This window comes from Nonomuraea sp. NPDC050733 (assembly GCF_040654215.1).
Lineage (GTDB): Bacteria > Actinomycetota > Actinomycetes > Streptosporangiales > Streptosporangiaceae > Nonomuraea.
In genome coordinates this window covers 167,522-222,375 of record NZ_JBFAHO010000004.1, presented here as the reverse complement: position 1 = coordinate 222,375, position 54,854 = coordinate 167,522, and the positions used below count along the sequence as shown (strand labels likewise).

Sequence of the window (54,854 nt, the reverse complement as noted above, 5' to 3'; positions counted from 1 at the left end):
GCGAGTCCCTGGCCCGGCAGGTCGAGGACAACGGCGGGGTGTTCTTCGTGCCCGCCTTCTCCGGCCTGTTCGCCCCGTACTGGCGCTCCGACGCCCGCGGCGCGATCGTCGGTCTGTCGCGCTACAACAACAACGCGCACATCGCGCGGGCCACCCTGGAGGCCATCTGCTACCAGAGCCGGGACGTGGTCGAGGCGATGCGCCAGGACTCCGGCGTCACCCTCGACGTGCTGCGGGTGGACGGCGGCGTCACCGCCAACGACCTGTGCATGCAGATCCAGGCCGACGTCCTCGGCGTCCCCGTCTCCAAGCCCGTGGTGGCGGAGACGACCGCGCTGGGCGCCGCCTACGCCGCCGGGCTCGCCGTGGGCTTCTGGAAGTCCACCGACGAGCTCAAGCAGAACTGGCAGGAAGACCGCCGCTGGGAGCCCTCCTGGTCGCAGGAGCGGCGCGACGCGGGCTACGCCACCTGGAAGAAGGCCGTCACCCGCACCCTCGACTGGGTCGACGTCGGCTGAGCCGCACGACCGCCCGGACCGTGGTCCCGCACGCCCATGCGGGGCCGCGGCCCCGGGCACGCACGATTCTCTGAGATGAGGAGCCTTACTGTGACATCTGTACCGCTGGGACCGGCGTACCGCGCGGAGACGCTGCGACGGATGGGCGACGACGAGTTCGACGTCCTGGTCGTGGGCGGCGGCGTCGTGGGCGCCGGCGCGGCGCTCGACGCGGTGTCCCGTGGCCTGTCCGTCGCGCTCGTGGAGGCCCAGGACTGGGCGGCGGGCACATCGAGCCGGTCGAGCAAGCTCGTCCACGGCGGTCTGCGCTACCTGGAGCAGCTCGACTTCCGGCTGGTCAGGGAGGCCCTCAAGGAACGCGGTCTGTTGCTGACCAGGCTCGCGCCCCACCTGGTGCGCCCCGTGCCGTTCCTGTTCCCGCTGCGGCACCGGCTGTGGGAGCGGTTCTACGTCGGCGCGGGGATCGCCCTCTACGACATGCTCGACGGCAGGCGCGTCCTGCCCCGCCACCGCCACATGAGCCGGCGCCGCGCGCTGGCCGCCGCGCCCTCCCTGCACCCGGAGGCGCTCGTCGGAGCGGTCCAGTACCACGACGCGCAGGTCGACGACGCGCGGTTCGCGATGACGCTGGCACGCACCGCCGCCGTGTACGGGGCGGCCGTCTCGACCCGGACGCGCATGACGGCGCTGGAGCGCGACGGGGCACGGGTCACCGGCGCCCGGGTGCGCGACCTGGAGAGCGACCGCGAGATCGTCGTGCGCGCCCGCCAGGTGATCAACGCCACCGGCGTCTGGACCGACGAGACCGCCGAGATGGCGGGCAACGAGAACGGCCTGCGCGTGCGGGCGTCGAAGGGCGTCCACATCACCGTTCCGCGCGACCGGATCACCCTCCACACCGGCCTGATCCTCCGTACGGAGAAGAGCGTGCTGTTCACCATCCCGTGGGGACGGCACTGGATCATCGGCACCACCGACACCGACTGGAGCCTCGACAAGGGCCGTCCCGTGGCCAGCCGGGCCGACATCGACTACCTGCTCGACCACGTCAACCAGGTGCTGGGCACGCCGCTCACGCACGAGGACATCGACGGCGTGTACACGGGCCTGCGACCGCTGCTGGCCGGGGACGCCTCCGACACCGCCAAGCTGTCCAGGGAGCACACGGTCGCCCGGCCCGCGCCCGGCCTCGTCGTCATCGCCGGCGGGAAGTACACCACCTACCGGGTCATGGCCAAGGACGCCGTGGACGTGGCCGTACGGGAGCTGGACGCGGCCGTGCCGCCGTCGGTGACGGACCGGCTGCCGCTCCTGGGGGCGGAGGGGTACGAGGCGCTGCGCAACGGCCGCACCCGGCTGGCCGCGCGCGCCGGCATCGACGTCGCCCGCGTCGAGCACCTGCTCGGGCGCTACGGCTCGGCCGTCGAGGACCTCCTCCAGCTGATCGAGTCGGACGCCTCGCTCGGTGAGCCGCTGACCGGGGCGGCGGACTACCTCCGCGCCGAGGCGGTGTACGCGGTCACCCACGAGGGCGCGTTGCACCTGGAGGACGTGCTGGTGCGCCGTACCCGCATCTCCATCGAGGAGCGTGACCGGGGGCTCGCCGTCGCGTCCGAGGTGGCGGAGCTCATCGCGCCCGTGCTCGGCTGGGACGAGGAGGACGTACGGCGGGAGACGGACGGCTACCGGACGGCGGTGCACGCCGAGATGTCGGCGGAGCTGCAGCCCGACGACCTGTCCGCGGTCGCCGCCCGCGAGGAGATCTTCGACGGGGCCGGTCCGCTCGAACCCTCGGCGGGCCGGCTCTGATGACCCCCCGCGGGCCAGGCGCCGGCCGAGCCGCTGCATGGGCCGCAGCGCGTCCAGCCAGGCGAGCCTGCGGGTCACCGGCCGGATCGCCTCGGAGGGGGTGGTTGGGGCGAGCGATATATCGGCAAACGTACCGAAATGCGGGGGTTTCAGGGCGACGACCGTCTCAGTTACGCCAAGACGTGGAGCGCGGCGCGGGCGTGCGGATACGCTGGACAGCATCCCCGCTGGTGCCCGTCGCGGTGGCGACGGCACCGACGCAGCGACGGAGAGGCGGCGACATGACACGCCTTGTGATCGAGACGGAGCGGCACGGCGATGTCGCGGTGGTCCGCCTGACGGGCGAGCTCGACCTGAGCACCCAGCACCTGCTGGCCGATGCCCTCGCCGAGCCGCTGTCCGCCGAGCGGCCCAGGATCGTGGTGGACACGGCGAGGCTGAGCTTCTGCGACTCCAGTGGGCTCTGGCAGCTCATCAACTGCCAGCGCCAGGCCGAGGCCCGCGGCGGCGGGCTGCGCCTGATCGGCGTGCACGGCATCATGGCCCGTCTGCTGGTCATCACCCAGCTCGTCGACCAGTTCCCGCCCTACGGCACGCTCGAACGCGCCTGCCAGTGGTCCACGCTCCCCTGATCGCCCGCCTCCGCTGAGTCCCGGCGCTACGATGGCCGCCCGTGATCATCAAGGAGGGTGCCGTGGCGGGCTTCGGAGTGCTGTGCGTCCATGCCCATCCCGACGACGAGGCCATCTGGACCGGCGGCACGCTGGCCAGGTACGCCGACGAGGGCGCCAGGACGGCCGTCGTCACGTGCACCTGGGCCGGGGGGACTGTGCGGGCCGGCGAGCTGGAGCGCTCGCTCGGCATCCTCGGCGCGGGCGAGCCGCGGCTGCTGGGCTACGCCGACGCGAACAAGCCCGAGTCGGCGCCCGGCGCCCCGCGGTTCCTGGACGTGCCGTTCGACGAGGCGGTGGGCCGGGTGGTCGGGCACATCAGGCAGTTCAGGCCGGACGTGGTGCTCACCTACGACGCGTACGGCTCCTACGGGCATCCCGACCACGTCCACGCGCACCGGGTCACCATGGCCGCGGTGGAGGCGGCCGGGTACGACCAGCTCCACCCCGGCACGGGCGAACCGTGGCGGCCCCGGGCCCTCTATCTGTCGACCGTTCCGCGCTCCGTCGTGGTGTCGCACTGGCGGTCGGTGTTCGGGACGGACCCGGAGCCGGGCCAGACGCTGCCCGGTGTCCCGGACGACCAGGTCACCACGCGGCTCGACGTCGGGCGATGGGCCGAGCGCAAGTGGGAGGCCATGCACGCGCACGCTTCGGAGGTGGGACGCGGCGCGTCGATGACCCTGCTGACCGGCCTGCCCGAGCAGGCGCGCGCCCAGATGCTGGCCAACGAGTGGTACCGCCGCGTCGGCCACACGGGCCCGCCGGAGACCGCTCTCGGCGCGTAGCCGAGTCTCCGCGGGCCCGTTCGCGACAGCGGGGTCAGCCGGTCGGGAAGTTGTCCGGGGTGCGGATGCGGTCGCGCATGTACGTGCCCGACTGCGTCAGGACGGCCGTCCCCGCGTACGTGCTGCCGGAGCAGGTGCCCGGCTTGAAGGCGGCGCTGCTCTCGTCGGCGTCGGAGTACGTCCAGTTGGCGTAGCTGATCTTGTACTGGTCCAGCAGGTTCAGCCAGGTCGTGGTGCTGGCGAGGTCCACCGTGCCACCGCCGGTGTAGGTGACCGTGCCGAACTCCGTGACGAACAGCGGGATGCGGCCGGCCGCCCGGCTGACCGCCGCCCGGTAGTTGTCCCCGTGGGCGGCGGCGTAGAAGTGGAAGGTGTACATGACGTTGGCGGCGTTGACCGGGTTGTTGACGACCTCGCTCTCGTTGCCGCCCTCCGACACGCCCAGCGACGACCAGCCGCGGGTGCCGACCACGACGACGGCGTCCGGGTCGTTGGCGCGGATGACGGGGATGACCTGCTCGGCGTAGCTCTTGATGGTCGACCAACTCACGCCGTTGGGCTCGTTGGCGATCTCGTAGATGACGTTCTTCTTCGCGGCGTTGCGGGTGGAGACGGCGGCGAAGAACGTCTTGGCGCGGGCGAGGTTGTACATGGGGTCGCCGGGGGTCAGCGTGTGGAAGTCGATCAGGGCGTACATCCCGCGCGCCTCGGCCATGTCGACCAGGTTGTTGACCCGGGCGGTGAAGCCCGGCGGGTCTGTCTCGTAGCCGTCCTCCTGGACGTACATGGAGATCCGGAGCAGGTCGGCCTTCCAGTCGTCGGCGAGCGCGTCGAGGGAGGCGGTGTTGTAGCACTTGGCGAACCACTGCAGGCCGTGCGTGCTCATCCCGCGCAACTGGATGGGCTTGCCGTACTGGTTGCAGAGGTTGACGCCGCAGACGCGCAGTTGCCCGTTGACGCCGACGGGGGTGCCGTCGGAGGGGGTCGGGCCCGGGGTCGTGGAGCCGGTGCAGGTCACGCCGTTGAGCGTGAACGAGGTGGGCGCCGGGTTGGCGCCCGTCCAGCTCCCGTTGAAGCCGATGGTGGTCGAGGCGTCGGTGGCGAGCGAGCCGTTGTAGCTCAGGCTGCGCGCGGTGACGGCGGCGCCGCTCTGGCCGTACGTGGCCGACCAGCCCTGGACGACCTTCTGGCCGGAGTCCGGGAAGGTGAAGCCGAGCGTCCAGCCGTTGACGGGGTCGCCGAGGTTCTTGATGGAGATGTTGGCGCTGAAGCCGCCCTGCCAGGTGCTGGCCGTGTAGGTGACGGCGCAGCCGGTGGCGGCCGCGGCGGTGACGGCCGGGGTGACCGCCACTCCTCCGAGGGTGAGCGCGGCGACGGTGCCGATCGCGAGGGCGGCACGTCCGCGGAGCGGGCGCGGGAGCAACTTCACGGTGGTGGCCTTTCGGGTTCCGAATGAGCCGGTGGGGGATCGCGGGAGGCGTGCTGACGGGGGGCGCGCGATCCGGGGCAAAGTATCAACGTGGGTGCTCTGAGCTGTAGGAACGCGTCCGTTCCGGCCATGCGGTAGCCGGGGAGATCGCGGGTGTTTGTCCTGTTCGGCGGGGTCGGCGCGGGGTGCCCGGTGGTTGAAAGTTTCAGGTCGGCCGAAAATCTACGGGCGTTGAATTCTGGCGGGCGCCGTCCTAGCGTGAAGTCGTCACGTCGACGACCACGGTTAGGGAGAGGGACATGCTCGAAGTCATCGGCGCGGGTCTGCCGCGTACCGGGACGACGTCGATGAAGGCGGCGCTGGAGCGCCTCGGCTTCGGCCCGTGCTACCACATGTTCGAGGTCATGACCCATCCCGACCACGTGGACCGGTGGCTCTCGGTCACGGCCGGCGAGGTCCGCGACCGGGAAGGGTGGGACCGGGTGTTCGCGGGAGGCTATCGGTCGGCGCAGGACTGGCCGGCCAGCCACTACTGGCGCGAGCTGGCCGAGGTCTATCCCGACGCCAAGGTGGTGCTCACCGTCCGCGACCCGCGCTCCTGGTATCCGAGCATCAACATGCTCCTGTCCGGTCCCGGGTCCGCCGCGGCGACCATGGACGGCCGGCCGTTCGAGGAGCTGCCCGAGCCCGTGCGCGCGATGCTCACCGGCATGGGCCGGATGAGGCCGGTCCTGGAGGCCATCGGGCGGCCCTACTTCGGTCCCGACTGGAGCTTCGGGCACGGCATACCCGACGAGGAGCACGCCGTCGAGGCGTTCGAGCGGCACGTGGCCGCCGTCAGAGCGGGTGTGCCCGCGAAGCGCCTGCTCGTGTTCGACGTGCGCGAGGGGTGGGAGCCGCTGTGCGACTTCCTCGGCGTCGAGGCGCCCGCGGAGCCGTTCCCGCACCTCAACGACGCCGACTCGATGCGGCAGATGTTCGAGCGCATGATGAGCGGCGAGCCGCTCACCTTCCCGTCGCGCCGGCCCGGGGACTGACGGGACCCGCCTACGAACCGGCCGCGACGCGGCGCACGGCCGCCACGATGTCGATGTTGGGCAGGCCCTTGAGGAGGTACTCGGTGACGCCCGCCCGGCGCATCTCCTCGACGGCGCCGGAGTCGCCGTAGGTGGAGAACGCCATGACGCGCGTGCCCGGGCAGCGTTCGCGGATCACCCGGGCCGCGTGGGCGCCGCCGCCGGGCATCCGCACGTCGAGGATGGCGACGCGGGGCGTGTGGCGCTCGGCCAGGGCGATGGCCCCCTCGGCGTCCTGGGCGAGCGCGACGACGCTGAGGTCGGGCTCGGCCTGGAGCACCTCACGCAGCACATCACGGATCATGGGCTCGTCGTCGCCGATGAGCACGGTCAGCCGCGCGCCCGCCGGCGTACGAGCGGTCCGCCCGCTCATACGCGACCGTCCTCACCGCCCGAGGCCAGTGCGGGCACCCAGAACTCGACCGTCGTGCCGTCGTCCGGCCGGCCGCGGATGCTCCACCAGCCGCCCGCCATCTCGGCGCGCTCGCGCATCTCGATGAGGCCGAAGTGGTCGGGCACGGCGAGGAGACCGGCGGGGTCACTGACCCCGACGCCGTCGTCGGCCACACGCGTCAGCACGCCGTGGCCGCTGGAGGTCAGGGACACGGTCACCGCCTTCGCCTGTGCGTGCTTGCGGACATTAGTGAGCGCCTCCTGACATATCCGAAATATCGTGATCGCTGTCTCGGCGGGTGGCTCCCGGACGAGCTCGTGCCGCAACGTGTACGTCAGCCCCGCGCCGGTCACCACCTGGTCCAGGTACGAGGTCAGCCCTTCGACCAGCCCGTCCCGGTCGAGGCCGGGCGGCCGGAGGCGGAAGGTGAGGTCGCGCAGCCGGCGGATGGCCGCCGACACGGTCTCGTTGAGCCGCAGGGCCCCCACGGCGTGCTCGCCCTCCAACTGGTCGGCGAGCAGTTGCAGGCGCATCCCGACGGCCACCATCGACTGGATCGTGTCGTCGTGCACGTCCCAGGCGATGCGGCGCCGCTCCATCTCCTGCGCGTGGACGAGGTGGGTCAGCAGCCTGCTGCGCTCGTCCAGGGCCCGCTCGGCGGTGCGCCGCTCGGTCATGTCGCGGGTCACCTTGCCGAACCCGCGCAGCTCGCCGGTGTCGTCGTACAACGCCGTGATCACCACGTTCGCCCAGAACCGCGTGCCGTCGGCCCGCACCCGCCAGCCCTCGTCCTCCAGCCGCCCCTCCGCCGTGGCGATCTCCAGCTCACGGGCCGGCTTGCCCGCCGCCACGTCCTCAGGCGGATAGAACGCCGAGAAATGACGCCCGATGATCTCTTGCGCCCGGTATCCCTTGATCCGCTCCGCGCCCGCGTTCCAGCTCACGATCCGGCCCTGCGGGTCCAGCATGAAGATCGCGTAGTCGACGACGTTCTGCACCAGCAGCCGGTAGTCGGCCTGGGTGACCTCGGCGGGGCTTGACTCGGGCATAGTGCAGCTTCGCACGCCCAGATGTCAGTTGGCCCGGATGGGGGCGGGAACGGCGGCCAGCTCGCACCAGACGACCTTGCCGCTCCCCTGGGGAAAGGACCCCCAGCGGATGGACAGGCGCTCGATGACGTTGAGGCCCCAGCCACTCTTCGGCCCAGGCTCGCGCGGCTCGGGCGGCAGGGGGCTGGAGTCGCGGACCTCGATGCGCACCCGGGAGGGGCCGACGACCAGGTGGAGCGCCGGCGCGCCGGCGCCGTGCACCAGCGCGTTGGTCACCAGCTCGGAGACGACCAGGAGCGCGTCGTCGTGCAGGCCGGTGTATCCGCTCTCGGCCAGCGCCAGCCGGGTCAGGTCACGGGCCAGCGTGATGCTGTCGAGCTCCTCCGTCAGCTGGTGCTCAACCGCATACACCGAACCCTCAGTGCCCATCCTCTCAGTTTCTCCTGTGCACGCCGGTGCCACGAGAGTCACCGGCTCCATCTGGTCTGGTGCAGTCGCCGCGTCCGGAGTAGTGCATCTGCGTCAGTCGATGAGGCCCTCGCGGCGGGCGATCGCGACCGCCTCCAGCTTCGAGCCCGCGCCCAGCTTCTCCAGGACGCGCTGGATGTGGTTGCGGGCGGTGTTGTGCGCCACGCCGAGCCGCTCGCTGATCCGTACCGTGCTCGCCCCCTCGGCCAGCAGGAGCAGCGTCTCCCGCTCCCGCGCCGTCAACCCCGCCCCCGCGAGCCGGATCCTGCCGGTGAGCCTGTCGAGCACGCCGGCCAGCAACTCCGGCGCGAACGCCACCCCGCCCTCGGCCACCTGCCGCACCGCCGCCTCCAGCTCGTGCAGCGCCGACGACTTCAGCACCAGGCCCACCCCGCCGGCCTCGGCCACCCGGGTGGCGGCCGACGCGGACGCCTCGCCCGTCAGGATCAGCACCCGCGTCTCCGGGGCGGCGGCCATGAGCCGGCCGATCGCGGAGATCCCGTCACCGTCCGGCAGCCGCCGGTCCAGCAGCACCACGTCCGGCTTGAAGCGCGCCGTGTCGGCCACCGCCGCCGCGATCGACGCGGACCGCCCCACGACCTCCACACCGTCCGTCTGCCCCAGGGCCAGGCCGATCGCCTCGGCCACCATGTCGTGATCCTCGACCAGCAACAAGCGGATCGACGGGGACGCCGACCCTGCGGGGGGCGGAGACATCACGGGAATCCTCACGACGACGATGCGCGGCGCGGCCATGCCGGCACGACCATTGTCCCGCGTCCGAAGCCTTTCAATCTCGCCGGGTGCCACGACGGTGACATCCGGATGTGCCCGTTACGACATGCCCCCCGGTCAAGGTGTGACGGACCCACTCTGACGAGGACGAACATCATGACCCCGCCTTCGGCGGGTCCGGTCCCGTGGAGGCCGGCGCGGGGTGCGCCCACCGCTGGTGGGCCGGGTTCCTCGGCGGCTACTCCGCGTAGGGCTGGTCCGCCCCCTGGGCGCTGTAGCCCAGACTCCAGATGTAGCCGTCCGGGTCCGCGAAGGAGCCGCCGTACCCGCCCCACGGCAGGGCACCGGCCGGCTTGAGGATCGTCGCGCCGGCCTTCTCCGCCTCCGCGATGATCTCGTCCACCCGCGCCTCGCTCCGGACGACATAGGTCAGGACCAGCCCGCTGAAGCCACTCCCCTCCGGGCTCGTGCCCACCTGGCCGGCCAGGCCCTCACGGCCGTAGAAGCCGACGGGCGAGGCTCCGTCCGACTCGAAGAACACCGAGATGCCGTAGTCGTTCTTGATCTTCCAACCGAGCCCCTCCGTGTAGAACCGCTTGGCCCGGTCCATGTCACGGACGGCGAGCAGGATCGAGCTGACGTGCGCCTTCATGCCTTGTCTCCTTTGTGTTCCAGGGCTGCTGCCCATGGAGGCAACGCTACGGAGGGCTCCATGCCCGGCGCTTCTTCATTCCTGACCGGTTGGTCGCCGGTGTCCGCCGCTCAGGTGGCAGGCGCCGCTCCTGGGCCGAACAGCCGGCCGCCGCGTCCGGCCTTGATCGGTACCGGCAGGACGACTAGCCTGATCGCCGTGCTGCCGGAAGGCGGGCGAGGCGATCGCGTCACACGGGAAGAGCCCCGACCACGCCGCCATGGAGTTGGGGACCGACGACGATGAGCGCGGAAGAGGATTTCAAGCAGGTCGGCGACGAGCTGGCCGACCTGGGTGTACGGGTCTCCAGGATGATGGGGAGTCCCGCGCTCAAGGATCAGGCGGGGAAGGTGTTCGCGAGCCTGCAGCGCGACGGCGCGATGGTGTTCCGGCTGGTCAGGGACACCCCCGAACACACAGCCGCGCTCCAGCTGGCCGGGGCGTCCCTGTTCGACCCCTCGGGACGGGGCAGGGTGATGAAGGACTGGGTGGTCGTGCCCCACTCCTCGGCCGAGATATGGACGGATCTGGCCGAGGCGGCCCTCAGCCGCCCACGCTGATCAGCGGGCCACGCCGACGCCGCCGCACCCGCACCTCCCGGCCGTCGGGTCCCGGCCCGGTCAGGCGGCTGCCTCCACCCGGGTGAGGGAGCCGCTGATCGCCACCGGGTTCCTGATCAGGTTGAGGATCGGGCAGACCCGCTCCACCTCGGCGTGCAACCGCGCCAGCTCCTCGTCCGGCGCGGGCGAGGACAGGCGCACCTCGTACCGGAAGTCGTACGGGTGGACGGGGATGCCCGTGGCGTCCGGGGCCTGGGCGCGCGGGTCGTACTGGGCCTGGACGTCGGCTTCGAGCGAGTCGAGCGGGATCTCCAGCTCCGCCGCCTTCGACACTTCACATGTAAAATGAGTAGGAACAGTAGGGAATAGGCAGACGAACAGCCCTCGCAAAGGATGCGGTCAGTCGGGCGGGGCCAGGGCGGTGGCCGGCAGTGGGATGGCCGGGAACGGGTTGTCGGGCAGCAGGATCACGCGGCGTGCCCGGGCGGCCTGGCCCGCGGCGTCGAGGTGGAGCAGCGCGGCGCCGATGCCGGCCGCGCCGACCATGTAACCGGTGTCCGCGCTGACCTCCTCCGGCCGCAGCCGCCGGTACGCCTGGTACCACCGGTAGCCGTGGCCGTCGTGGTCGCTGGCCCGGCCGATGAGGTTGCCGGCCAGCGTGCGGGCGAAGTCCAGGTGGGCCACGCGCCCGGTCGCCGCCCACAGGCCGACGAACAGCTCGATCAGCCCGGCCGCGCCGCAGCACTGGCAGGCCACGTTCCAGTAGCCCTCGGTCTGCCGGTACGGCACGCCGCTGCTGGTGATGCCCCGCGCCAGGCGCTCCACCCAGTCGAGGTCGCCCGGGTCGCCGGCCACCTGGTGCAGCTCGTAGAACATCCGCGCCACCCCGGCCGAGCCGGAGCAGAAGCCCAGGTAGTGCAGCCCGCGGGCATGCGGCACGTGGTGAGGCACCACCGCGGAGTCGCCGCTCACGATGCTGACCTCGCGCACGAAGTCCGCCCCGCTGCGCGCCGCGCGCAGGAAGCGGTCGTCGCCGCTGACGCCGTACAGTCGGGCGAGCAGGAACGCCGTGCCGGCCGTACCGGCGAGGAAGCCCGGCGTCACCGCGTCCACCGGCAGGTCGGCGCAGTCGCCGAACAGGTGGCCCGGCACGGGCAGCCGGGCGATGCGCAGACCGGCCTCGACGGCGAACTCCTCGTAGGCCGGCACGCCCAGGTGGGCCCCTGCCCTCAGCAGGCCGAGCACGATGCCGCCGTCGCCGCGCTGCGCCGGGTCGGGCGACCAGCCGACCTCGCCGTCGGCCGTGCGTCCCCTGCTGACGATCAGGTCGGCGATGGCCCTGGCCTCGGACTCGAAACCGGCGTCGCCGAGAGCCCAACCGGCCTCCATGAGTGCGATCATGACGCCGGTCAGGCCATGGTAGAGAGAGAGGTCGCCCTGGTCACGCCAGGTGGCGGCGAGGCGGCGGGCCCCGGCTCGGGCGTCGTCGAGGTACGCCTCGTGACCGGTGGCGGCGGCCAGCTCCAGGAAGAACAGCACAATGCCCGCGCCGCCGGAGTACAACGACCAGGACTCCTCGGGGGTGGCCGCCGGCCGGCCGCGGGGGTCGGGGTTCGCCCGCCAGTGCCGGCCCTGCGCGTCGTCCACCGCCGCCGACCTGATCCACCGGCCGGCCAGGATCGCGGCGGTCAGGGGGGATTCCGCGCGGGCGCTCGGTGAGCGGGTCCTGTCCAGACTCATGACTAGATTATCCCACACATTTGGTAGGAAAATAAGGATTGAAGGAGCATGGAGAGAAGGAAGGACGAGGACGATGCCGCTGCCCCACTTCCTGGTGATCGGCGCCCCCAAGGCCGGCACCACGGCCCTGCACGCCGCGCTCCAGCAGCACCCAGGACTCCACCTGCCGCACGTCAAGGAGCCGAAGTTCTTCCTGACCGACGGACCGCCCCCCACCCGCGGCGGCCCCGGCGACGCGCCCACCTACCGGGAGCACGTCTGGCGCAGGGCCGACTACGAAGCTCTCTTCGCCGGCGCGCCGCCCGGCGCCCTGCTCGGGGAGGCCACCCCGTTCTACCTGTACGACCTGGACGCGCAGCGGCGCATCCATGCCCTCGTCCCCCACGCGAAGCTGATCGCCATCCTGCGCGACCCCGTCGAGCGGGCCCACTCCAACTGGACGCACCTGTGGTCGGCCGGGCTCGAACCCGTCGGCGACGTGGTGCGCGCCTGCGCCGACGAGCGCCGCCGGATCGCGGCCGGGTGGGCGCACTTCTGGCACTACGTCGGCCTCGGCCGGTACGGCGAGCAGCTCGCGCACCTCTACACCCTCTTCCCCCGCGACCAGGTCCTCGTCTTCCGTTACCGCGACCTCGTCGACCGGCCCGCCGAGACCCTCGACCGGATCTCCGGCTTCCTCGGGGTCGAGCAGGGCCTGGTCACCGAGGTGCCCCGCGAGAACGTCACGGCCCACCCCGAGCGGGACGGACGGCACCGCCTGCTGGCGGCGGCGGCCCGCACGGCGCGCTTCCTGCCGCACGGGCTGGAGCAGGCGCTGAACGGCCGCCTGGAGCACCTGATCCAGCGTCGCGGCAAACCGCGCCGGCCGCTCACCTGGGAGCAGCGGCGGGCGCTGATCCCGTACTTCGCCAAGGACGTCGAGCTGCTGCAACGGGTCACGGGCGCGGACTTCAGCGACTGGCTGCAGCCACGGGAGCGCTCCGGCGGCCTGGTGGGCGCCCGCCCGCCGGGCCAGCGCCAGGCTCGCAACGGCCGCCCGAAGCAGGGCTGACCCCACTCGTCGTCCCCGCCCACGCCTCGACGACGAGACGCGGGCGGGGCTCATGCCCGGCGCGAACGCGGTCGCGGCTCAGGCGGGGCGGAGCTCTGTGCGCAGCTCGTGGCTGCCGTCGGCGCAGGTGTACTCGTAGTACAGGCGCACCCCGCCCTCCGGCAGGTCCACCACGTCCAGGTAGCGCAGCCCGCCGCCCCCGTGCGGGGAGGAGGCGGCCGGGGCGTCGCCCAGGGGTGTCAGCGCCGCCGGGTCCGTCCCGGTCGCGATCCCGGTGCGCTCCTCGTAGTTCTCGGCGGCGCTCGCCCGGCCGTCGTAGAAGGCCAGCACGCCGGCCGGGGTGAAGCGGACGGCGCTCACGCGGGTGCCGCGCGAGTCCCAGCTGCCGGGGCGGCCGCTCAGGGCCGTGCCCTGCCACGTCCAGGACAGGCCGTCGTCGCTGGTCGCGTAGTCGGTGACCATCTGGTCGGCCTCGTCGGGGTCGGCCAGCGGGTGGGAGGAGGCCCACAGGTGCCAGGTGCCGTCCCGCCGTACGATGACCGGGTCCTTGACGCCCGTCTTGGGGTCGCCGGGCAGGACGGTGGCGCGCGTGGCCGGGTCGAAGGAGCCGGGGTCGTCCGCTTCGAGGACCTCGACACGCCAGTGCTTGGTCCCGTACGTGGCGCAGCTCAGGTAGAGGCGCCAGCGCCCGCCGGGCAGGCGGACGAGCGTGGGACGCTCCAGGGACTCGGCGTCCATCTCCTCACGCGTGATCGTCAGCATCGGCTCGAACCGCTCGCCGTCGGTGGAGCGGGCCACGACGACGGCGTGGCCGCGCCCTTCCCCGATGGGCCGGCGCAACCGGTACGCCAGGTGGATCGCTCCGTCGTGGGCGACCGCGCTGGGGGCGCCCACCCAGTGCCCGGCTCCGGGCGACTCGGGCACGACCGCGGCAACCGAGTGCTCAGGGGCGGGGAGGAGCGCCTCCACGGCCGGGGCGTTCCCGTCTTCGATCAGCATGGGCACGAGGGTAGGCGTCCGGACCGGGAGATTCATGAAGATTCGCCCTTCATTGGTGTCGAGATCAAGACTCCTTGACCATTCCACATAATCCCTATTGCTTTCATGGGAAATGTAGCGCATGATCGAGGCCGCTGACGGGATCGGCGAACGGCGGGTGGAGGAATGGGGTGCCTCCGCCCGCCTCCCGTCCCGCGCATCCCCCGCGGAAAGGCACTCCCATGAGCACTCCAGTGTTGCGCGAGATGCCGAACTCGCGGGCCGGCACCCCTCCAAGGGGAGCCGGCCGCGTGGCCGGCATGGCGCTGACCTGCGGCTCAGTCCAGCAGGCGGCACGATCTGCCACCCCCGCGGCCCTTCCGGGTCAGGCGAGGTGCTGCCTGACGGCGGCGACCTCCTCGCGCTGCTCCTCGACGAGCCGGCGAGCGAGCTTGACCGTGGGCGCGTGCTTGCCGAGGGCCTGCGCCACCTCGGCCATCTTCACGCCGGCGTCCAGGTGGTCGGCCAGGGCCTTCAGCCACGCCCGGTCGAACGCGGGCCCGGACAGCTCCTTGAGCGCCGCCAGGTCCTCGGCCGACACCATCCCGGCCATGTTCGTGCCTGACTCCATGCCCGGCATGTCATGACCGGCGTGGCTCTCGTCGGGCACCTCAGCCTTCCACGAGCGCAGCCACGACGTCATCTGCGTGATGTCCTTCTGCTCGGCGGCGACCAGCTTCGCGGCGAGGTCGCGCACGTACGCCGCGTCGCCGCGGTCCGGTGCCAGCTCGGCCAGCCGGATCGTCAGCCGGTGGTGCGTGATCATCTCCTGCGAGAACGAGACGTCGGCCTCCGCGTGGCCGTCCTGCGTCGCCGCCCCGGCCGTCGTGGCGGGCGGCGCGGGCTGGGCCGCCTGGGAGGCGGCCGCGCATCCGGCGACGAGCTGGACCCCCAGCACGGCCAGGGCGGCCACGACGCGCTTCTGAGGCATGCTCGCTCCTCGGGATCGGCGGGGTTCGGGAGTTCGGGCTCGTTCCCAGGTACGCGCCCCTCGCCCCGCCGGTTCACGCCTCGGGTTAGTCTCCCGCTGTGACCTCGGTTCTGATTCTCAACGGCCCCAACCTCAATCTCCTCGGCACCCGCCGGCCGGAGATCTACGGCTCGGCCACGCTCGCCGACGTGGAGGAGCTGTGCCGGCAGGAGGCCGGCAAGCTCGGCCTCGACACCGTCTTCCGGCAGTCCAACCACGAGGGGCAGCTGGTCGACTGGATCCAGGAGTTCGGCGCGGAGGTCAAGGCGGGCCGGTGCATCGGCGCGGTCTTCAACGCCGGCGCCTACACCCACACCTCGGTCGCGCTGCACGACGCCATCGAGGGCGCCGAGCTGCCCGTGGTGGAGGTGCACATCTCGAACGTCCACCGGCGCGAGGAGTTCCGGCACCACTCGTACCTGTCGCCGGTCGCGCGCGGCATCGTGGTCGGCTTCGGCGTGTACGGCTACGCCTTGGCCGTCAACGGCCTGTACCAGGCGACCAGGGCGTAGACCGCCGGACCCCTACCCGGGCAGAGCCGCCAGGCCCTACCCGGGCAGGCGCCAGGCGGCCGTCCACAGGCGCGTGCCCGACCGGCGGTCCAGCCGGCGCAGGAACGACAGCACCCCGGCGGTCCCCGTGGCCCAGGTGTACCCGGCCTTGTCCAGGTCGTTGCCCGGGAACACCGGCCGCTCCGGCTCTCCCCCGGCGCGCACCAGCATGAGCTCGGCGATCTCCTCCGCCCCGCGCCAGTGGCGGTCGTCGCCCGTGACCAGGGCCAGGTCGATCAGCGCCTCGCCCATGCCCGCCAGGCCGCAGCACTGCGAGACCACCCACGCCTGGGGGGCGACCGTCAGACCGGCCAGCGCGCCGCGTTCGGCCAGCGCCAGGTAGCCGTCGTCGCCGTACGCCGTCGCGGCGTGCGCCAGCGCGCTCGCGATGCCCGACACGCCCTGGCACCAGGACGCGCCCATCGGCCGCGCCTCCGGCCCCGCCAGCTCGGCCAGCATGGCCTCGGCCCGTACGGCCAGGCCCGCGAACCGCTCCCTGGCCGCCTCGCCGGCCGCCGGGTCGCCGGTGGCCTCGTGGTAGGAGAGCAGGAAGTCCGCGCAGCCGGCCTCGCCGTGGGCGAACGCGGCGTCCACGGCCACCCCCGACCCGGGCGGCGGCGGCACGTCCTCCTCGGGCGCGGTGACCTCCCCCGCGAGCAGGCGTCTGGCGCACGCCGCCGCGACCTCCAGATGCCGGGGATCGTCGCCGATCGCGGCCAGCGCCAGGTGGCCGGCTCCGATGCCGGCGACGCCGTGCGCCTGGTCGGCGCGCTGGGGGCCGTCGAGCGTGACCGGCTCGGGCACGGCCAGCTCCGGCACGGCGGTCAGCCGGGCGGCGGTCAGGAACAGCGCTGTCCCGGTACGGCCGAAGTACAGGGACGGCGGGAGCACGGCCGGCGGCATGACGCGGGCCGTCCAGCGGGCCAGGTCGGCGGCGACCTCCTTGGCCTCGGGGTGGTGCAGCAGCTCCATGCCGACGCCGGCGCAGCCGCCGTAGACGTTGGTGACCGGCGGGCTCGCCCGGCGCGCGTCCTCGGGGGCGTCCATGAGGCGCTCGGCGAAGGCGACGCACTCGCGGGTCGTGTGGTCGAGGACGCTCGCCAGCAGGTCTCCGGTCAGCCTCGGCGGCACGGGCCGCGTCCGGGCGGGGGACGCGGACGCCCCGCCCGGGCCCGACCTCAGCGCGGCCGCGGCCTCGGTGCGCTCCTCCGGGTCCAGGCTGAGCAGCGACGGCAGCAGGCCGCGCACGCCCCCTGGGGTGCCGGGGGACATCCGCGCGAGGCACATCAGCGTGCGCTCCAGGTTGCGGACCGGGTCGGGGTCGATCATGACGGGGTTCATGCCGGTGGTGGCGAAGAACAGGGTGGCGCCGAGCGAGAAGTAGTCGTCGGCGGGCCCGGACTCCCGGTCGGTGTGCTGGTCGGGCACGCTGTAGCCGCGGCTCCAGCCAGGGAGCTGGAGGCCGTCGTACCGGCTGTTGCCGAAGTCGATGAGCGTGCAGCGGCCGTCCTCGCCCAGCACGACGTTCTTGGGCGACAGGTCCCGGACCACCACCCCGCGCGCGTGCACGGCGTCCAGCACCTCCAGCAGGCGCGCGGCCAGCGCGCCGAGGTCGCGGTCCGATGGCGCGGCCCCGGCGGGCCGGTCGGTGAACAGGCCGTTCTCGGCCACGAACCGGTTGAGGTCGCGGCTGCCCGCGTCGGTCATGACCAGGAACTCGTCGTCGCCGTGGCGGAAGTGGTCGATCGGCTCGGGCACGCCGGGCACGCCCTTGAGCGCCTGGAGGACACGCAGCTCGTTGCGCAGGTACATCCGCAGGTCCCAGCCCTGGGTGTTCTCGCCGACGTACGCGCGGGCCTCCTTGACCACGACGGGCCGGCCGGCCGCGTCGGTGGCCCGGTAGACGTTGCCCCGGGGGCCGCGCACGACGCCGGAGGTCACGCGGTATCGCCCGCCGATCAGCTTGCCTCCGGAGCCGGCCTCGCCTGCGGACGAGCCGGAGCCGGCCTCGCCGGCGGGAGAGGCGGACGCCGGGGCGGGTGAGGGGTCGCCGGGCCGGAACGGGTCGGTGGCCCAGGGCGGGCAGGAGTACTCCGGGCCCGCCGCCCCCGGCAGCCGCTCCCCGTCCGGCCCGACCACCACCAGCTCGAAGTCCCCGTTGTCGTCCACGCGGTACTGCGGGGCGAAGGGCGCGTACCGGTAGTAGACCGGCGCGTCGCTGCGGACCCGCCGGTCACTGACGATGCGCGGCGCGGCCATCCCGGCGAGCGCGCTCGCGAGGGCGTGGCCGATCTCCACCACCGCGTTCTGCGCCGGGTAGACCGTCATGGCCTTGCCCACGGCGCCGGGGTCGAGGTCGCCCGAGTTGAGCTCCATGAGCGTGTGCGCCGAGCGGGCCACCTTGAAGGCGCACCCGGCGGCGGCGAGGACGGGCAGGGCCCGGTCGAGGGTGTCGGCGAGGGTTCCGGGACGTGCCGAGACGTGGAGCTTCCAGCCTTGGACCGGGGTCTCCGCCTCAGGGTCGTGAACGCTGATCCACGTGTCGTCCTCGTAGATTTCCCTACCATACGAATCGGCAAATCGGGTAAGGCGGTCGCGCACATTGACGTCCATCGTGACCCTTCGATCGCGGAGCGCTTATGACAACGAAAGAAAAGGCCACCGGAACTGCGCCGATGGCCTTTCCACAGCGCTTTGCACGGCCACGCGTCCCCGCGTGGCCGTGAGCGGGTTACCGGACGGAGCTACACGATGGACGGGCAGCAGGGGAAGCTGCTGCAGACCGTGCGCTTGCAGGTGTTGACGCAGGCCTGGGGGCCGTGGAGCAGCTTGCCCAGCTCACCTTCGAAGTCGACCACGAGGTCTTCGAACTCGAGGACGCCGGCGTCGCGGGGCTCAAGGGCCAGCACGGACATGGGGGCTCCTTCCTTGGCCGTCGATGGACGGCCGCTGTAGGGATCTGAGCCTCGGGATGACGCTGGTAAGCGCCTTTTCCCGTGCCCTGTGCGCCGCCGAGAATCGTGTTCACCACCAAGGCGACGCACAAACGGTCGCATTATGGGCATATATCCGGATGCATGTCCAGAGGTAACTCGGATCGCCAAAAATGCATTTACTTCGACCTTTACAGTGCCTCGATGGTCACTTAGATTGACTCCGTGATTCGGGGAACTCCGCCGTGCCGGCTGTCACGAGAGGGCCTCCCCGCGTGAGGCTGTGGCGCAGGCGGGGGCCCGGCGTCCCGGACGACAGGTCCGGGCTGGTGGTCGCCTACTGGGAGAGCCACGACGAGCATCTCCTGACCACGACGCTCGGCACCATCGCCCGCCGCCTCCCCTCGCTCGTCGCCGCCGCTCTGCGGCTGGCCTGGCAGGCGAGCCGCCGGGACACGGCGGTGGCCGTGGCGGGCAGCCTCGCGGCCGGCGTGTTCACGGTCTTCGGCCTGGTGGCGACCTCCGAGGTGCTCGCCTCCCTGTTCGCCGCCGGGCCCACCCCTGAGCGGGTGCGGGCCGCGCTGCCCTCGCTGCTGCTCGTCGCCGCCGCGGCCGGGCTGCGCGGCGCGCTGCTGACGGCCGCGGGCTGGGCGCAGGCCCGGCTGAAGCCGCTGGTCGAACGGCTCGCGGAGACCAGGCTGTTCGAGCTGACCACCCGCGTCGACCTCACCGCGTTCGACGACCACGACTTCCACAACGGGATGCGGCGCGCCCGCGACAGCGGCGTGCCCGACAGCGCGACCGTGGTCGAGACGGCCATCGCCGTGCTCACCGCCGCCGTCGGCGTGCTGGCCTCCGCCGCCGCGCTCGGCCTGCTGCACCCGGTCCTCATGCCGCTGCTGCTGGTCACGGCCGTGCCCGCCGGCTGGGCGGCCGTGCGCGCCGCCCGCCTCGGCTACCAGGGGTTCTACCGGCTCTCCGCCGCGCGGCGGCGCAAGTTCATGCTGTCCGACCTGATGGCCGAGCGGCTGCCCGCGGCCGAGGTGCGGGCCTACGGGCTGCGCGACTTCCTGCTCGGCCAGTACGCCAAGGTGGCGGACCTGGAGCAGGAGGTGCAGCTCGACGTGGCCCGCCGGCGCACCGCCGCCAAGGCGGCCGGCGACCTGCTGACCGGGGTCGCCACGGCCGGCGTGTACGTGGCCCTCGGCGCGCTGCTCGCGGCCGGGATCGTCCCGCTGGCGGTGGCCGGGGCGGCGGTGCTCGCCGTCAGGACCGGCCAGGGCTCGCTGACGGGCCTGGTCCAGGCCATGAACCGGCTGTACGAGGCCGGCCTGTACTTCGGCGACTACCTGGCCTTCCGCGAGCTGGCCGAGGACCGCGTCGCCCGCACGGACGGCACGCTCCCGCCCGCGCCGTTCCGCCGGCTGACCGCCGACGACGTGACCTTCACCTACCCGGGAGCCGGCCGCCCCGCGCTGTCGGGCGTCAGCGTGACCGTGAACCGCGGCGAGGTCGTCGCCCTCGTCGGCGAGAACGGCTCGGGCAAGACCACGCTGGCCAAGCTCCTGGCCGGGCTCTACCGGCCGGACCAGGGCGCGATCCGCTGGGACGGCGCCGACCTCGGCACGCTCGACGCCGACGCGCTGCGCCGGCACGTCTCCGTGATCGCCCAGGACCACACGCGCTGGCCGCTCACCGTCCGGGAGAACATCGTCATGGGCGAGCCCGTGGACGAGCACCGGCTGGCCGCCGCCGCGGAGGCGTCGGGCGCGCACGAGGTGGTGTCCGCGCTGCCGGACGGGTACGACGCCCTGCTCGACCGCCGCTTCCGCGGAGGGCACGACCTGTCGGGCGGACAGTGGCAGCGCATCGCCGTGGCGCGCGGCTTCTACCGCGACGCGGCGCTGGTCATCTTCGACGAGCCCACCTCGGCGCTGGACGCGCGGGCCGAGCACGCCCTGTTCGAGCGGATCAGGAAGCACGCCGACGGCCGTACGATCGTGCTCATCACCCACCGGCTGGCCAGCGTCCGCTACGCCGACCGGGTCTACGTGCTCGACCACGGGCGCGTGGCCGAGCACGGCACACACGAGGAGCTGATGGCACGCGACGGGCTCTACGCCGACCTCTACGAGCTGCAGGCGTCCGCCTACCAGGGGGTTCCGTGATCGTCCTCGCGTCCGCGTACCTGGCGGTGGCGGCGGTGCTGCTGGGGGCGGCCCTCGGCAAGGTCCGCGACGTGCGCGGGTTCGCGGCGACCATCGACGGCTACCGGGTGCTGCCCGCCCCGCTGGCCCTGCCCGCGGCGGTGACCGTGCTGGCCGTCGAGGTGGGGGCCGCGGCGCTGCTGCTGGCGCCGGGCCTGCGCCGGTGGGGGGCCGTGGTCGCGGCGCTGCTGTTCGCGGCGTTCCTCGCGGCGATGGGCTCGGTGCTGCGGCGCGGGCTGCGCGTCGGCTGCGGCTGCTTCGGCGGCCGGGACCTGGTCGGGCCCGGGACGATGGTGCGGACGGGGGTGCTCCTGGCGCTGGCGCTCATGGCGGTCGCGGCGGGGCCGTCGCCGTTCGCGCCGGCTCAGGTCGCGGTGGCCGCCGCGCTGCTCGGGCTGGCGTTCGTGCTCCCGATCCTGCTGCCCGGTGCCGGACGACACGGCTCGTCCGGGGTGCGTACCGACACGTCCGGTCGTACCCACACCACCGGACGGATCGAGCACGGGCCGCGGCCCGGTACGCCGTTCGCGCTGGAAGGGGCGCCGGAGCGGGCCTCGGACCGGGTCCTGTACGCGCTGGTCTCGCCCGGGTGCGGGCTGTGCACCACGATGCTCCCCCACTTCGTGGCCATGGCCGCCCGGATGGAGGTCGTCCTGGTCACCGCGGCGCCCAAGGACGGGGCCGACGGGTTGGACGGGCTGCCCCGGGTGGTGGACCCGGACGTGTACGAGCGCAACGACATCCCGTGGCCGCCGTACGCGGTCGTCACGGACCGCCACGGCGTCGTCCTCGCCGCCGGAGGCACGTCCGAGCCGGCGCAGCTCCAGGCCGTCCTGGACAGCGCCGCGTCCGCCCGTCCCGCCTGACGGGCGGGCGGGCGTACGAACAGCCGTCAGAAGCGGCGGGAGCGGCGCATGTCCGAGGGACGGCCGTCCGGGTCGACCGCGACCCGGTACAGCGGCATGGCCAGCAGCTTGCGCACCCGCCCCAGCTCCGGCGCCGAGTGCGGCCGCAGGCGGCCCGGCGGACGCGGGCCCCGGCGCCCGCCCCGGTGCCAGGCGTCCAGGCGCCGCGCCGACTGCGCCAACGCCTCGAAGGCCGCCTCCGGGTCGCACAGGTCGTCCATGTCGTCCGGGTCGCGGTCCAGGTGCTCGGCGGCCAGCGTGAGCCGCAGCTCCCGGGCGAACCTGCGGCCACCGGCCGGCGGACGCGGGTCGAGCTCCTCGTCCACGACCGCGCAGCTCAGCTCCGAGTCGTACGTCCACGACCGCAGGTTGACGTTGTCGGACCCGACCGTCGCCCACACGTCGTCCACCACGCAGACCTTGGCGTGGACGTAGACCGGGGTGCCCGCGTGGTTCTCCAGGTCGTACACCGCGACCCGGTCGCCGCCCGCCTGCTTCAGCCGGCGCAGCGCCTCGCTGCGGCCGATGAGGCTGGCCGGGCCGGCCAGCCAGCCGTCCTGGTCGGGATGGCGCGGCACCACGATGACCATGCGGAGCTCTTCCTCGCGCTCCAGCGCCTCGGCGAACGGCTCGATCACCTCGGTGGACCACAGGTACTGGTCCTCCAGGTACACGAGCGAGCGGGCCCTGCGCAGGACCTTCTGGTAGGCGCGGGCGACGCTCCGCTCGCCGCGCGGGGCGAACGGGTACGGGCGGCGCCGGTGCGGGTAGGTCCGCAGGAGCTGCACCGCGTGCGTCCCCGCCGGTCCGGGAGCCGGGCCTGGCGGCGGCAGCGCGGGCACGTCGTCCATCCGCTCCAGATGGTCGCGCAGCCGCCTGAACGGCTGCCGCGTCTCGGGGGCCGGGTCCTCCCACCGCTCGCGGAACACGGTCTCCACCTCCGCGACGGCCGGCCCGTGGATCGCCACCTGCACGTCGTGCCACGGCGGGCTGTCGCCGTACACGTCCGGCATGGGCGCGGCCTGCGGATCGCCGTGGTGGGCGGCGTCGTCGCGGCGGCTGTGGCACAGGTCGACGCCGCCGAGGAACGCCACATCGTGGTCAGGGTCGTCGTGTCGCCGGATGACGACGAACTTCTGGTGGTGCGCGCCGCCGGGCCGTACCCGGGTGTCGAGCACGGCCTGGCCGCCGGCCGCCTCCAGCTTCTCGCCCAGGTGCCGGTTCTCCTCGGCGCTGAAGCGCAGCGCGTCCAGGTGCGAGCGCCAGATCAGCCCGTTGACCAGAGCTCCCCTGGCGGCCGCACCCGACAGCGCGTCGGAGATCTGCGGCCCGCCGTCGGCGAGCCGCTCGTCGGGGTCGCCGCGCCAGTCGGCGAACAGCACCAGGTCGTGCGCCCGCACGCTGTCCAGGCACGCCCTTAAGTCGGCGAAGTAGGTCGCCCCGTGGATGAGGGGACGCACCAGGTTGCCCGTGGTCCAGGCGCCCAGCCGGGTGGCCGGGTTGTCGCGTTCGTCCTCGGTGAGGAACCAGTCCGCGAAGTCCATTCGGCTACGGCTACCCGGTGGACGTGCGCGCATGCGTCAGCAGCGTCCACAGCCGCTCGGGCGTCAGCGGCGTGACTGTGATCTCGCCGGCGACCTCCGGCAGGGCGGCGGCGACCGCGTTGCCGATGGCGGCGGGCGGCCCGATGGTGCCGGCCTCGCCGACGCCCTTCATGCCCCCGGGCGTGATGGGCGAGGGCGTCACCAGCGTCGCCAGCTCGATCGCGGGCACCTCCCTGGTCGTGGGCAGCAGGTAGTCGATGACCGGCTGGCCGTCGGCGGTGTAGACGACCTCCTCGGTCAGGGCCATGCCGATGCCCTGCGCGATGCCGCCGCTGAGCTGGCCCTCGACGATGGCCGGGTTCACCAGCACACCGGCGTCGTTGACCGCCCAGTAGCCCTCCACCTCGACCGCACCGGTCTCCGGGTCCACCGCCACGGCGGCGGCGTGGGCGCCGTAGGCGTAGGTGTAGGCGGCCGGGTCGTAGACGGCCCGCTCCTCCAGGCCGGGCGACGCGCCCTCGGGCAGGTCCCAGCCGCGCCACGCCGACGTGGCGACCTCCCGCAGCGTCAGCGAGGCGCGCGGGTCGCCCTTCACCCGGACGGCACCGTCAGCGATCTCCAGGTCCTCCGGCGCGGCCTCCAGCCGGTGCGCGGCGATGGTCAGGATCTTGTCCCGCAGCCGGGCCGCGGCCTGGACCAGCGCTCCCCCGCCGACGGCGAGCGCCCGGCTGGCGATGGAGCCGATCGGCGAGTAGGGCGTCGCCGCGGTGTCGCCCAGCACCACCCGGACCCGGCCGGGATCGACGCCCATCCGGTCGGCGGCGAGCTGGGCCAGCGTCGTCTCGATGCCCTGCCCGATCGCGGCCACGCCGCAGGCGACGACGACCGAGGCGTCCGGCTCCATGCGCAGCACCGCGATCTCGTACCCGCCGGCCTGCTGCCCCGCGGCCTTCATGTCCTGCGACGGCCCCAGCCCGGTCGCCTCCACGTGGCACGAGAACCCGACGCCCCGCCGGCGCCCGTCGCCGTCGGGGAACACCCTGACCATGTCCCTGAGCGTGCGCAGGGCGCGCGGGTAGTCACCCGAGTCGTACGGCTGCCAGATCCGCGTCACGCACGGCAGCTCCTCCGGCCCGAGCAGGTTGCGCAGGCGCAGCTCCACCGGGTCGAGACCGAGCCGCCGCGCCGCCTCGTCGATCAGCCGCTCCCGCGTGTACGTCGCCTCCGGCTGGCCGAAGCCCCGGTACGAGCCGGTCGGCGTGGTCGTCGTGACGACGCCGCGCAGCCGTACCCCTGCCCGGTCGAAGCGGTACGGGCCGGGCAGCATGATGGCGGTCACCGCGAACGGCGAGATGCCGACGTTCGACGGGTGCGCCCCGAGGTCGCCGACGATGTCGGCGTGCAGCGCCACGAACCGGCCGTCGGCGTCCAGCGCCAGCCGCGCCCGGTGGACGGCGGCCCGGGCCGGCAGGGTGGCGACCAGCCGGTCGCCGGGCGACTCGGTCCAGCGCACGGGCCGGCCGCTCAGGCGCATGGCGGCCAGGCAGACCAGCGTCTCATCGGGGTAGATGTGCTCCTTGCCGCCGAACCCGCCGCCGGTGTCGCCGCTGACGACGCGCACCCGGTCGTGGGTGAGCCCGAGCGCGTCGGCGGCGTGGTCGCGCACGTGGTGCGGCGCCTGCGTCGAGGTGCGGATCGTCAGCTCCCCGTCGGTGAACGTGGCGACGAGCGCGCGCGGCTCCATCGGGTACGGCGACGCCCTGCCGTACCGGAAGGCCAGCTCCACCACGTGCTCGGCGCCGGCGATGGCCTCCTCGCAGTCGGCGTCGCCGAGGACCGAGTCGGTGACCAGGTTGGAGCCCCAGTCGGGGTGGAGGAGAGGGGCGTCCGGCTCCATCGCCCGCTCCACGCCGACGACCGGGGGCAGCTCGTCCAGGTCGAGGTCCAGCAGGGCGGCGGCGTCGGCGGCGGCCTCGGGCGTCTCGGCGACGACCACGGCGAGCGGCTGGCCCACGTACCGGATGGTCTCCTCCAGGACCGGGTAGGAGGTGTCGCGCTGCCCGGCGGCGAGCGTCACGCACGGCAGCCGCACGTCGACGGCGTCGGCGGGCGTGATGACGTCGAGCACGCCCTCGACCGTCCACGCGGCCTTGGCGTCGCAGCCGGTCAGCCGCCCGTGCGCGATGGGGCTGCGCACGACGACGGCGTGGGCCGTCCCGGGCAGCCGCACGTTGCCGGCGTACCTGGCCCGGCCGGTCAGCAGCCGGGCGTCCTCCCGGCGCGGCGCCCGCGCGCCCACCTGCCCGCCCGTGACCCCATCAGTGACGGCACCATCGCTCATGGCCTGATTGTGAGCGCCGTCCCCCGGCGGGTCCATACACGACGCGCCCAGCGGGACGCGCGCTCACTGGGAGGCGTGCTCGGCGGGACGCGCTCAGTGGGAGGCGCGCCACTCCGCGGCGACGCGCTCCACGTCGAACGGCAGCAGGTTGAGCGGCGGGCCGGACAGGCCGGTGCGGATGGCCTCGCGGATCCTCGCGTTGACCTCCTCGACGATCTGCCGCGCCTCGCGCTCGGAGCGGGCGGCGCGGGCCTCGGCCAGCGCCTCCTCGGCGTCCTTGCGCAGGGCAAGCGTCGGCGGCAGCGGCATGGACAGGCCCTCGCTGCGCAGCTTCTGCTTGATCCACCACATGTCGTCGTGCGGCTTGTCGAGGTCGGGCAGCGGCTTGCCCTTGCCCGGCAGGTCGTCGAACTCGCCCCGCTCCTCCGCCTCGCGGATCTGCCGGTCGATCCACGACTCGAAGTTGACTCCGTACGGCTTGCGGTCGCTCAAGATGCGGCTCCCCGGATGACGACGGCCCTCGTTCCAGGCTACGTGCCCCGTGGGGATCATGGACTGGCGCCGTGATGGAATGGCGGGACAGGTGTCATCGAAGGAGGCCCCGTGGCCATCGTCTCGCGCGGCTTTCGCGGCCGCCCCAGAGAGGGCGGCGACCGGCTGCCGCCCGGCCAGTACCTCGTCGAGGACTTCCCCGTGCTGTCGGCCGGGCCGACGCCACGGGTGCCGCTCGACCGGTGGGAGTTCACCATCGACACCGAGGCCGGCGAGACCCACCGCTGGTCGTGGCAGGAGCTCCTGGCGCTGCCGAGCGAGCGGCCGACCGTCGACATCCACTGCGTCACCAAGTGGACCAAGCTCGGCACCGAGTGGGAGGGCGTCTCGCTCGACGTGCTCTTCGAGAACGTGGAGAGCGCCGCCGAGTACGCGCTGGTCCACTCGTACGGCGGCTACACCACCAACCTGCCGGTCGAGGACCTGCTCGACGGCAAGGCGTGGATCGTCCACACCTTCGACGGCGAGGAGCTGGCGCCCGTCCACGGCGGCCCGGCCCGGCTGCTGGTGCCTCATCTGTACTTCTGGAAGTCGGCCAAGTGGGTGCGCGGCATCCGGCTGATGAACGAGGACTGGCCCGGCTTCTGGGAGACGGCCGGGTACCACGACTACGGTGACCCGTGGCGCGAGCAGCGCTACGAGGGCGACTAGTGGGGCGGTCGGCGACCCGCCGCGTGAGCTGGCGGCCCGCCCGGCTGACCGAGGTCCGCGACGAGACGCCCAGCGCCCGCACGCTGCGCTTCGCGGTGCCCGGCTGGTCCGGCCACCTCGCGGGCCAGCACGTGGACGTGCGGCTGACGGCCGACGACGGTTACAGCACGCAGCGCAGCTACTCCCTGGCCGCGCCCTCCGACGGTGAGACGGTCGAGCTGACCGTGGAGAGCGTGCCCGGCGGGGAGGTCTCGCCGTACCTGACCGAGATCATGGAGATCGGCGACGAGGTGGAGCTCCGCGGGCCGGTCGGCGGGTGGTTCGTGTGGCGGCCGGAGAGCGCCGCGCCGGTGCTGCTCGTCGCCGGCGGGTCCGGCATCGTGCCGCTGATGGCGATGCTCCGCGAGCGCCGGCGCGTGGGCAGCCGCGTGCCGTTCCGGCTGCTCTACTCGCTGCGCGGGCCCGGCAGCCGCTACTACGCCGAGGAGCTGCGCCGGCCCGAGCCCGGCGTCGACGTGACCTTCCTCTACACGCGCTCCACGCCCGACCCCTGGCCCCGGCCGGCCGGGCGGGTCATGCTGGACGACCTCGCCGAGGGTGGCTGGCCCTCCTCCTTCGAGCCCGACTGCTACGTGTGCGGCCCGACGGGCTTCGTGGAGGCCGCCGCCGACCTGCTGCTCGCGCTCGGCCACGCCCCCGAGCGCATCCGCACCGAACGCTTCGGCCCCACCGGGGGCTGACCGGACCATCAGGGGACAGGCATGACCGCTGAACACCTCGACGGGAACGCGCTGGCCGGCCCGCTGGCCGAGCTGTTCGCCGTGGACGTCACCGCGGCGACCGGCCGGTGCGCGAGCTGCGGCCTGGCGGGGCCGATAGCCGCGCTGCACGTGTACGGCCCCGAGCCGGGGCTGGTGGGCCGCTGCCCCGGGTGCGAGGAGGTCGTGCTGCGGGTGGTGCGCGGTCCCGGCAGCGCCTGGCTGGACCTGCGCGGCGCCCTGTCGCTCCGGGTGCCGCTGCCGGACTGACCATCAAGCCCGGCCAACCGGATGTTTCGCCATCCTTACGTCACCCATACGTGAGATAAGTACACTCGGCCTGGTTCAACCGGCCGAACATCTGCACCACCAGGCTCCGGCCACGGGCGGTCCCCTCGGCCCCGTCCCTTGGGAGTCATGTGAGCAGCGGGCTTGTCGACGCGCCACCGTCCCCCCCGGCCGGCACGTCCCGGCGCGGCCGGCGGCGCTGGACGCGGTGGGTCCTGGTGGTCGCCGTCACGGTCGTCCTCCTGATCGCGGGCGGCGCGGTCGCCGTGTACGCCCGGCTGACCGGCAACGTCAAGCACACCGACGTGACCTCCGAGGACCTCGGCCCGACCCGTCCGCCGAAGGTCGCGGGCACGGCGCTCAACGTGCTGATCGTCGGCTCCGACCAGCGCAACGGCAAGAACGCCAAGTACGGCCGCGTCGCCGGCGAGCGCACCGACACCATCATGCTCGCCCACCTGTCGTCCGACCGGGGCAACGCGATGGTCGTCAGCTTCCCCCGCGACTCGCTGGTCCAGCTCCCCGCCTGCCGCGCCAAGGACGGCCTGCCCGGCCAGCAGGCCCACCTCGGCATGATCAACGAGTCGTTCAACTCCGGCGGCATCGCCTGCACGTGGCGGACCGTCGAGTCGCTCACCGGCATCCACATCGACCACTTCGTCAAGGTCGACTTCACCGGGTTCAAGGGCATGGTGAACGCCATCGGCGGCGTCGAGGTGTGCCTGCCCGAGGCCGTGAACGACAAGAAGGCCCTGCTCCACCTGCCCGCCGGCCGCCAGAACCTCAACGGCGAGCAGGCGCTCGGCTACGTGCGCGCCCGCTACAGCCTCGGCGACGGCTCCGACATCGGCCGGATCCAGCGGCAGCAGATGTTCATCGCCTCGATGGTCAAGAAGGTGATGAGCGGCGAGACCCTGACCGACCCGGCCAAGCTGCTCGGGTTCCTCGACGCGGGCACCAAGGCCGTCACCACCGACCGCGGCCTCACCCCGTCCGTGATGAAGGACCTGGCGAGCAACCTCCAGGGGCTGAACGCCGGGAAGATCCGCTTCATCACCACGCCCTGGCACTACTCGCTGACCCAGCCCGGCCGGGTCGAATGGGTGCAGCCGCAGGCCGGCAGGCTGTTCCAGATCGTGGCCAAGGACCGCAGCCCGGAGGGCGTCAAGGGCGGCCAGACCAAGGTGGCCCGCTCCAAGGTCCAGATCGAGCTGCGCAACGGCACGTACCGCAGCGGCCTCGGCACCCAGGTGGCCGCCGCCCTCGAACAGCGCGGCTACCACATCACCAAGGTCGGCGACACGGCCCGCAAGCCGTACCCGAAGACCTCGGTCTTCTACTCGCCGAGCGGCGAGACCAGCGTCCCCACGCTGAGCAAGGACCTGCCGGCCGCGACGCCGCGCTCCGTCCCCAAGGCCAGGACGAGCCGGCTGATCCTCGTCATCGGCGACGACTGGAAGGGCCTGAAGCCGCTGCCGCCGGACGACACGGAGGCGATCGCCGGCTTCGACGCCACCCACGACACCTGCGCCGCCACCTGACCCGTCCGGCTCCGCCGCCGCGCCCCAGGCTCCGCACACATGCGCGCGCCCGGCGTCAAGCCGCCTGAAGATCTGGGCGGCGCGACGCCGGGCGCGGTTTGCCCGCCTTTTCCGCTGGAGGGCCTTGCGATTACGGGCGGTGCCTGTGCTTCTGGCTCTGCCGCCTACCAGCACTACGGCGACGGCCCGGCCCGAAGATAACCCCCTTGGGAACTGACGGGAAGGAAGCTAAGGATGCTCACGGCAAACCCCCATTGCCGAATTTCTCTCCTGTCAACGGACCACGCTACCGAGGCGACCTGTGGTCGGACTCAAGCTCTCCTCAACCCCTCAGCGCATCGCTTGAGGGAAAATTATGGATCGGTGGCCGACGCCACCTGACCCGTGCCGCCGAGGTGCAACCGGTCGCCTCATGGCCGCCGAAGACGGGGGCAGGAGGTGGCCATGACCACAGACCATGGCGGTGGGCGGCCCCGGGCCGATGAGGCGTACGACACCGACTGTGTCGTCGTCGGAGGCGGACCGGGGGGCGTCGTGCTCGCGTACCTGCTGGCGCGCGGCGGGGCGCGGGTGACGCTGCTGGAGTCGCACGGTGACTTCAACCGCCGCTTCCGCGGCGACTCGATCGCGCCCGCGGTCCTCGACTACCTGCACACGCTCGGGCTGGCCGACGAGATGCTGAGGACGCTGCCCCACACCGTGGCCGCGGAGTTCGTCTGGCGGGCCGGGGGCCGCGCCTACGTCCTGGCCGACTACCGCCGTGCCAGCCGCCGCCACCCCTACTACGCCCTCATCCCCCAGGCCCGGTTCCTGCCGTTCATGGCGGAGAAGGCCGCCGCCTATCCCGGGTTCGAGCTGCGGATGGGGGCCCGTGTGGGCCGGCTCCTGCGCGAGGGGGACGGCGGCCGGGTGAACGGGGTCGCGTACACGGAGGGCGGCGTCCCGCGCGAGCTGCGGGCCCGCGTGGTGGTGGCCGCCGACGGCCGCAACTCGAAGCTGCGCGGCCTCGGCGGCTTCACGGCGACCGAGCTGGGCGCCGGCCTCGACGTGCTGTGGTACGCGGTGCCGAGGACGCCGGACGACCCGCCCCTGTCGGGCCTGCAGCTGGTCACCGCTCCCGGCGCCTTGCTGGCCGTGCTGAACCAGGACACGAGCTGGCAGCTCGGATACCTGATCGCCGCGGGCAGCCACGGGCGCGTGCGGGAGCGGGGCGTCGGGGCCGTCGTGGAGGCGTTCACGCGGGAGCTGCCGTGGCTGCGCGACCGGCTCTCCTCACTGACCGACGTCAACCAGCTCACGCTGCTCCCGGTGCGGATCACCGCGGTCGACACCTGGTACCGCCCGGGGCTGCTGCTCATCGGCGACGCCGCTCACGTGATCTCCCCGGTCGGGGGGAACGGCATCAACCTCGCCATCGCCGACGCCGCGGCCACCGCCAACGCGCTTCTGCCCTGCCTGCTCGACCCGGCCTCGCCGGCCGCCGTTCTGGACGCGGCCTGCCGCGAGGTCGAGGCCGTCCGCCGCCCGCCGACGGACAGGGAGCAGCGGAGCCAGCGGCGCGCCGAGCGCGCGGCCGCGGCCCGGCTGGCCAAGGGGACGACCGCGCCGCCGTTCCTCTTCCGGCTGTTCGACCGGGTACCGGCGCTGGCCACCCTGAACGGGCGGCAGAACGCGTCGCTCATCCGCGTGCCGTCTCCCCGGGCCGAGATCCTCCGGACGTGACTCAGCACCCCGACATATCGCCGTATAAAGTCCTTTCTCATGCTTTACGGCAGAGCCTCGGAGACCACCGCGATCACCGGCCTCCTCACCTCGGCCGCCGCCGGCGAGGGCGGAGCCCTGGTGCTGCGCGGCGAGGCCGGAGTCGGCAAGTCCGCCCTCCTGTCCCTGGCCGCGTCCCTGGCAGCCTCGCCGGGACCGGGAGACGGACAGGCGATGCGGGTGCTGCGGGCCGGTGGGGTGGAGCCGGAGGCGGATCTGGCCTTCGCCGCGCTGCACCAGCTCCTGCGGCCCCTGACCGGCCTGCTCGACGCGCTCCCCGCGCCGCAGCGTGACGCCGTCGCCGGGGCGCTCGGTCTGGCCGCGCCCAGCTCGGACCGGTTCCTGGTGTCGGCCGGGGTGCTGTCGCTGCTGGCCGAGGCCGCCGTACCGGACGGGCTGCTGTGCCTGGTGGACGACGTGCAGTGGCTCGACCGGGCGTCGGCGGACGCGCTGCTGTTCGCGGCCCGGCGGCTGCGCACCGAGGGCGTCGCGATGCTGCTGGCCGTGCGGGGCGACATGCCCGTGAAAGGGGTGCCGGAGCTGCGGGTGGGCGGACTCGACGCGGCCAGCGCGGGCGACCTGCTCGGGTCGCGGGTGACCGTGACGCTCGGGTCCGATGCCGGGGTCGCGCCGGCCGTACGGGATCGGCTGGTGGCGCTGTCGGGCGGCAACCCGCTCGTGCTGAGAGAGACGGCGGCGCGGCTGACGGCAGGACAGCTCGCGGGAAGCGCGCCCCTGCCGGACCCGCTGCCGGGGGGCGAGCAGCTCTTCGGCGACCAGGTGGCGGGGCTGGGCGAGCCGGCCCGCCTGGTGCTGCTGGCCGCCTCGCTGGAGAGCGACCTCGACGTCGTCCTGCGCGCCGCGTCCCGTCTGACCGGCGAGCTCCCCGACCCCGGGAACGGGCTGGCGGAGGCGGAGGCGGCCGGCCTGATGACGGTGGAGGGCACGCGGGTGCGGTTCCGGCATCCGCTGGTCCGGTCGGCGGTCCACGCGTGGGCCGGTTCGGCGCGGCTGCGGCAGGCGCACGCGGTCCTCGCGGCGTTGGTCGAGGGTGACAGGCGAGCGTGGCACCTGGCCGCCGCCGCCCTGGCGCCGGACGAGGAGGTGGCGGCCGCCCTCGCCGCGTCGGCCGGGCGGGCACGGGCGCGCGGCGGGTACGGCGACGCGGCCACCGCCCTGGCCCGGTCCGCCGAGCTCACCCCTGACCCCGGCCGCCGCGCCGGGCGTCTGGTGGAGGCCGCCACGGCCGCCTGGCTCGCCGGCCGCCCAGGACAGGCCCAGACCCACCTCGCGGAGGCCCGCGAACTCGCCGAAACCCTTCCAGGGCATCCCACGGACCCCGACGGCACCCCGTACGAGACCGGGCGACCGGCGTCCCAGGGCGGGGTGCGGCCGGTGGCGGGGCTGCTCGGGGAGATCGCGCGGTTGCGGGGCCGGTTCGAGCTGAACGGGGGCGACGCGGCCGAGGCCGTGCGCATCCTGGGCGCCGGTGACTCGCTGGAGGCGCTGGCCGACGCGTCCGAGGCGGCCGGCTACGTGGGCGACGTGGACGCCATCGTGAAGCTGGGACGCCGGGCACGGGCCCACCCCAGAGGCTTCCTGCGCGACGCCGTGGCCGGCGTCGGCGCCATGCTCGACCCCGGCGCCGACGACGGCGAGGAGCTGCTGCGGGCGGCGCTGGCCCGTACCGGGGAGCTGCGGGAGGCCGCCGAGTTCCTGTGGGCGTGCGCGGCGGCCAGCTACCTCGGCGAGGCCGACGTGTCGGCCGAGCTGGCCGGCCGGGCGGGCGCCGTGGCCAGGATGTCGGGCATCGCTGGGCAGCTCCCGGTCGTGCTGGAGTTCGTCTCGACGGCCGAGCGCATCAGGGGCCGGCTGGCGGAGAGCGCCGCCATCGCCGAGGAGGGCCTGGCCCTGGCCCAGGAGGCCGGCTACACGAACTCGGTCGGCGCTCACCTGGCGAACCTCGCCGTCGTGGCCGCTCTGCGCGGCGAGGAGGAGAGGTGCCGGCGCCACGCCGCCGAGGCCCTGGCCATCGCGATCCCGCACCGGGTCGGCCTGCGGGCGGCCGTCGCCGCGTACGCGCTGGCCATGCTGGACCTCGGGCTCGGCAGGTTCGAGGCCGCGCACGCCCGGTTCGTGTCGATCACCACGGCGGGGCCGGGCGCGGGGCATCCGACCGTGGTGTGGCGTTCCACCCCGGACCGGGTGGAGGCGGCCGTTGCGGCGGGAGAGCCGGAGGCGGCCCGCGCGGCGGTCGAGGGGCTGGAGCGGTGGGCGGCCGGCGCCACGACCCCTGAGTCGAGGGCGCTGCTCGCCCGGTGCCGCGCGCTGGCCGGGGGCGGCGACGAGCTGTTCGAGGAGGCGCTGCGCCTGCACGGGGAGCCGTTCGAGGGGGCGCGCACGGCCCTGCTGTACGGCGAGCGGCTGCGCCGTGCGCAACGCCCCGGACAGGCGCGGGCGCACCTCCGGGAGGCGATGGAGACGTTCCGGCGGCTGGGCGCCGAGCCGTGGGCGCGGCGGGCGCACGGCGAGCTGCGGGCGGCGGGCGAGACGGCGGCCCGGCCGGAGAGCGACGCGCTCGGGGCGCTCACGCCGCAGGAGCTGCGCATCGCGCGGCTGGTCGCGGCCGGCGCGTCGAGCAGGGAGGTGGCCGCCCAGCTCTTCCTCAGCCCGCGCACCGTCGAGTACCACCTGTACAAGGTGTATCCGAAGCTGGGCATCACCTCACGTACTGAGCTGGCCCGGCTGCTGTGAAGCCCAGTAGTCCTACGGAAGGCGTACGGGCGCCGGTGCGACAGAGTTGCGGCATGCAAACGAACCTGATCGACATCGACGGCGTCCAGCTCCACACCGAGGAGTTCGGCGACCCGGCACACACTCCGATCCTGCTGGTGATGGGCTCCATGTCGCAGGGCGTCCTGTGGCCCGACGCGTTGGTGGGGCGGCTCGCGGCCGGCGGCCGGCGGGTGATCCGCTACGACCACCGCGACACGGGCCGCTCGTCCGTCTTCGATTTCGCCACGCAGCCGTACACATGGGACGACATCAAGGACGACGTGCTGCGGGTCATGGACGCGTACGGGCTGGAGAGCGCGCACCTCGTCTGCCACTCGGCGGGCGGGCTGCTCGGCCAGTTCATCGCGGTCCAGCATCCCGAGCGGGTGCGCACGCTGACCGTGATCGGCTCCTCCCCGCTCGGCGGGCACGAGGGAGCGGTGATCATGCGGGCGCTCATGGGCGAGCCGCAGCCGGAGGGCAGCCTGCCGCCGCCCAGGCCCGAGTTCGTCGACCACTTCCGGAAGGTGATCGCGAGCCCGCCGCCCGCGAGCCGGCGCGAGCAGATCGACCGGATGATCGAGGAGGCGCGGGTGCTGCACGGCACCGCCCTGCCGTTCGACGAGGACGCCGAGCGGCGGCTCCAGGAGCGCATCTTCGAGCGGGCGCGCGACCTCGCCGCCGTCGCGAATCACCGGCTGGCCGCGGCCGCCAAGCCCGATTTCGAGCCGGAGGGCGTGCTGCACCAGGTGAAGGCGCCGACGCTGGTGGTCGAGGGCACGCACGAGCCGGCCAAGCCGGGCCACGGCGCGATCATCGCGGAGCAGATCCCGGGGGCGCGGCTGCTCATGGTCGAGGGCATGGGGCACACCCTTCCGCCCGAGACGCACGAGGAGCTGGCCGGCGCCATCCTCGCCCACACCGCCACCCGGACATGACCCCGGCGAGGCGCGGCCCGGACCACGGTCCGGGCCGCGAGCCGGGACCCCGGCCGCGGCGGCGCGGGGCGCGTGGCAGGTGCCTCAGCTCGCGAACGCCGACAGGGCGGCGAGCGCGTCCACGACCTGGCGGGCGTCGGGCGTGCTCTCCGGGTCGAGCAGCCACTGGAGCATGAGGCCGTCGGAGACCGCGATGAGCACGGACACCAGCGCCTCGGGCGCGACCGGCGGTTCCCCGCCCGCCTCGGCGCCGGCCCGCCGGAGCATGTCGGCACCCGCCTGGCGGGCCCGCGCGTAGGCCCCCGCCAGCTTCTCCCGCAGCGCGTCCTCGCGCAGCGCCGCCGGGTACCCCTCCACGCACACCACGAGCAGGGGCCGCAGCTCCTCGAAAACGTCGACCAGGGCGACCATGGCGCGCTCCAGCATCTCGCGCGGCGTGCCGGCCCCGGCGCCGAAGATCGCCTCCTCCACCCGGTCGGTCCACCGCTCGAAGCCGCCGATGATGGCCTCGTTGAGCAGCGCGTCCTTGCCGCCGAAGTGGTAGCCGATGGACGCGAGGTTGGTGCCGGACGCCGCGACCAGGTCGCGGGCGGTCGTGCGGGCGTAGCCCTTGTCGCGCAGGCAGCTCACCGCGGCGGCCAGCAGTCGTTCCCGGTATCCGCCGGCCTCTGTTCGTGACACGGGATCCATGCTACAGATATATACGAGCGTGTATGACGTACGTATATATAGTGAGGTGCGACATGATCCCACCCGGACCCCGGCTTCCGGCCGCAGCCCAGACCGCCTGGTTCATGGCCGACCCCGTGGGATTCTTCGAGAGCTGCCATCGCCGCCACGGCCCGGTCTTCACCGCGCGCTACCTCGGCTTCCCGCCCGAGGTGTACGTCGCCACCGGGGAGCTGGCCGAGCAGGTCTACCGGACCGACCTCGGCGGCGGCCTGGCCGGCGAGGCCCGGCGTGACTTCCTCGAACCCCTGGTCGGCGCCCACTCGGTGCTCACACTGGACGGCGACCCCTGGTGGTCCCACCGCAAGCTGCTGACCCCGCCGCTGCGCGCCAGGCAGGTGGCGGGCTACCACGACGAGATCACCGAGATCGCCGCCGAGCGCATCGCCGCCTGGCCGCTCGGCCGGCCGTTCGCGCTGCGCGGGCGCATGCAGGAGATCACGCTGGAGGTGATCCTGCGGCTGGTCTTCGGCATCAGCGACGCCGCGCGCCTGGACCGGCTGCGACGGCTGCTGCCCGAGCTGCTGCACGTGAGCAGCTCGATGACGGTCGCGATGGCGCCGCCCCGGCTGCGGCCCGCCATGGGGCGCGTGCCGTTCCTCCCGTACGGGCGGTTCCTGCGGCTGCGGGCCGCCGTCGACGCGATCCTGTACGACGAGATCGCCCGCCGGCGCGCGGAGCCCGGCGGCACCGACGTGCTCGGCCGCCTCCTGGAGACGGAGCTGGGCGACGCGGAGATCCGCGACGAGCTGATCACCATGCTGCTCGCCGGGCACGAGACGACGGCCACCGGCCTGGCCTGGGCCTTCGAGCGCCTGCTGCGCCTGCCCGCCGTGCTGGAGCGCCTGCCGGACGACGAGGAGTACCTCGACGCGGTCGTCAAGGAGGTCCTGCGCGTGCGGCCGGTGGTGTACGAGGCGCCGAGAATGCTCGACGCCCCGCTACGACTGGGCGGCTACGAGGTGCCCGCCGGATGGTACGCCGGACCCAGCATCCCGCTCGTGCACCATGACCCGGCGGTCTGGGACGAGCCCGAGGAGTTCAGGCCCGAGCGCTTCCTCGGCGGGCACCAGCACGCCCGGTCGTGGATGCCGTTCGGCGGCGGCAGGAGGTTCTGCGTCGGGGCGCAGCTCGCCCTGCTGGAGATGCGCGTCGTCATCCGCGAGGTGCTGCGCCGCCTGGACCTGTCGGTGACCGATCCGGCCCCGGAGGCCAGGCGGCTGAAGAACGTCACGCTCGCGCCGGCCAGGCACGCCCGCGTCACCGCGCGGGCCCGTGCCCGTGCGCGCACCTGGTGACCCGCGTGACCCGCCGCGAGGGAGCAGTCCGGACCCGCCTCAACGGGCGGGCTCGGACTCCTGCTCGGACGACGTCACCGGATGCATGTCGTCACGCCTCGAGTCGACGCCGAGCTCCTCGCGCAGCCGGTCGTAGTCGATGGTGTGGCTGGTGTACTTCAGCTGGCGAGCGACCTTTGTCTGCTTCGCCTTGGCTCTTCCTCGGCCCATGGCAACTCCCTAGTCCCCGCTGTCATCCTAGCCAACAACGTTACGACTTGAAGAATTATGCAAGTGAACTGGATTAGTCTGTCACTATGCACGTGGAGGTCTACCAGGCCAAGGCCGACTTCTTCCGCACTATCGGCCACCCCGCTCGCGTCCGAGTGCTGGAGCTGCTGCAGGAAGGACCACTCCCCGTAAGGGATCTCCTGGCCCAGATCGACATCGAGGCGTCGAGCCTGTCCCAGCAGCTGGCGGTGCTGCGCAGGGCCGGGATCGTGAGCGCCATCCGCGAGGGCAGCACGGTCGTCTACACACTCGCGACCCCCGAGCTGTCCCAGCTCCTCGACACCGCCCGGCGCATCCTCACCGACATGCTCGCCGACCAGGGCGAGCTGCTGGCGGAGCTGCGAGCCGAGGTCACCTGACCCGCTCACCTGAACGGGGCGGCACGAAGGGGTTCGGTTAGGCTCTGGCGCATGGTCTCCGAGCTGTTCGATCCCAAGGCGTGGCAGGCGGTCGAGGGATTCGACTTCACCGACATCACCTACCACCGGGCGGTCGACCAGGGCACGGTCCGCGTCGCGTTCAACCGCCCGGAGGTGCGCAACGCCTTCCGGCCGCAGACGGTCGACGAGCTCCACCGCGCGCTCGACCACGCCCGGCAGACCACCGACGTCGGCTGCGTCCTGCTCACCGGCAACGGCCCGTCGCCCAAGGACGGCGGCTGGGCGTTCTGCTCGGGCGGCGACCAGCGCATCAGGGGCAAGGACGGCTACCAGTACGCCGACGGCTCCCCCTCCACGGGCCGCCTGCACATCCTGGAGGTGCAACGGCTCATCCGGTTCATGCCGAAGATCGTGATCTGCGTGGTGCCCGGCTGGGCGGCCGGCGGCGGGCACAGCCTGCACGTCGTGAGCGATCTCACACTGGCCAGCGAGGAGCACGCCCGCTTCAAGCAGACCGACGCCGACGTGGCCAGCTTCGACGGCGGCTTCGGCTCGGCGTACCTGGCCCGGCAGGTGGGCCAGAAGTTCGCCCGCGAGATCTTCTTCCTCGGCGACACCTACTCGGCGGCCGACGCCCACCGGATGGGCATGGTCAACGCCGTGGTGCCGCACGCCGAGCTGGAGGCCACGGCCCTCGACTGGGCCCGCAAGATCAACGGCAAGTCGCCGACGGCGCAGCGGATGCTGAAGTTCGCCTTCAACATGATCGACGACGGGCTCGTGGGGCAGCAGGTCTTCGCGGGCGAGGCGACCCGGCTCGCGTACATGACGGACGAGGCGGCCGAGGGGCGCGACTCGTTCCTGGAGAAGCGGGCGCCCGACTGGTCGCCGTTCCCCTGGCACTACTGATCCAGCCGGCCGCCGTCACCAGCCGCCGGTCCGGGCGCGCCGCACGCGCGCGACGAGGGGGCGCCCCGGCACGCGGCCCTTCGGCTCTGCCTGCGCTCCCTCAGGAAGTCGATCGCCCCGGACCCGTGACCCGCACCGGTGGTACAGGCTGGGGCGATGCAGATCGTTGTGCCGGAGGCGCTGACCGCGCTGCATGTGAAGTTCGACGGTGAGGCCGGGCGGGCCTGGTCGGCTGGGCTGCCCGCGCTGGCCGAGCGCTACCTGGAGGAGTGGGGGCTGCGCCTCGACGGCGGGCCGTGGCACGGCATGGTCTCGCTGGTGCTGCCCGTGGTGCGCGCCGACGGCACGCGGGCCGCGCTCAAGCTCCAGCCGGTCACCGACGAGAATTCCAGCGAGGGCCCCGGCCTGCGCGCGTGGGCCGGGCGCGGCGTCGTACGGCTGCTGGAGGAGGACCCGGGCACGGGCACGCTCCTGCTCGAACGGCTCGACGCGGACCGGCCGCTGTCGTCCGTGCCCGACGACATGGAGGCACTGCGAATCCTGACGGGGCTGCTCGGGCGGCTGGTGGCCCTGCCCGCGCCGCCGGGGACGCGGCGGCTGGGCGACATCGCCCGCGGCATGCTGGACGACGTGCCCGCGACCGTCCAGGGGCTGGCCCGCGACGGCGACCGGGAATGGGTGGACACCTGCGCGGCGGCCGTCGCCGAGGTGGCGGGCGAGCCGGGTGACCGGCTGCTCCACTGGGACCTGCACTACGACAACGTGCTCGCCGGCGACCGCGAGCCGTGGCTGGCCATCGACCCGAAGCCGCTCGCGGGCGACCCGGGGTTCGACCTCATGCCCGCGCTCCACAACCGGTGGGACGACGTCGTGGGCTCGGGCGACGTGCGGCGGGCGGTGCTGAGGCGCTTCGACCTGATGACGGATCTGCTCGGGCTGGACCGGCCGCGGGCGGCCCGGTGGACGCTCGGCCGTGCCCTGCAGAACACGATCTGGGACGTCCAGGACGGCTCCGACCGGATGAACGAGGTGCAGCTCGCCATCGCCCGGGCAGTGCGGGAGCGCGTCTAGCCGTCACAGCCAGTAGGCCGGGTACCGGTGGGCGGGCAGCAGCCGGCCGAGCAGCACGCCGCTGACGATCACGACGGCGCTGGCCACGGCCACCGGGGTCAGCAGGTACCACGGGGCGGGCGCAGTGAGGCCGATGAGGGCGGCGGTCGCGGTGGCCGGCGGGTGCGGGGCGCGCAGCAGCAGCATCGGAGCCGTGGTCAGCGCCGCGGCGACGGCAGCCGTCCAGATCGACGGCCCGCCCACCGCGGTCACGGCCAGAGCCACCACGGTCGCGCCGGCGTGCCCGAGGACGACGCTGCGGGGCTGCGCGAACGGCGCGGCCGGGGCCAGGGCCACGATGGCGGCGCTGGCCACGAACGGCAGCGCGAACAGCGCCAGCCCGCTCACGCTGGCCACACCGGCGAGCACCAGCAGCGCCGCGAGCGCCGCCCCGGTCGCCGTCACCACCGTGCGGACCGGCACCCGGGCGGGCGCCCGCGACACCATCCTGCCCCGGACGATCTCCGGTAACGCGTTCTCGCGCGACACGACCATGACGCCACTCCCTAACCACTCAAAACGCTTTGACCGGTTAAGTGATAGCATGGCAAAAGATAACCGGTCAAACCGCTTTGAGGGGTTAGCCAAATGAGAGTCCGCCCGCTTCGCGGGGAGCCCGTGGCGTTGGACCTGGTCAACACGGTGTGGATGGAGCACGGCGCGCGGGCCGACCAGCTCGACGACCTCGACGGGGTTCGTGCCTGGCTGTCCGACCAGGCGATGGCCGCCGGCCCGGACGCCGATCTGGAGGCGGTGCGCGACCGGCTCGTGCTGGCCCGCGAGGCCGTACGGGACGCGCTCGAAGGCCGGGGCCACACGGGCCTGAACGACGTGCTCGGCCATGGCGCGGTCCGGCCGGTGATGCGTGACGGCGAGCCGGACGAGCTGGTCGTCGTGGACGAGCCGGCCTGGCGCCCGGCGTGGACGGCAGCGGCGGCGTTCGTGCGGATGATGGGCGAGCGGCCGTCGCGGGTGCGCAGGTGCGCGCACCCCGACTGCGTCCTGTGGTTCCTCGACGTGAGCAAGAACGGCAGCCGCCGCTGGTGCTCCATGGAGGGCTGCGGCAACCGCGCGAAGGTGGGCCGGTTCAACCAGCGGCACAGGACCACCGGCTGACCGGCCCCTGCCGGGGATCAGCCGACGGTGAGGGCGATCTTCCCGCGGCCGTGGCCCGTCTCGATCTCCCGGTGCGCGTCCGCCGCCTCCTCCAGCCGGTACGTCCGCCGGATCGGGAAGAGCAGCCGGCCCGAGGCGTACTCCGCCGCGTACCGGCCGAGGCGCTCGGCCGTGCGCTCACCTCGCGTCACCTTGATGCCCAGCTCGGCGGCCTTGCCGTGCTCGACCAGTGTGAGGACGCGGGCGCGATCCTTGACCAGCTCCAGCGAGACGTCCACGGCCACCCCGCCGGCCCCGTCGAGGGCCGCGTCCACGCCGCCGGGCGCGAGCGCGCGAACCCGGTCGGCCAGGCCGTCGCCGTACACGACGGGAACGGCTCCGAGGGAGCGCAGGTGCTCGTGGTTCTCCTCGCGGGCCGTGCCGATCACCGTGGCGCCCCGCCACCGGGCGATCTGCACCGCCGCCGTGCCCACCGCGCCGGCCGCGCCGTGGACGAGCAGCGTGTCGCCCTCGCCCACCGCGAGCCCGTCCAGCGCCAGCTCCGCCGTCTGCACGGCCGCGGTCAGCGCGCCCGCCACCTCCCACGGGACCCCGCCGGGCTTGGGAGTCACGTGGGCGGCCGGCACGACGACGTACTCCGCGTACGCGTTGAGCAACGAGAACCCGAGCACCTCGGCCCCCGGCTCGACACCTGACACACCCTCGCCCACCTCGTCCACCACACCCGCGAACTCGTTGCCGGGCACGCGCGGCAGCCCGCCGGTGACACCCGGAGGGGTCCAGCCCCGCCGGACCGCCGCGTCGAACGGCTGCACGCCCGCCGCCCTCACCCGCACCCGCACCTGGCCGGGTCCGGGCTCGGGCAGCGGCACCTCCATGACCTGGAGCACCTCGGGCCCGCCGGGGGTCGCGAACGCCGCTGCTCTCATCGTTGCTTGGCTCATGGGGCGACAGTGCCGCCTCAACCACGCTTGAGGTCAAGCGATGTTTTACGTGAAACATGCTCCAGGTGCAGGCCGGCGAACCTGTCACGCGGCCGGCTTCACCAGTCGAGAGTGACGGGCCGCTCGGGCCGTACTCCTTGGAGCAGGTCGTTCAGCAGCACGGCCAGCCCGGGTGGGAAGACCCGCTCCGTGGTCGCGTCGAGCTCGGCCGCGGTCCACCATCGGTGCCCGAACCCGTCGTCCCCGGCTCGGGGCACTTCCACCGCCGGGACCCGGGCGAAGAAGTACGTGTGCACGGTGTAGTAGCGGCTTCCCTCGATCGACCACTGTCCCGCGTTGACGGCCACCGGCTCGCCCAGGTCTTCGGGTGCGAGGACGAAGCCGGTCTCCTCGTGAACCTCTCGGCGAGCCGCGTCCGCCACCGATTCGCCCGGTTCGATCCCGCCTCCGGGCAGGTGCCATGCGGGCTCGCATGGCCAGGGATCGGGTGGGACGAAGCGGAACAGCAGCACGCGGTCGCCGGGGCCGGCGAGGATGACGCGCGCCGTGGGGCGATTCGTGATCATTCGTCCGAGAGTAGCCAGCTCTCAGCCCAGCAGGGCCAGGGCCGTCGTGACCGAGGGCTCGCTCGCGGGCAGCAGGGGCAGCCGGACGTCGGGTGTCGGGATGAGGCCCTGGGCGTGCAGGACGCCCTTGGTGACGACCGGGTTCGGCTCGGCGAACAGGGCGGCCGACAGCCGGGCCAGGCGATGGCCGAGGTCCCGTGCCCGCGTCACGTCGCCCGCGCTCCAGGCCGCGGCGAGGTCCGCGAAGTCCGCGGGAGCGAGGTTCGCCGAGGCCATGATGCCGCCGGAGGCGCCCGCCGCGAGCAGCGGCGAGATGACCGCGTCGTCGCCGCCCAGCACGTCGAAGCCCTCGGGCAGGTCGCCGAGCAGGTCCAGGACGTCCTGGTCCACGCCGCCGGTCGCGTACTTCACCCCGGCGATCATCGGGTGCCCGCCCAGGTGACGCAGCGTGGCGGCGCCCACGGCCTGACCGGTCCGGTAGGGGATGTGGTAGATCACCAGCGGCACCGGCGTCCCGTCGGCCAGCGCCTCGAAGTGCGCCACGACGCCCCGCTCGGAGGGGCGCAGGAAGTACGGAACGGTCACCAGCGCGGCCGTGACGTCCGGCGGCAGCTCCTCCAGCGCCGCGAGCACCGAGCGGGTGTCGTTGCCGTTGACGCCCACGGTCAGCGGCGCCTCGCGCTCCCGGCAGACCTCGGCGCACACCTCGACCACCTGCGCGCGCTCGGCCGGCGTCAGCGCCGCGACCTCGCCGGTGGTGCCGAGCGCGACCAGGCCGGACGCGCCCTCGTCGAGCACGCGGCGGGCGAGCTTGTCCAGCGCCCCGGCGGCCACCTCCCCGGTGGGGGTGAACGGCGTGACGAGCGGTACGTGGATTCCCTTGAGCATGCTTCGAGCCTGGCCCGGGTCCGTACGTCAGGTCCAGTTCGGATTCGTGCGGTTGAGCCTAAGCTGGACTGATGCTCGACCCTCGGAAGCTGCGCCTGCTTCGGGAGCTGGCCAGGCGCGGCACGATCGCCGCCGTCGCCGAAGCCGTCATGTTCACCCCGTCGGCGGTGTCGCAGCAGCTCAGCGCGCTGGAGCGGGAGGCGGGCGTGCCGCTGCTGCGGCGGACCGGCCGCGCCGTCACGCTGACCCCGGCCGGTCGCCTGCTGGTGGAGCACGCGCAGGCCGTACTGGAGGAGCTGGAGCGCGCGTCGGCGGCGCTGGCGGCCGTCCGGGGCGAGCCGTCGGGGCCCGTGCGGATCGGCGCGTTCCCGACGGCGGCCCGCGCGCTGATGCCCGCCGCGCTCGCCGAGCTGGCCCGCGCCTGCCCGGCGCTGGAGCCGATGGTGTCGGAGATCGACCCCGCCGACGTCTCCGGCGCGCTGCGGGCGGGCGAGCTGGACGTCGCCCTGGTCCACGAGTACGACTTCGTGCCGCCGGAGGCGGACCCCGCGCTGGCCACGGAGCCGCTGTTCGCCGAGTCCATGTACCTGACCGGCCGGACGGCGCTCGCCGACGCCCGCGACGAGCCGTGGATCACCGGCAAGCCCGGCACGCTCTGCCACGCCATGACGATCCGGGCCTGCCAGGCGGCGGGGTTCGAGCCGAGGGTGCGTCACCAGGTGGACGACTTCGACACGGTCCTCGCGTTCGCGGCGGCCGGGCAGGGCGTCGCCCTGGTGCCGCGCCTGGCCGCGCTCGCCCCGCCGCCGGGCGTGACGCTCACCGAGCTGCCGCTGAGCCGCCGCACGCTGGCGGCCTTCCGCAGGGGGTACGGCGGCCACCCGGCGATCGGGGCGGCCGTCGCCGCGTTCCGTGCCGCGATCGCGCACCTCCCCGTGTGAACCCGGCGTCCGAGCTGTGCGCCGCCGGCGTCCGGCCCGGTGTCAGTCCTCCCTGAGCACCTCCTCCAGCACCACCGCGGTGCTGGACTGCTCGGCGGCGTCGTACTCGCCGGCCGTGACGCCCACCACCAGCCGCCGCTCGGGGACCACCACGATCCGCTGCCCGCCGTTCCCGGTCGCGCCCACCCACTGCCCCGGGCTCACGTACCACTGGTAGCCGTACGCGTAGCCCTCGGAGATCTCGACCCGGGGCCGCAGCACCTCGCCGATCCACCACTCCGGCACCAGCCCGCGCCCGCCGTCGAGCACCAGCGACCCCAGCGCGGCCAGGTCGCGCGGCCGCAGCCGCAGCCCGGCGGCGGCGAGCACGACCCCGCGGTTGGCCGTCCACTCGAACCGCATCCCGAGCGGCCCGAACAGCCGTTCCCGCGCGAACTCCTCCAGCGGCACGCCCGCCCCGTCGGCGATGAGCTTGCCGAGCAGCGCCGACGCCCCACCGCAGTAGTGCCACCGCTTCCCGGGCTCCTCCACGACGGGACGCTCCAGGACGTACCGGTAGCGGTCGGGCGCCTCCTCCATGGCCAGCTCGCTGTTGGCGGTGCTGGTGTACGGCACGTTCTCGTTCCAGTCCAGGCCGAGGGTCATGGTCAGCGCGTGTTCCACCGTGAGGTCCTTCCTGGCCTCCGCCAGGTCGGCGTACGCGGGGAAGGCCGGTAGCAGCGGCTCGCCGGGGCCGGGCACCAGGCCGTCGCCCAGGGCGATGCCGTACAGGAGGGCGACTACGCTCTTGGTCACGGACCGGATGTCGTGCAGCACGTCCGGCCCGAACCTCACGTGCCCCAGCGGCTCGCCCAGCCGGAAGTCCTCCCCCTCGCCGTACCGCTCCAGGACCACCCGGCCGTCCCGGACCACGACGAGCCCGTGCAGGCCCGGCGCCTTCCCGGCCGCCAGCAGCCCGTCGATCCGCTCGGCGATCTCCATGCGCTCCTCCTCCGAAGCCGTCGTCACGAGAACAGGCATACCGCCTGACACGGTGTCAGGCACAAGCCGCACCGCCAGACCGGTCAAGGCTCCAGCACCCAGAGAGCGGCGCGGCCTTGACCTCAATGCCGACCACGTCACCGGAGGCGTGCTCCAGTACGGCGTCCACCTCGACCTTGTCGCGGTTGCGGTAGTGGAGGAGCTGTACGGGTTCGTCGGCCCACGTGAGCTGCCGGGCGATCTACCGCGAAGTTCTCCAGCAGAGGACCGACCGGAGCGAGCGGATCCAAGGCGCGCTCCGGTACGAGCCCTGTCAGCCTGCCACCGAGGCCAGAGTCCACGACCAGCAGCTTCGGCGTGACGATCGCCCGAGTTGTGGCGTTGGACGACCAAGCGGGAATCCTCTTGATGACGATAGGCATCGGGGAGGTCCTTGAGGTCGAGGAGACGCGCGGACCCGGTCAGCAGGAAGCGTCCAGGACGCGGATCCCGGTCGACCTCTCTTTTGATCGGCAGCAACAGCTCTGGGGCCCGCTGGATCTCGTCGACCAACAGCAGATCATCATGTCTACTGCCGGTGCCCGCGCGCCTGCGCGGATGGGCGAGCTCGGCCGGTTGACCGATGCCGACTGCGATTTGTTGGAACAATTGGAAGGAATAACCCGACAGATCCCAAAAATGTGCTCATACTAGGAGGCAGCTGGCCCCCTACAGGAGCACCTCATGCGGAAGACGCCCCCTCGCATGACGCCGGAGGAGGAGCCGCCGGCGAGCCAGTTCCTCCAGCTCGCCGCAGTCGACTTCACCGGCATCTACGCCGTCCACCTCGCCGCCAAGGACGAGCGGCTGAAGATGACCAGGTTGGGGATGAGCCTGCTGTCCGGCCCCTTCCTGGCGACCATCGCGCTCATCAGCGCCAAGGTGGTGGACCCGCGCGCCCTCACCTCCTGGCACACCGTGCCGTGGTACCTGTTCGCCCTGGTGACGGCGTTCGGGCTGCTCACCGGGCTGCCGTTCCTGCGGCTGATCGAGGCGGTCAACGCGCACGCCCGCACGGCACGGGCGATCAACAACTTCCGGCTCCTGTACGCGACCCGGCTCAAGGACGAGCTGGCCTGGTCGCCGAACCTGCCGGTCGACCCGCGCTACCCGGAGACGTTCGCGCCGCTCGCCTGGCCCGGGATCAACGTCATGATGCTGGCCGTCGCCGACAGCGCCTACCTGGTGGTCGGCGTCACCGGCCTCAGTGGCCAGGCGCCCAACGCGGTGCTGCTGAGCACGAGCATCGCGCTGGTGGCGCTGGTCCACTACTCGGTCTACTACGTGCGCTGCAACGTCACGAGGCGGCGCCGCCTGCCCCGCAATCCGTACGAGTTCCCGAACATGGAGACGTGAATGCCCGGCCCTGCGATGTGGGCGTCATGTGGGGAGGCGTGGATCTGGATGATGCGCCACGTGTGGACGGAGGGCGCGCTCGGCGACGACGACCGCGGCCCTGTCATGGAGGGGCCGCCCGTGCTCTTCGAGATCGCGCAGGTGCGGCGGGACGACCCGCTGCTGGAGAGGTACGGCGACGCGGACCGGCTCGCGCTCTACTGCCGCAAGTTCACCCAGGACACGGTCGTGCCCCCGTTCAAGTACAGCTACGGGGCGCGGATCCGGGGACAGCTCGGGTGGGCCGTGGAGCTGCTGCGCACCAAGCCGTACAGCAAGAGCGCCTGGATCTCGCTGACCGGGCCGGGCGAGCCGTACGACTCGGTGCCGTGCCTGAGCGGGCTGGCCTTCCGGATCCGCGACGGCGGGCTGGTGATGACGGCGGCGTTCCGGTCGCAGAACGCGTTCACCAGCTACCTGAACTACGTGCCGCTGTCGGACGTCCAGACCGGGGTCGCGCGGAGCCTCGGCCTGGACTGCGGTCCGATGCGGGTGTTCGTCGACGTGCCGCACCTCTACCTGTCCGACAGCACGCAGGTGCTGAGGGTCATGCGGCCGTGTCTACCGAAGCTGCTGTGAGCGGCGCGGCGATCTCCTCCAGGCCCTTCTGCTCGGCCTTGACCCCGAGGAACAGCTCCACGATCCCCGCGGCGATCATGATGACGGCGCCGATCGTGAACGCCAGCGCCGTGTCGCCCGGCACGCCGGTCGAGACCAGCCCGGCGAAGACCAGCGGACCGGCGATGCCGCCCGCCGCGGTGCCGATCGCGAAGAAGAACGCGATCGCCATCGCCCTGGTCTCCATCGGGAAGATCTCGCTGACCGTCAGATAGGCCGAGCTGGCGCCCGCCGAGGCGACGAACAGCACCGCGCACCAGCAGGCGGTCAGCGTGACGGCGGTGAGCATGCCCTGGCTGAACAGCCACGCGGTGCCGAGCAGCAGCAGGCCCGAGCCGATGTACGTGGCCGAGATCATCGGTACCCGGCCGACCGTGTCGAACAGCTTCCCGAGCAGCAGCGGGCCGAGGAAGTTGCCGACCGCGATCACGGCGAAGTAGTACCCGGTGTGCGTGTCGATCTTGTAGAACGTGGACAGGATCTGCGCGTACCCGAAGGTGATGGCGTTGTAGAGGAACGCCTGCCCGATGAACAGCGACAGCCCGAGGATCGTGCGCTTGGGGTAGAGCGCCACCATGGTGTGCGCGATCCGGCCGAAGCCGATCGACTTGCGCTGGTGGATGGTGACCGAGCTCTTCGGCTCCGGCAGGTCGCCGCCCACCTGCTCCTCGATCTCGCCGACGAGTTGCTCGGCCTCCTTGCCGCGTCCGTGGATGAACAGCCAGCGCGGGCTCTCCGGCACGTGCCGGCGTACGAGCAGGATGGCCAGGCCGAGCACCACGCCGAGGCCGAAGGCGACCCGCCAGCCGATGTTGACCGGCAGGTCGTTGAGCAGCGGCACGGTCAGCAGGGCGCCGCCCGCCGCGCCGAGCCAGTAGCTGCCGTTGATGATGATGTCGATGCGGCCCCGGTGGCGGCTCGGGATGAGCTCGTCGATGGCCGAGTTGATGGCCGCGTACTCGCCGCCGATGCCGAAGCCGGTCATGAACCGGAAGAGGAAGAACCACCAGGCGTTGAAGGAGAAGGCCGTCATGGCCGTCGCCACCAGGTACACGACGAGCGTGATGATGAACAGCTTCTTACGCCCGTACCTGTCGGTCAGCCAGCCGAAGAACAGCGCGCCCAGACAGGCTCCGGCCACGTACAGGGCGGCGGCGGCCCCGGCCACCTGGCTCTGGGTGATGTCGATGCCGCTGCCGGGCTTGGCGAGCTGGGCCGAGAGGTTTCCGACGATGGTGACTTCGAGGCCGTCGAGGATCCAGACGGTGCCGAGTCCGATGACGATCATCCAGTGCCAGCGTGACCACGGCAGCCGGTCCAGCCGTGCGGGCACCTTGGTGGTGATTGTGCCGGTATCCACGTCCCTCATGAAGAGAACCTGGTACCCGATCGGCGGATCGCAAACGTCGCCTCACACGGCGGTGAGGGGCTTGCGGGCCTCCAGCATCCAGGTCCTGAACCACGGCCCGCCGTACCAGAATCGCCAGCCGAGATCGCGCCGGCGGACCTCCACGACGCCGAGCTCCCGCAGCGTGTCCTCGTAGGCGGGCGTGTGCTGGAAGTCCGCGATGAGCATGAGCCCGCCGGGCCGCAGCACGCGGTGCGCCTCCCGGACGGCCTTCTCCCGGCCTCCGGCGTCCGGGATGTTGTGGATGGCCAGGCTCGACACCACCACGTCGAACGACTCGTCGTCGAACGTCAGCTCGCGCATGTCGCCGGTGACGAGGCCGACCGAGACGCCCTCGGCCTCGGCGTTGGCCCGGGTGACATTCTCGTCGTTGCCCGACTGGTCGCGTGAGCGCCACAGGTCCACGCCGGTGGCCCGGCCCTCGGGCAGCCGCCGCGCGGCGAGCAGCAGCACCGCCCCCCGCCCGCAGCCGAGGTCGAGCAGCCGCTCGTCGCCCTTGAGCCGCTCCAGCTCGGCCGCCCACACGGCGAACTTGCCGCGCCGGGTCGTGTAGAGGTAGCTGGCAGCGCTGGCCAGCGTGTAGAGACCCCCGAGGAGGAAGGCGATCCCGGCCGCCGGGACGTCCTGGACGAAGGACGTCACCGCCAGGACGAGCAGCGTGACGGCCCCGGCCACGAGGCCGAGCAGGGCCATCGGGGCGTCGAACCCGTAGCGTCCACGTCTCATACTCACGTTATATCGCAAGTATCAGTTGACCGGGAATTGGTACGACACTTCCCCTAAGCCGCCCTTATTCGACATCAAACCATCACTAACGTGGAGGACAGCTGCGCAAAACAGGGGGTTGACCAGGGATGACGAGCAGAGACCGTGGCTTCGGTCCCGGTGCGGCGATCGCGCTGACCCTGGGATCGGCGCTCCTGTGGGGCGTGGCGCATGTCGCCACGGATCGCCGCAAGACCGGCTTCGCCCTCATGGTGACGCACGTGCTGGTGCTGGCCGTGATCATCACCGCGGTGACCGCCTTCGGCACCAAGGTGCTGGCCCTGGCCGTCCAGCCCCTCTGGCTCACGGTCTTCTCGGTCGGGCTGGCCGCGCTCGCCCTCGCCTGGTCGGCCGTGATCGTCCGGTCGTTCGTGCTCGTCCGGCCGCGCCGGCCCCACCCCGTGGGGCGCGTCCTCACCGCGGCCTTCACCGCCGGGCTGTGCGCGCTCGTCCTGGTGCCTACCGCGTACGCGGCCCGGCTCGCCTACGTGTCGCACGACGTGGTCGACTCAATCTTCACGGCCGACATGACCCCGATCGTCGCCGACGACCCGTGGAACGGCGCCGCGCGGATCAACGTCCTGCTCATCGGCGCCGACTCCGCGCCCGGCCGCCCCGGCGTGCGGACCGACAGCATGACCGTGGCCAGCGTCGACACCGCGACCGGCGACACCACCCTGTTCGGCCTGCCGCGCAACCTGGAGCACGTCCAGATGCCGAGCGGCCCGGCCCGCCGGCGCTTCCCGCAGGGCTTCACCGGCAACGGCCCCGACACGCCCGGCCTGCTCAACGAGGTCTTCCAGTACGCCGAGGACTACCCGGAGACGGTGCCCGGCGTGCGCCGCGGCCAGCGCGGGCCCAGCCTGCTCAAGCGGACCGTCAGCGACATCCTCGGCATCCCGGTGAGCTACTACGCGATGGTCGACATGAAGGGCTTCGCCCAGATCATCGACGCCATGGGCGGCGTGAAGGTCACCATCAAGCAGCCCATCGTGTACGGCAAGTACCGCGAAGGGCTCCTGTCCGCAGGCACCCGCAAGCTCTCCGGCCAGGAGGCGCTGTGGTTCGGCCGTTCCCGTACCGACAGCGACGACTACGTGCGCATGGGACGCCAGAAGTGCCTGCTCTACGCCGTCGCCAAGCAGGCCGACCCGGTGACCGTGCTCAACAGCTTCGAGAAGCTGGCCGCGGCGACCAAGCGCGCCATCTCCACCGACGTCCCGCAGAACCTGCTGCCGCCGTTCATCGAGCTGTCGGACCGGGTGAAGCACGCGCGGATCAGAAGCCTGAGCTTCGTGCCGCCGCTGATCAACACCGCCGCCCCCGACTGGGGCCTCATCCGGACCAAGGTCGCCAAGGCGCTGGCCGACCGGCCCGCCGTGCGGGCCCCGGGACAGCCCAGGGCCGGCGCGACCGTCCAGGGCTACGACCGGCCGATCGCGCTGGACGCCGCCTGCCGCTAGGACGAGCCCGGCCGGGACGAGCTCAGACCGTCTCGTCCAGGTGGTCGGCGTAGTAGGTGATCGCCCGCTGGTACTGGCCGGCCCCCTCGGTGCCGGCCAGCACCTTGAGCAGCGTGGACACCGCCTCGCGCGCCCGGCCGGCGTTGTAGAGCGCCATGGACATGAACGTCCGCAGCCCCGGGTCCTCCGGGAACTCGGTCAGCCCGCGCCGGAACACCTCCAGCGCCTCGTCGTACCGCCCGAGCACTCTCAGCGTGCTGCCGTAGCCGGTGAACGCGCCCAGCCGGTCCTCGGGCTTGAGCCCGCCCTTCGACGACTCGCCCGCCAGCGCGCGCTCGTAGAAGGGCGCCGCCTCCTTCTCCAGGCCGAGCACGTCGTGGACCCACGCCGTCTGGTAGGCCACCTCGGCGTCCTCCGGGTGCCGCTCCGCCAGGCCGAGCAGCAGCTCGCGGGCCTCCTCGTGGCTGCCCTCTTCGCGCAGCCGCACGGCTCGCGCCAATTCGTCGTCGCGCATGGGGCCAGTGTGGCATGATGGGCGCCATCGAAAACGACAACGGTTTTCATCATCATCGGGAGCTATCGTGAGGGTGGCCTTCGTCGGCAAGGGCGGCAGCGGCAAGACCACGATGTCGGCGCTGTTCGCGCGGCACGTGGCGAGCCAGGGCGGCCCGGTGGTCGCCATCGACGCCGACATCAACCAGCACCTGGCCCTGGTTCTCGGCGCGGAGGAGCAGCCCGAGCCGCTCGGTGCCCGCCTCCCCGAGATCAAGGAGCACCTGCGCGGCGACAACCCGCGCATCCCGTCGGCCGACGCCATGGTCAAGACGACGCCGCCGGGGCGCGGGTCCCGGCTGCTGGGCTTCGACGACCTCGCCGCCTCGCCGTACGCGGTGACGACACCAGACGGCGTCAGGCTGCTGGCCACCGGCCCGTTCGGCGAGGACGACCTGGGCGTCGCCTGCTACCACTCCAAGGTGGGCGCGGTGGAGCTGCTGCTCAACCACCTGGTCGACGGGCCCGGCGAGTACGTCGTGGTGGACATGACGGCCGGGGCCGACTCCTTCGCCTCGGGGCTGTTCACCCGGTTCGACCTGACGTTCCTCGTGGCCGAGCCGACGCGGCAGGGCGTGGGCGTCCACCGGCAGTACTCCGAGCACGCCGCCGGGTTCGGCGTCCGTGTGGCCGTCGTCGGCAACAAGGTCCACGGGCCGGCCGACGTCGACTTCCTGCGCGCGGAGGTGGGCGACGACCTGGTGGCCTGGATGGAGCACTCGGCCGCCGTCCGCGCCATGGAGCAGGGCCGGCCGCTGGCCCTCGACGACCTGGAGCCGGCCAACTCCGACACGCTCGCCACGCTGCTCAAGCACGTGGACGCGCAGGAGAAGGACTGGGTGACGTTCGGCCGCCAGGCCGAGGAGTTCCACCTGCGCAACGCCCGTGCCTGGGCCGACGCGCGCACGGGCCTCGACCTGTCCCTGCAGATCGACCCCGGGTTCACCTACGGCCGCCGGTGAGCACACGAGTGTCCCCCTCCAGCCATCTGGAGTCTCACGCCGACGGCTCATAGCGTCGGTTCGATCCCCTTCGAGAGGAGACAGCATGTCGCTGACCGTTCCGAACGACCTGCTCGACCAGGCCAGGACCGGCGAGATCGAGGACGCGGCGTTCGTCGCGTGCGTCCGCGACTCCCTGCCCTACGCGTGGTCGGTGATCAGCGAGCTGGTCCAGCAGCGGGAGCGCGACGGAGCCGAGTTCGCCGACAACGAGGTGCCCCCTCCGTCGGAGGAGGCACGCGGCCAGCTCCTGCGGTGCCTGGCCAGCGACGCCATGCGCGGCGCGCTGGAGCGCCACTTCGGGGTACGGCTCGCGTTCCAGAACTGCCACCGGGTCGCGGTCTTCGACCCGGCGGCGACCGAGGCGCTGAGCGCGTTCGTCACGCCTCGGGCGCAGATCCTCAACCAGAAGCCCGAGCTGGTCGACTGCTGACCGGCGCACCGGCCGCGCGTCCGCCCACACGATGACGGCGGGCGCGTGGCCCCGCGGGATCGACGGCGGGCGCGTGGCCCCGCGGGGTCACAGTGTCGCCGCCCGGACGCGGGGCAGCACCTCGGCGCCCAGGCGGCGGACGTTCTCCACGGCCCGCCGGTGGTCGCCGATCCCCTCGACCATGAGGATCAGCCGCCGCACCCCCGTGGCCTCGGCCGTGCCGAGGATCGCCTCCACGCACCGGTCCGCCGACCCGACCGGATGCACCCGGGTCAGGAAGCCGGCGTACGCGGCGACGTCCCGGCGGGGCCCGGGCCGCCCGTCCACCGGCAGGTAGCCCGCCAGGCCGGGCTCCAGCCAGCGCGGCATCGCCTCCCTGAGCTCCCGGACGGCCTGCCGCGTCGAGTCCGCCACATGCCCCACGGCCGCCGCCACATGCCCGGCCGCTCCCGGCCGCGGCTCACGCAGGGCGTCGTACGCGGCCACGGCGGCGGCCTTCTCCCGGTCGTCCACGTGCATCCCGAGCAGCATCGGCAGCCCCCGCTCGGCGGCCAGCGCCAGCGTCGCCCCCGACGTGCAGGCCACCACCGGCCGCAGCGTCGCCGCGGGCACCATGGCCACCTCCCGGAACCGGAAGAACTCCCCCTCGGCCGACACCCGGTCACCCGACAGCGCCCGTACGAGCAGGTCCAGCGACTCCCCGAACCCCCGCTCGAACCGCTCCAGCCCGGTCCCGAACACCTCCAGGTCCACCCACGGCCCGCCCCGCCCGACCCCCAGCGTGAACCGGCCGCCCGACAGGTGGTGCAGCATGGCCGCCTGCTCGGCCAGCGCCACGGGATGCCAGGTGGACAGCACGCTCACCGCCGTGCCCAGGCCGATCCGCGAGGTGCGCCCGACGGCCACGGCGGCCAGCGTCGTCGCCGACGGGCACACCCCGTACGTCATGAAGTGGTGCTCGGCGATCCAGGCGTCGTCGAACCCGGCCTCCTCGGCCGCCACCACCAGCTCGACCGTGTCGGCCAGCACCCGCCCCGGGTCCCGCCCGGGGAAGCCGGCCGCCACCAGGAAGACGCCGACGCGCACCGGACCTCCTCTATCCGAACAGGCTGACCTGGCCCTCGCTCGCCGCCGGATCGCGGTGCCGCTTGAGGTGGCGCCACTGCGGCAGGTCGTCGAGGTAGGACCAGGACATGCGGTGGTGCTCGGTGGGCCCGAGCCGGGCCAGCGCCTCCTGGTGGACGGGCGAGGGGTATCCGGCGTTGTCGGCGAAGCCGAAGTCGTCGCAGCCGAGCGTCGCCATGTGCGCGTCACGCCTGACCTTGGCCAGCACCGAGGCGGCGGCCACCGAGACGCTGGCCGCGTCGCCCCTGACCTCCAGGCGCACCGGCCAGGGCGGGCCGATGTAGTCGTGGGAGCCGTCGAGGATGACCGCGCCCGGCCGTACCGGGAGGGCGTCGAGAGCGCGGCGGGCGGCCCGGCGCAGCGCCTCGGTCATGCCCACAGCGTCGATCTCCTCGTGCGTGGCCTCGCCGTAGCCGATGCCCGCGGCCCAGGACGGCAGCTCGGCGGCCAGCGCCTCGCGCCGGGCGGCCGTGAGCTGCTTGGAGTCGGTCAGCCCGGCGGGCGGCTCGGACAGGTCGGTGACGACCGCGCAGACGGTCACGGGCCCGGCCCAGGCGCCCCGGCCCACCTCGTCCACTCCGGCCACCGTGCTGACGCTGGGCTGGGAGAGCAGGAGGCGCTCGATGTCGTACGTCGGCGGCATAGCCGCACACGCTACCCGAATCGTCCGTAGTGCTCCGGCCTTCAGGCCGGAGAGCGCGTCAACGGTCGGCGAGGCGTATCGGGTCCAGGTCGGCCGCGATGTAGCGGGCCGCCACGTGCACGGCCCGCAGCGTCACCGACACCGACGGCCGGTGGACGCTCGACCCGCGGGCGACCGCGTGGACCTCCCGCCCCACCGGGTCGCCGGAGAACTGGCGCACCGCCACTCCCCGCACCCCCGCCGCGAGCGCGAGCGCCGGCACGGCGGCGATGCCCAGCCCTTTGGCCACCAGCGACAGGATCGCGCCCAGCCCCTCGAACTCCCAGGGCGTCGGCCGCGTGCCGCCCACGTCGGAGAGGAGCCGGTCCACGGCCAGCCGCGACGGCTCGCCGTCCGGGGTGGCCATCCACGGCTCGTCGCGCAGCTCGCGCAGGTCGATCGGCACGTCCGGGTCGGCCAGCCGGTGCTTGCGCGGCACCACCAGCACGAGCGGGTCGCGCAGCAGCGGGAAGACGCGCAGGTGCTCGCTGTCGCGCGCGCTGCCGTAC

58 protein-coding genes and 1 pseudogene (2 of these 59 running past the window's edge) are annotated in these 54,854 nt (G+C 73.0%); 29 read left to right on the top strand and 30 right to left on the bottom strand.

Features of this window, described 5'->3' with window-relative positions; genetic code table 11:
- The 4 genes from glpK to AB0H64_RS10640 form a co-directional block, all read left to right on the top strand.
- A protein-coding gene (glpK, locus tag AB0H64_RS10655; RefSeq protein WP_357622603.1) for a glycerol kinase GlpK crosses the window boundary here: on the top strand, positions 1-518 show its end. It extends 1,000 nt beyond the left edge of the window; the window shows 518 of its 1,518 coding nt (coding positions 1,001-1,518); its start codon lies beyond the left edge, outside the window; its stop codon occupies positions 516-518.
- 141 nt (positions 519-659) lie between these two features.
- Complete coding sequence (locus AB0H64_RS10650) at positions 660-2,327, top strand: glycerol-3-phosphate dehydrogenase/oxidase (protein WP_357622977.1); 1,668 nt, start codon at positions 660-662, stop codon at positions 2,325-2,327.
- 281 nt (positions 2,328-2,608) lie between these two features.
- Positions 2,609-2,959 carry an STAS domain-containing protein gene (locus AB0H64_RS10645; protein WP_357622601.1) on the top strand — a complete coding sequence of 117 codons (351 nt, stop codon included), beginning with the start codon at positions 2,609-2,611 and terminating at the stop codon, positions 2,957-2,959.
- 41 nt (positions 2,960-3,000) lie between these two features.
- Positions 3,001-3,786, top strand: a complete 786-nt coding sequence (locus AB0H64_RS10640) for a PIG-L family deacetylase (protein WP_357622599.1) — start codon at positions 3,001-3,003, stop codon at positions 3,784-3,786.
- Positions 3,787-3,820: 34 nt separating this feature from the next.
- Here AB0H64_RS10640 and AB0H64_RS10635 read toward each other — a convergent pair whose 3' ends face one another.
- Positions 3,821-5,215, bottom strand: a complete 1,395-nt coding sequence (locus tag AB0H64_RS10635) for a cellulase family glycosylhydrolase (protein WP_357622597.1) — start codon at positions 5,213-5,215, stop codon at positions 3,821-3,823.
- A gap of 299 nt (positions 5,216-5,514) precedes the next feature.
- Here AB0H64_RS10635 and AB0H64_RS10630 point away from each other — a divergent pair, with 299 nt between their 5' ends.
- A complete protein-coding gene (locus tag AB0H64_RS10630; protein ID WP_357622595.1) occupies positions 5,515-6,252 on the top strand; it encodes a sulfotransferase family protein in 738 nt (245 codons plus the stop codon).
- A 10-nt stretch (positions 6,253-6,262) separates the two neighbouring features.
- Here the strand turns inward: AB0H64_RS10630 and AB0H64_RS10625 are convergent, their stop codons facing one another.
- The 5 genes from AB0H64_RS10625 to AB0H64_RS10605 form a co-directional block, all read right to left on the bottom strand.
- Positions 6,263-6,664 (bottom strand): response regulator transcription factor, encoded by a 402-nt coding sequence (locus tag AB0H64_RS10625; RefSeq protein ID WP_357622594.1) that lies wholly within the window; start codon positions 6,662-6,664, stop codon positions 6,263-6,265.
- Positions 6,661-7,734 (bottom strand): PAS domain-containing sensor histidine kinase, encoded by a 1,074-nt coding sequence (locus AB0H64_RS10620; RefSeq protein ID WP_357622592.1) that lies wholly within the window; start codon positions 7,732-7,734, stop codon positions 6,661-6,663. Before AB0H64_RS10620 ends, AB0H64_RS10625 begins: the two co-directional genes overlap by 4 nt.
- Before the next feature lie 24 nt (positions 7,735-7,758).
- Positions 7,759-8,145, bottom strand: a complete 387-nt coding sequence (locus AB0H64_RS10615; protein ID WP_357622591.1) for an ATP-binding protein — start codon at positions 8,143-8,145, stop codon at positions 7,759-7,761.
- 111 nt (positions 8,146-8,256) lie between these two features.
- Entirely contained in the window at positions 8,257-8,919 is a 663-nt protein-coding gene (locus AB0H64_RS10610; protein ID WP_357622590.1) for a response regulator transcription factor, read from the bottom strand.
- 256 nt (positions 8,920-9,175) lie between these two features.
- Complete coding sequence (locus tag AB0H64_RS10605) at positions 9,176-9,589, bottom strand: VOC family protein (RefSeq protein WP_357622589.1); 414 nt, start codon at positions 9,587-9,589, stop codon at positions 9,176-9,178.
- A gap of 281 nt (positions 9,590-9,870) precedes the next feature.
- Between AB0H64_RS10605 and AB0H64_RS10600 the strand changes: the two genes are divergently transcribed.
- Entirely contained in the window at positions 9,871-10,188 is a 318-nt protein-coding gene (locus tag AB0H64_RS10600) for a hypothetical protein (RefSeq protein WP_357622588.1), read from the top strand.
- 60 nt (positions 10,189-10,248) lie between these two features.
- On the opposite strand, the gene AB0H64_RS10595 is transcribed toward AB0H64_RS10600, so the two are convergent.
- The gene (locus AB0H64_RS10595; RefSeq protein ID WP_357622586.1) at positions 10,249-10,521 is read right to left on the bottom strand and encodes an OsmC family protein; all 273 of its coding nucleotides are present in this window, start codon (positions 10,519-10,521) and stop codon (positions 10,249-10,251) included.
- A 66-nt stretch (positions 10,522-10,587) separates the two neighbouring features.
- Positions 10,588-11,928 carry a lanthionine synthetase LanC family protein gene (locus AB0H64_RS10590; protein WP_357622585.1) on the bottom strand — a complete coding sequence of 447 codons (1,341 nt, stop codon included), beginning with the start codon at positions 11,926-11,928 and terminating at the stop codon, positions 10,588-10,590.
- A 73-nt stretch (positions 11,929-12,001) separates the two neighbouring features.
- Between AB0H64_RS10590 and AB0H64_RS10585 the strand changes: the two genes are divergently transcribed.
- Entirely contained in the window at positions 12,002-12,979 is a 978-nt protein-coding gene (locus AB0H64_RS10585; RefSeq protein WP_357622583.1) for a sulfotransferase, read from the top strand.
- Between the two features lie 78 nt (positions 12,980-13,057).
- Here AB0H64_RS10585 and AB0H64_RS10580 read toward each other — a convergent pair whose 3' ends face one another.
- A complete protein-coding gene (locus AB0H64_RS10580; RefSeq protein ID WP_357622582.1) occupies positions 13,058-13,978 on the bottom strand; it encodes a hypothetical protein in 921 nt (306 codons plus the stop codon).
- 364 nt (positions 13,979-14,342) lie between these two features.
- Entirely contained in the window at positions 14,343-14,948 is a 606-nt protein-coding gene (locus AB0H64_RS10575) for a DUF305 domain-containing protein (RefSeq protein WP_357622580.1), read from the bottom strand.
- A gap of 98 nt (positions 14,949-15,046) precedes the next feature.
- Here AB0H64_RS10575 and aroQ point away from each other — a divergent pair, with 98 nt between their 5' ends.
- Complete coding sequence (gene aroQ / locus AB0H64_RS10570) at positions 15,047-15,499, top strand: type II 3-dehydroquinate dehydratase (RefSeq protein ID WP_357622579.1); 453 nt, start codon at positions 15,047-15,049, stop codon at positions 15,497-15,499.
- Between the two features lie 36 nt (positions 15,500-15,535).
- Here the strand turns inward: aroQ and lanL are convergent, their stop codons facing one another.
- Positions 15,536-18,139, bottom strand: a complete 2,604-nt coding sequence (gene lanL, locus AB0H64_RS10565) for a class IV lanthionine synthetase LanL (protein ID WP_357622578.1) — start codon at positions 18,137-18,139, stop codon at positions 15,536-15,538.
- A 143-nt stretch (positions 18,140-18,282) separates the two neighbouring features.
- A complete protein-coding gene (locus AB0H64_RS10560) occupies positions 18,283-18,447 on the bottom strand; it encodes a hypothetical protein (RefSeq protein WP_357622576.1) in 165 nt (54 codons plus the stop codon).
- A gap of 299 nt (positions 18,448-18,746) precedes the next feature.
- Here AB0H64_RS10560 and AB0H64_RS10555 point away from each other — a divergent pair, with 299 nt between their 5' ends.
- Positions 18,747-20,639, top strand: a complete 1,893-nt coding sequence (locus AB0H64_RS10555; RefSeq protein ID WP_357622574.1) for an ABC transporter ATP-binding protein — start codon at positions 18,747-18,749, stop codon at positions 20,637-20,639.
- On the top strand, positions 20,636-21,544 hold the full coding sequence (locus AB0H64_RS10550) for a MauE/DoxX family redox-associated membrane protein (RefSeq protein WP_357622573.1): 909 nt from the start codon (positions 20,636-20,638) through the stop codon (positions 21,542-21,544). The genes AB0H64_RS10555 and AB0H64_RS10550 overlap by 4 nt, the downstream gene beginning before the upstream one ends.
- Positions 21,545-21,570: 26 nt before the next feature.
- Here the strand turns inward: AB0H64_RS10550 and AB0H64_RS10545 are convergent, their stop codons facing one another.
- From AB0H64_RS10545 to AB0H64_RS10535, 3 genes are all read right to left on the bottom strand, one after another.
- Complete coding sequence (locus tag AB0H64_RS10545; protein ID WP_357622571.1) at positions 21,571-23,127, bottom strand: phospholipase D-like domain-containing protein; 1,557 nt, start codon at positions 23,125-23,127, stop codon at positions 21,571-21,573.
- A gap of 10 nt (positions 23,128-23,137) precedes the next feature.
- Positions 23,138-25,468: a xanthine dehydrogenase family protein molybdopterin-binding subunit gene (locus AB0H64_RS10540; protein ID WP_357622569.1), complete on the bottom strand. Its 2,331-nt coding sequence runs from the start codon at positions 25,466-25,468 to the stop codon at positions 23,138-23,140.
- A 93-nt stretch (positions 25,469-25,561) separates the two neighbouring features.
- Positions 25,562-25,960, bottom strand: a complete 399-nt coding sequence (locus tag AB0H64_RS10535) for a DUF1992 domain-containing protein (protein WP_357622567.1) — start codon at positions 25,958-25,960, stop codon at positions 25,562-25,564.
- A 111-nt stretch (positions 25,961-26,071) separates the two neighbouring features.
- Here AB0H64_RS10535 and AB0H64_RS10530 point away from each other — a divergent pair, with 111 nt between their 5' ends.
- The 7 genes from AB0H64_RS10530 to AB0H64_RS10500 all read left to right on the top strand — a co-directional run bounded on the left by AB0H64_RS10530 (position 26,072) and on the right by AB0H64_RS10500 (position 34,732).
- Positions 26,072-26,671: a sulfite oxidase-like oxidoreductase gene (locus tag AB0H64_RS10530; protein WP_357622566.1), complete on the top strand. Its 600-nt coding sequence runs from the start codon at positions 26,072-26,074 to the stop codon at positions 26,669-26,671.
- Between the two features lie 23 nt (positions 26,672-26,694).
- Positions 26,695-27,411 carry a ferredoxin reductase gene (locus AB0H64_RS10525; protein ID WP_357622564.1) on the top strand — a complete coding sequence of 239 codons (717 nt, stop codon included), beginning with the start codon at positions 26,695-26,697 and terminating at the stop codon, positions 27,409-27,411.
- A gap of 21 nt (positions 27,412-27,432) precedes the next feature.
- Positions 27,433-27,699 carry a DUF6510 family protein gene (locus AB0H64_RS10520; protein WP_310707880.1) on the top strand — a complete coding sequence of 89 codons (267 nt, stop codon included), beginning with the start codon at positions 27,433-27,435 and terminating at the stop codon, positions 27,697-27,699.
- Between the two features lie 149 nt (positions 27,700-27,848).
- Positions 27,849-29,258 (top strand): LCP family protein, encoded by a 1,410-nt coding sequence (locus AB0H64_RS10515; protein ID WP_357622562.1) that lies wholly within the window; start codon positions 27,849-27,851, stop codon positions 29,256-29,258.
- A gap of 444 nt (positions 29,259-29,702) precedes the next feature.
- Entirely contained in the window at positions 29,703-30,980 is a 1,278-nt protein-coding gene (locus AB0H64_RS10510; protein ID WP_357622560.1) for an FAD-dependent monooxygenase, read from the top strand.
- 39 nt (positions 30,981-31,019) lie between these two features.
- Entirely contained in the window at positions 31,020-33,773 is a 2,754-nt protein-coding gene (locus AB0H64_RS10505; RefSeq protein ID WP_357622559.1) for a LuxR C-terminal-related transcriptional regulator, read from the top strand.
- 53 nt (positions 33,774-33,826) lie between these two features.
- Complete coding sequence (locus AB0H64_RS10500) at positions 33,827-34,732, top strand: alpha/beta fold hydrolase (RefSeq protein ID WP_357622558.1); 906 nt, start codon at positions 33,827-33,829, stop codon at positions 34,730-34,732.
- Positions 34,733-34,816: 84 nt separating this feature from the next.
- Here AB0H64_RS10500 and AB0H64_RS10495 read toward each other — a convergent pair whose 3' ends face one another.
- On the bottom strand, positions 34,817-35,413 hold the full coding sequence (locus AB0H64_RS10495; protein WP_357622556.1) for a TetR/AcrR family transcriptional regulator: 597 nt from the start codon (positions 35,411-35,413) through the stop codon (positions 34,817-34,819).
- Between the two features lie 62 nt (positions 35,414-35,475).
- On the opposite strand from AB0H64_RS10495, the gene AB0H64_RS10490 reads away from it, so the two are divergent.
- Positions 35,476-36,759 carry a cytochrome P450 gene (locus AB0H64_RS10490; RefSeq protein ID WP_357622554.1) on the top strand — a complete coding sequence of 428 codons (1,284 nt, stop codon included), beginning with the start codon at positions 35,476-35,478 and terminating at the stop codon, positions 36,757-36,759.
- Between the two features lie 39 nt (positions 36,760-36,798).
- Here the strand turns inward: AB0H64_RS10490 and AB0H64_RS10485 are convergent, their stop codons facing one another.
- Complete coding sequence (locus AB0H64_RS10485) at positions 36,799-36,969, bottom strand: DUF3073 domain-containing protein (RefSeq protein WP_357622553.1); 171 nt, start codon at positions 36,967-36,969, stop codon at positions 36,799-36,801.
- 86 nt (positions 36,970-37,055) lie between these two features.
- Here AB0H64_RS10485 and AB0H64_RS10480 point away from each other — a divergent pair, with 86 nt between their 5' ends.
- From AB0H64_RS10480 to AB0H64_RS10470, 3 genes are all read left to right on the top strand, one after another.
- Positions 37,056-37,388, top strand: a complete 333-nt coding sequence (locus tag AB0H64_RS10480; protein ID WP_357622551.1) for a metalloregulator ArsR/SmtB family transcription factor — start codon at positions 37,056-37,058, stop codon at positions 37,386-37,388.
- A 51-nt stretch (positions 37,389-37,439) separates the two neighbouring features.
- A complete protein-coding gene (locus AB0H64_RS10475; protein ID WP_357622549.1) occupies positions 37,440-38,318 on the top strand; it encodes a 1,4-dihydroxy-2-naphthoyl-CoA synthase in 879 nt (292 codons plus the stop codon).
- 156 nt (positions 38,319-38,474) lie between these two features.
- Entirely contained in the window at positions 38,475-39,389 is a 915-nt protein-coding gene (locus tag AB0H64_RS10470; RefSeq protein ID WP_357622548.1) for an aminoglycoside phosphotransferase family protein, read from the top strand.
- A gap of 3 nt (positions 39,390-39,392) precedes the next feature.
- Here the strand turns inward: AB0H64_RS10470 and AB0H64_RS10465 are convergent, their stop codons facing one another.
- Complete coding sequence (locus AB0H64_RS10465; protein ID WP_357622546.1) at positions 39,393-39,923, bottom strand: HPP family protein; 531 nt, start codon at positions 39,921-39,923, stop codon at positions 39,393-39,395.
- A gap of 123 nt (positions 39,924-40,046) precedes the next feature.
- Between AB0H64_RS10465 and AB0H64_RS10460 the strand changes: the two genes are divergently transcribed.
- Positions 40,047-40,544, top strand: coding sequence for a CGNR zinc finger domain-containing protein (locus AB0H64_RS10460; protein WP_357622544.1), 498 nt, complete (start codon positions 40,047-40,049; stop codon positions 40,542-40,544).
- Between the two features lie 17 nt (positions 40,545-40,561).
- Here AB0H64_RS10460 and AB0H64_RS10455 read toward each other — a convergent pair whose 3' ends face one another.
- The 3 genes from AB0H64_RS10455 to AB0H64_RS10445 all read right to left on the bottom strand — a co-directional run bounded on the left by AB0H64_RS10455 (position 40,562) and on the right by AB0H64_RS10445 (position 42,942).
- Positions 40,562-41,473 (bottom strand): NADP-dependent oxidoreductase, encoded by a 912-nt coding sequence (locus AB0H64_RS10455; protein WP_357622975.1) that lies wholly within the window; start codon positions 41,471-41,473, stop codon positions 40,562-40,564.
- A gap of 113 nt (positions 41,474-41,586) precedes the next feature.
- Positions 41,587-42,054 (bottom strand): NUDIX domain-containing protein, encoded by a 468-nt coding sequence (locus tag AB0H64_RS10450; protein ID WP_357622543.1) that lies wholly within the window; start codon positions 42,052-42,054, stop codon positions 41,587-41,589.
- A 21-nt stretch (positions 42,055-42,075) separates the two neighbouring features.
- Positions 42,076-42,942, bottom strand: coding sequence for a 4-hydroxy-tetrahydrodipicolinate synthase (locus AB0H64_RS10445; RefSeq protein WP_357622541.1), 867 nt, complete (start codon positions 42,940-42,942; stop codon positions 42,076-42,078).
- A gap of 71 nt (positions 42,943-43,013) precedes the next feature.
- Here AB0H64_RS10445 and AB0H64_RS10440 point away from each other — a divergent pair, with 71 nt between their 5' ends.
- Positions 43,014-43,883, top strand: a complete 870-nt coding sequence (locus AB0H64_RS10440) for a LysR substrate-binding domain-containing protein (protein ID WP_357622539.1) — start codon at positions 43,014-43,016, stop codon at positions 43,881-43,883.
- A 42-nt stretch (positions 43,884-43,925) separates the two neighbouring features.
- Here AB0H64_RS10440 and AB0H64_RS10435 read toward each other — a convergent pair whose 3' ends face one another.
- The 3 genes and pseudogenes from AB0H64_RS10435 to AB0H64_RS10425 form a co-directional block, all read right to left on the bottom strand.
- Complete coding sequence (locus AB0H64_RS10435) at positions 43,926-44,891, bottom strand: serine hydrolase (RefSeq protein WP_357622537.1); 966 nt, start codon at positions 44,889-44,891, stop codon at positions 43,926-43,928.
- A 28-nt stretch (positions 44,892-44,919) separates the two neighbouring features.
- A pseudogene (locus tag AB0H64_RS10430) lies at positions 44,920-45,078 on the bottom strand (DUF4143 domain-containing protein); the annotation flags it as partial.
- Positions 45,002-45,286: a DUF4143 domain-containing protein gene (locus tag AB0H64_RS10425; RefSeq protein ID WP_357622535.1), complete on the bottom strand. Its 285-nt coding sequence runs from the start codon at positions 45,284-45,286 to the stop codon at positions 45,002-45,004. The gene AB0H64_RS10425 and the pseudogene AB0H64_RS10430, both read right to left, overlap by 77 nt.
- On the opposite strand from AB0H64_RS10425, the gene AB0H64_RS10420 reads away from it, so the two are divergent.
- Genes AB0H64_RS10420 through AB0H64_RS10410 form a run of 3 tightly spaced genes read left to right on the top strand, consistent with a single transcriptional unit; the run spans position 45,222 to position 46,877 of the window.
- A complete protein-coding gene (locus AB0H64_RS10420) occupies positions 45,222-45,557 on the top strand; it encodes a hypothetical protein (RefSeq protein ID WP_357622987.1) in 336 nt (111 codons plus the stop codon). The genes AB0H64_RS10425 and AB0H64_RS10420 overlap by 65 nt on opposite strands.
- A 30-nt stretch (positions 45,558-45,587) precedes the next feature.
- The gene (locus AB0H64_RS10415) at positions 45,588-46,259 is read left to right on the top strand and encodes a hypothetical protein (protein ID WP_357622533.1); all 672 of its coding nucleotides are present in this window, start codon (positions 45,588-45,590) and stop codon (positions 46,257-46,259) included.
- Positions 46,260-46,877 (top strand): hypothetical protein, encoded by a 618-nt coding sequence (locus tag AB0H64_RS10410; protein WP_357622532.1) that lies wholly within the window; start codon positions 46,260-46,262, stop codon positions 46,875-46,877.
- Here the strand turns inward: AB0H64_RS10410 and AB0H64_RS10405 are convergent.
- A complete protein-coding gene (locus AB0H64_RS10405; protein WP_357622531.1) occupies positions 46,846-48,285 on the bottom strand; it encodes an MFS transporter in 1,440 nt (479 codons plus the stop codon). The genes AB0H64_RS10410 and AB0H64_RS10405 overlap by 32 nt on opposite strands.
- 42 nt (positions 48,286-48,327) lie before the next feature.
- Positions 48,328-49,050 (bottom strand): class I SAM-dependent methyltransferase, encoded by a 723-nt coding sequence (locus AB0H64_RS10400; protein WP_357622529.1) that lies wholly within the window; start codon positions 49,048-49,050, stop codon positions 48,328-48,330.
- A 128-nt stretch (positions 49,051-49,178) separates the two neighbouring features.
- Between AB0H64_RS10400 and AB0H64_RS10395 the strand changes: the two genes are divergently transcribed.
- Positions 49,179-50,552 (top strand): LCP family protein, encoded by a 1,374-nt coding sequence (locus AB0H64_RS10395; RefSeq protein WP_357622527.1) that lies wholly within the window; start codon positions 49,179-49,181, stop codon positions 50,550-50,552.
- A gap of 22 nt (positions 50,553-50,574) precedes the next feature.
- On the opposite strand, the gene AB0H64_RS10390 is transcribed toward AB0H64_RS10395, so the two are convergent.
- The gene (locus AB0H64_RS10390) at positions 50,575-51,066 is read right to left on the bottom strand and encodes a tetratricopeptide repeat protein (RefSeq protein WP_357622526.1); all 492 of its coding nucleotides are present in this window, start codon (positions 51,064-51,066) and stop codon (positions 50,575-50,577) included.
- Positions 51,067-51,133: 67 nt separating this feature from the next.
- Here AB0H64_RS10390 and AB0H64_RS10385 point away from each other — a divergent pair, with 67 nt between their 5' ends.
- The gene (locus AB0H64_RS10385) at positions 51,134-52,066 is read left to right on the top strand and encodes an ATP-binding protein (protein ID WP_357622525.1); all 933 of its coding nucleotides are present in this window, start codon (positions 51,134-51,136) and stop codon (positions 52,064-52,066) included.
- Between the two features lie 85 nt (positions 52,067-52,151).
- The gene (locus tag AB0H64_RS10380) at positions 52,152-52,538 is read left to right on the top strand and encodes an SCO5389 family protein (RefSeq protein WP_310707855.1); all 387 of its coding nucleotides are present in this window, start codon (positions 52,152-52,154) and stop codon (positions 52,536-52,538) included.
- 87 nt (positions 52,539-52,625) lie between these two features.
- On the opposite strand, the gene AB0H64_RS10375 is transcribed toward AB0H64_RS10380, so the two are convergent.
- The 3 genes in view from AB0H64_RS10375 to AB0H64_RS10365 are tightly spaced (at most 58 nt apart) and all read right to left on the bottom strand, a layout consistent with a single transcriptional unit that may run on beyond the window.
- Complete coding sequence (locus AB0H64_RS10375; RefSeq protein WP_357622524.1) at positions 52,626-53,624, bottom strand: LLM class flavin-dependent oxidoreductase; 999 nt, start codon at positions 53,622-53,624, stop codon at positions 52,626-52,628.
- A gap of 10 nt (positions 53,625-53,634) precedes the next feature.
- Entirely contained in the window at positions 53,635-54,306 is a 672-nt protein-coding gene (locus AB0H64_RS10370; protein ID WP_357622523.1) for a ribonuclease HII, read from the bottom strand.
- Positions 54,307-54,364: 58 nt separating this feature from the next.
- A protein-coding gene (locus tag AB0H64_RS10365) for a LysR family transcriptional regulator (RefSeq protein ID WP_357622521.1) crosses the window boundary here: on the bottom strand, positions 54,365-54,854 show its 3' portion. The gene runs 446 nt beyond the window's last position; the window shows 490 of its 936 coding nt (coding positions 447-936); its start codon lies off the right edge, out of view; its stop codon occupies positions 54,365-54,367.

Excerpts from the sequence above, each read along its gene's own strand:
- AB0H64_RS10650 (WP_357622977.1), top strand. The coding sequence starts at position 660 with ATGGGCGACGACGAGTTCGACGTCCTGGTCGTGGGCGGCGGCGTCGTG.
- AB0H64_RS10645 (WP_357622601.1), top strand. The coding sequence starts at position 2,609 with ATGACACGCCTTGTGATCGAGACGGAGCGGCACGGCGATGTCGCGGTG.
- AB0H64_RS10630 (WP_357622595.1), top strand. The coding sequence starts at position 5,515 with ATGCTCGAAGTCATCGGCGCGGGTCTGCCGCGTACCGGGACGACGTCG.
- AB0H64_RS10625 (WP_357622594.1), bottom strand. The coding sequence starts at position 6,664 with ATGAGCGGGCGGACCGCTCGTACGCCGGCGGGCGCGCGGCTGACCGTG.
- AB0H64_RS10620 (WP_357622592.1), bottom strand. The coding sequence starts at position 7,734 with ATGCCCGAGTCAAGCCCCGCCGAGGTCACCCAGGCCGACTACCGGCTG.
- AB0H64_RS10610 (WP_357622590.1), bottom strand. The coding sequence starts at position 8,919 with ATGTCTCCGCCCCCCGCAGGGTCGGCGTCCCCGTCGATCCGCTTGTTG.
- AB0H64_RS10605 (WP_357622589.1), bottom strand. The coding sequence starts at position 9,589 with ATGAAGGCGCACGTCAGCTCGATCCTGCTCGCCGTCCGTGACATGGAC.
- AB0H64_RS10600 (WP_357622588.1), top strand. The coding sequence starts at position 9,871 with ATGAGCGCGGAAGAGGATTTCAAGCAGGTCGGCGACGAGCTGGCCGAC.
- AB0H64_RS10590 (WP_357622585.1), bottom strand. The coding sequence starts at position 11,928 with ATGAGTCTGGACAGGACCCGCTCACCGAGCGCCCGCGCGGAATCCCCC.
- AB0H64_RS10585 (WP_357622583.1), top strand. The coding sequence starts at position 12,002 with ATGCCGCTGCCCCACTTCCTGGTGATCGGCGCCCCCAAGGCCGGCACC.
- AB0H64_RS10580 (WP_357622582.1), bottom strand. The coding sequence starts at position 13,978 with ATGCTGATCGAAGACGGGAACGCCCCGGCCGTGGAGGCGCTCCTCCCC.
- AB0H64_RS10575 (WP_357622580.1), bottom strand. The coding sequence starts at position 14,948 with ATGCCTCAGAAGCGCGTCGTGGCCGCCCTGGCCGTGCTGGGGGTCCAG.
- AB0H64_RS10545 (WP_357622571.1), bottom strand. The coding sequence starts at position 23,127 with ATGGACTTCGCGGACTGGTTCCTCACCGAGGACGAACGCGACAACCCG.
- AB0H64_RS10540 (WP_357622569.1), bottom strand. The coding sequence starts at position 25,468 with ATGAGCGATGGTGCCGTCACTGATGGGGTCACGGGCGGGCAGGTGGGC.
- AB0H64_RS10520 (WP_310707880.1), top strand. The coding sequence starts at position 27,433 with ATGACCGCTGAACACCTCGACGGGAACGCGCTGGCCGGCCCGCTGGCC.
- AB0H64_RS10510 (WP_357622560.1), top strand. The coding sequence starts at position 29,703 with ATGACCACAGACCATGGCGGTGGGCGGCCCCGGGCCGATGAGGCGTAC.
- AB0H64_RS10505 (WP_357622559.1), top strand. The coding sequence starts at position 31,020 with ATGCTTTACGGCAGAGCCTCGGAGACCACCGCGATCACCGGCCTCCTC.
- AB0H64_RS10500 (WP_357622558.1), top strand. The coding sequence starts at position 33,827 with ATGCAAACGAACCTGATCGACATCGACGGCGTCCAGCTCCACACCGAG.
- AB0H64_RS10490 (WP_357622554.1), top strand. The coding sequence starts at position 35,476 with ATGATCCCACCCGGACCCCGGCTTCCGGCCGCAGCCCAGACCGCCTGG.
- AB0H64_RS10485 (WP_357622553.1), bottom strand. The coding sequence starts at position 36,969 with ATGGGCCGAGGAAGAGCCAAGGCGAAGCAGACAAAGGTCGCTCGCCAG.
- AB0H64_RS10480 (WP_357622551.1), top strand. The coding sequence starts at position 37,056 with ATGCACGTGGAGGTCTACCAGGCCAAGGCCGACTTCTTCCGCACTATC.
- AB0H64_RS10475 (WP_357622549.1), top strand. The coding sequence starts at position 37,440 with ATGGTCTCCGAGCTGTTCGATCCCAAGGCGTGGCAGGCGGTCGAGGGA.
- AB0H64_RS10470 (WP_357622548.1), top strand. The coding sequence starts at position 38,475 with ATGCAGATCGTTGTGCCGGAGGCGCTGACCGCGCTGCATGTGAAGTTC.
- AB0H64_RS10465 (WP_357622546.1), bottom strand. The coding sequence starts at position 39,923 with ATGGTCGTGTCGCGCGAGAACGCGTTACCGGAGATCGTCCGGGGCAGG.
- AB0H64_RS10455 (WP_357622975.1), bottom strand. The coding sequence starts at position 41,473 with ATGAGAGCAGCGGCGTTCGCGACCCCCGGCGGGCCCGAGGTGCTCCAG.
- AB0H64_RS10450 (WP_357622543.1), bottom strand. The coding sequence starts at position 42,054 with ATGATCACGAATCGCCCCACGGCGCGCGTCATCCTCGCCGGCCCCGGC.
- AB0H64_RS10445 (WP_357622541.1), bottom strand. The coding sequence starts at position 42,942 with ATGCTCAAGGGAATCCACGTACCGCTCGTCACGCCGTTCACCCCCACC.
- AB0H64_RS10440 (WP_357622539.1), top strand. The coding sequence starts at position 43,014 with ATGCTCGACCCTCGGAAGCTGCGCCTGCTTCGGGAGCTGGCCAGGCGC.
- AB0H64_RS10425 (WP_357622535.1), bottom strand. The coding sequence starts at position 45,286 with ATGCCTATCGTCATCAAGAGGATTCCCGCTTGGTCGTCCAACGCCACA.
- AB0H64_RS10415 (WP_357622533.1), top strand. The coding sequence starts at position 45,588 with ATGCGGAAGACGCCCCCTCGCATGACGCCGGAGGAGGAGCCGCCGGCG.
- AB0H64_RS10410 (WP_357622532.1), top strand. The coding sequence starts at position 46,260 with ATGCCCGGCCCTGCGATGTGGGCGTCATGTGGGGAGGCGTGGATCTGG.
- AB0H64_RS10405 (WP_357622531.1), bottom strand. The coding sequence starts at position 48,285 with ATGAGGGACGTGGATACCGGCACAATCACCACCAAGGTGCCCGCACGG.
- AB0H64_RS10400 (WP_357622529.1), bottom strand. The coding sequence starts at position 49,050 with ATGAGACGTGGACGCTACGGGTTCGACGCCCCGATGGCCCTGCTCGGC.
- AB0H64_RS10395 (WP_357622527.1), top strand. The coding sequence starts at position 49,179 with ATGACGAGCAGAGACCGTGGCTTCGGTCCCGGTGCGGCGATCGCGCTG.
- AB0H64_RS10390 (WP_357622526.1), bottom strand. The coding sequence starts at position 51,066 with ATGCGCGACGACGAATTGGCGCGAGCCGTGCGGCTGCGCGAAGAGGGC.
- AB0H64_RS10380 (WP_310707855.1), top strand. The coding sequence starts at position 52,152 with ATGTCGCTGACCGTTCCGAACGACCTGCTCGACCAGGCCAGGACCGGC.
- AB0H64_RS10370 (WP_357622523.1), bottom strand. The coding sequence starts at position 54,306 with ATGCCGCCGACGTACGACATCGAGCGCCTCCTGCTCTCCCAGCCCAGC.